Genomic DNA, 56,489 nt, shown 5'->3' with positions numbered 1-56,489 from the left:
TCTTCCAGAAGCGGGCCGCGACCGCCGACATCTACGACCGCTACGGCGACGTCGAAGGCACGCCGCTCGTCGAAGCGAAATGGGCCGGCGAACAGGCCACGCTGCAGTTCATCGCCGGCGAGAACCGCACGCTGCGCAACGACGTCGACAACCGCGACGTGCAGGGCGCGACGCAGCTCGTGCGCGGCGCGTACAACTGGTCGGGCGGCTCGGCCGCGCTGCTCGCCGGACGTCATGCGGGCCGCGGCGGCGCGGGCGCGACGCTGTCGTTCGACGTCGCACGCTCGAACACCGTTTATGCGAGCGCGTGGCTCGAGCGCGGCACGACACGGCCGCTGCCGGCCTTCATCGCGAACGGCACGCCGCTCGATTCGCCGGCCGCATACGACGCCGTCGATCGCCGCAACGACCGCCAGGTCATGTGGCGCAGCGCGGTCGGCATGCAGAGCGCACTGCCCGGCAACCTGTCGCTGATCGTCGAGTGGTCGCACGACGAGGCGCGTTACGACGCGAACCAGTGGCGCCGGATGGTCGGCGCGGTGCGCGCGAACAACGCGCTGCTGCCCGTCGCGCCCGGCCCCGCGCTGGCCGGCCTCGGCGGCACCGCCGATTTCGTGAGCGCGGACGGCAACCTGCGCGACTACCTGTTCGCGCGGCTCGGCAAGAAGATCGGCCGCGTCGAGTATTCGCTGCGCGGCGTGTATTCGCCGCAGGACAAGGGCCTGCTCGCAATCGCCCAGGTCGTCGCCGACGTGAACAAGCGCGTGAGCGTCGATGTCGCGCTCACCCGCGCGTTCTCCGACAGCAACTCCGAGTACCGGATGGTCGGTCTCGGCACCCGTATCGACGCCGCCGTGCGCGTGCGCTTCTGACAGGAACCCCGCCCCATGTCCACGCTTTCCGCCCCCGCTTCGTCCGCCGACCTGCCGCCGCCGCCGCTGCTGCGCGTGGCCGACCAGGCCGCGTATCCGGTGCTGCGGCACCTCGACACGATCGGCACCATCGGCACGCCGCCGCGCGCGGCCGCCCGGCTCGTCGAGGCGGCCGCCGTGCGGCTGCTCGACAGCGAGATGGTGATCGCGCTGCGCGCCGCCACGCCGGACGTGCTGCCCGATTCGTCCGCGTCGACGCCGCTGCGGCACGACGAGGCGCCGCTCACCGAAGCGCTGCTCGGCCAGATCGAACGCGAAGGGTTTCATCACCTGTTCAAGCCGTTCATGCGCGCGTTCATCCGCATCATGTTCGGGTTGTTCTTCTCCGACGACCAGAACCGTCGCGCATGCGACTGCATCGACAGCGGCCACAACTTCGCGTTCCTGATGAGCGACGGCGGCGGCCCGACCCTCGCCGCCTGGCGCACGGTCGTGCGCAGCGACGATAACGGCCTTGCGCTCACCGTCGACAAGGTGTGGGGCATCGAAGCGCATCGCGACTGCATGGCGGTCGTCGCCGCGCGGCTGCCGGGCGTGATGTTCCCGGCCGCGTACCTCGTGTGGCCCGACGAGTACCGCAAGCTCAAGCGCACGACCTGCGGCGCGCCGTTTCTGGCGGGCAACCTGCAACTCGCGAACGTCGGCGGCCAGGTGCGCGTGAGCGCCGAGGATCGCCTGCGGATCGGCGGCCCGACCGTGTTCAACAAGTACCTGACCGTCGTGCGCCCCTACTTCGTCCGCGCGCTGATGGCGCACGTCGAATGGCTCGCGCAAACCGGCCGCGTCGAACTCGACGCCGACGCGCGCGCCGTCCACCGCTTCATCGCGGACGCCGCGTGCAGCCAGACCGACGACGCGCACTACAGCTTCGGCAAGGTGCAGCGCGTGCTCGCGATCAAGCTGCTGTCGAACGAGTTCCTGACGGCGCTCGTGCGCGACGGCCGGGTCGCGACGTTCGACGACCAGCGCGACCTGCTGGCGTTTTCGAAGATGGAAGGCAGTTCGTACCGTTGTTATCACGAGCTTCGCAAGAGCCTGCGCTGCGAAGCCGGCAGTTGACCCACGCGACAGGCCGATCGATCCCGATCAACCCACTTCATTACCAGGAGCTCCTCTCATGACGACCCAGAACGTTCCGGCCGACGCGCTCGACATCCTGTCCCGCGAAGTCGCGAAGATCCTCAATGTCGAGACCGTCGACACCGATGCCGGCATCGGCGAACTCGGCATCGATTCGCTGAACATCGTCGAGCTGATCGTGTTCTGCGAACAGCTCTACGGTTCGATCGACCCGGAAGCGCTGAACATCACGCAGTACACGACGCTGCAGCAGCTCGACGCGCAACTGCGCAGCCAGCAGCACGCCGCCTGACACGACGATGCTCGCGCCCCTTGCGACCGTGGCGGCCGCCGCCGCCGAGCCGCTCCCGGTGGCCCCGGCGGCCCCGGCGACCGCACTGACCGTGCAGGCGCTCGCGTACCGGCGCGTCGCGCCGTCACGCGACGGCGCGGCCGTGCCGCTCGACGACACGGCCCGCGCGATCGGCTCGCTCGCGTGCGCCGAACGCGAGCGGCTGTGCGGCGCGGTCGGCGCGGACGACTACGTGGTCAGCTCGACGATCCTGTCGATGCTGCTGATGAACGATTCGCCGCAGCATCGCGTGTTCGCGCAGGCGCTCGCGGGCGCGAACGACTACACGCCCGACTGGATGACCTGTTCGTACGAATGCGCGGGCTGGGGCTACGTGTTGCGCCGCGCGCTCGCCACCGCGGCCGAAACCGGGCCGCGCACGCTGCTGCTGCAGATCGTCGACGTCGACGTGCACGGCTATACGTACTGGCACGGCAACCCCGCGTGGGGGCGTTCGGGCTTCGGCGTGTGCACGCTGCTCGTCGACGTCGGCCGCGAAGCGTCGCCGGCCGCACCGTCGGTGCTCGCGGACGCCGCGCCGCCGGCCAGCGCGGTCGTGCGGCTCGGCCGCGACATCCGCACCTTCTGCGCGGCCCGCCCCGGCGTGCACGCGGCGCTGCCGTTCTTTCCGGCGACGTCGCGCCGCGCGCTGCTCGCGTCGGTCGGCAAGACGCCGCTGCTGCCCGACGGCCACGGGCTGTTCGGCCATGCGTTCGGCAGCGATCCGTGGCTGTCGGTGCTGCTCGCGCATCGCGACGGCGACACGCCGCGCCGCGCGGCCGTCTGCTCGCTCGCGCTGAACGGCTATTACGCGGTCGCCGACGTCGCATTCGCGCCGGACGCGACGTTCTCTCTCGACAGCGAGGCATGACATGGTGCGGCCCGTTCACTTCACCTACCGGATCGAGCGCGATGCGCGGCAGCCGGTCGCAGTCGCCGCGAGTGCGTACCGGATGCCGCTCGACACGCCGGCCGACTACGCGCGCGCCGCGCTCGCGGAAGCGGCCGGCGAACCATACGACGCCGGCGACGCATCCGGCGGCGAGCGCCGCGTGCTGCTCGACCACGTCCAGTATTTCGCGTTCCTCGCGGAAGCGACCGCGCGAATCCGCGACGCGGTGCATCCGGACGCACGCGTGTTCATCGAAGTCTGCGCGCCGTACTTCGGCGCGCTGCCGGCCGAACTGCTCGCGCCGCACGTGCTGCTCGGCGTGCACCTGTACGACGAAGCGCTGCGCGACGCCGCGCGCGGCGCGCCCGTCGTGTGGATCGGCGACCGGATCCTGCGCGATGCCGAGTTCTCCGGCGACAACCGCGTGTGCTGCGCGATCTGGCCCGCGCGGCTCGCCGATGCGTTCGACGCGCAGCTGCGCGGCCCGTGGCCGTCGTATGCGATCCGCCTCGTGCCGCATCCGCCGTCACCGCGCGGCGCCGCCACGACGCTTACCGATTCCGCCCATCATTCCGGCGCCGCCGCGCGGCCGGGGAGACCCTAAATGACTGACACGCTCACCGTTATGCAGGACACGGCCGACATCCGCTGGTCGATGCCCGTCGACGCCCTGATGTCGAACGACTACGCGCTGCGCGAAGAGGCGCTGAACCGGCTCTACGAAAAGGCGAAGGCCGCGCAGTGGGACGTCGCGACCGACGTCGACTGGAGCCACGACCTCGACCCGGCGAATCCGCTCGGCATGCCCGACCCGACGCTGCTGATCTACGGCACCGAGCTGTGGAGCAAGCTGTCCGACGCCGACAAGCGCGAGGTGCGCCATCACGCGCAGGGCTGGCTGCTGTCGCAGATCCTGCACGGCGAGCAGGCCGCGTTGATCTGCGCATCGAAGCTCGCGTCGGCCGAGGATGGCCTGAGCGCGCGCCTGTGCGCCGCCGCGCAGATGATGGACGAAGCGCGCCACGTCGAGGCGTACGCGAAGCTCGTCAACGAGAAGCTCGACGTCAGCTACCCGATGAGCCGCTCGCTGAAGGGGCTGCTGCACGACACGATCACGAGCAGCGCGCTCGACATGACGAACCTCGGGATGCAGGTGCTCGTCGAGGGCATCGCGCTGTCGATCTTCCAGAGCGTCGTCGCGTACAGCACCGATCCGTTCATCAAGGATCTCTTCCTGCGGATCCAGCGCGACGAGGCGCGTCACTTCGCGGTCGGCCGGATCACGCTGTGCCGCGTGTATGCAGAGATGAGTTCGACCGAGCTGCGCGAGCGCGAGGAATTCGTCTGCGAAGGCGCGGCCGTGCTGTACGAGCACCTGTGTGCGGACGACATCTGGGAACCGATGGGCCTGTCGAAGCGCGAATGCAGCGCGATGGTGCGCGAGTCGCCGGTCTCCAGCTCGATCCGCCGCTCGATCTTCCGGCGCCTGGTGCCGACGATCCGCGAGATGGGCCTGCTCACGCCGACCGTGCAGGCGACCTTCGAAAAACTCGATGTTCTCGACTACGCGGCGATGCCGCTCAACTGAACCATGACGAACTCCTCCCAAGCGTCACGCGATTTCTGGATCGGTATCGACGCGGTGGCCTACGAACTGCCGGGCCTGCCCGTCGACATCGAGGCGTGGGCCGCCGAGCGCGACTACCCGGCGCAACGGGCCGCGGCGATCGCGCAGTCGGGCAGCCGCTACTTCCACATGGCGCTCGACACGAGCGAGACCGATCTCGCGATCGCGGCGGCGGGCCGCCTGCTCGACACCGCGCGCGTGCATCCGTCCGACATCGGCGCGATCGTCCACGTGCACACGCAGCAGTTCAGCGTGCCGCCCGCGCCGCGCAGCCTGCCGCACGAGCTCGCCGCGCAGCTCGGCATCGAGCCGCTGTGGCTCGGCTCGGTCGCGCAGCTGAACTGCGTGTCGGTCGCGGCCGGCATCGAGACCGTTCGCGCGCTGATGCGTCGTTATCCGCAACTCGACGCGGCGCTCGTCGTGTCGTCCGACCGCGTGTACGGCGAGGATTACCGGATGCGGCAGATGACGGGCGTGCAGTGCGACGGCGCGGCTGCGATGCTGATCGCGCGCAACAGCACGAAGAACCGGCTCGGCGGCATCGCGATCGAGACGCACGCGAAATGGCATCGCGGCTCGGACACCGTCGCCGCGAACGAGGCCGACCTGATCATGATGGAGTGGCCGTACACGCGCAAGGCGATCGACGCGGCGGTCGCGCTCGAATCGCACGCGCTCGACGCATACGAGCTCGTGCTGCCGCACAACGCCGACCTGCCGGGCTGGAACGCGCTGTGCCGCGCGATGCGCGTGCCGGCCGAGCGGCTGTATGCGGAGAACATCCATGCGCGCGGCCATGCGTGTTGCTCCGATTTCCCGATCAACCTGGCCGACGTCGGGCTCGACGCGGTCGCGCGCGGGCAGCGCGTGCTCGGCGTGATGCAGTCGAACTGCGGCGCGTATGCGGCCGCCACGCTTCATCCGGTGGGCCGCCATGACGCCTGAGCGCCCGCTTCCACCCACCGGCGACCACGCGTGGATCGCCGACCTGCGCACGCCGTGCTACGTGTACGAGCCGGAAGTCGCGATCGCGCGCTACCGGTCGCTGAAGGCGCGGCTCGGCACGCGGCTGATCGTGTCGCTGAAGGCGAACCCGAACCAGGACATGCTCGCGCGCTGTGCCCATGCGTACGAGGACGGCGTCGAACTCGCGAGCCGCGGCGAACTCGACGCGGTGATCGGCCGGATCAGGACGCCGCGCTACCTGAACAACCCGTCGATGGACGAGATGTTCATGCGCGCCGGGCTCGCGTCGCGCTGCCATTTCGTGCTCGACAACCCGGACGCGGTCGCGCGCTTCGTGCCGCTGGCGCGCGAAGCCGCGGCCGGCGGCAGCACGCCGGGCCCGGTACTGCTGCGCGTGAATGCCGGCGCGCTGGCCGGCGACGACGCGCGGGCGCTGTGGCACGACCACTTCGGAATGACGCCGAACGAGGCGCACGACGCGGTGCGCACGCTCGCCGCCGCCGGCCTGCCCGTTGCCGGGCTGCACGTGTTCTCCGGCCCGCATTCGTTCATCCGCCAGGACGCCACGCAGCCCGACACGCTCGTGCTGCCCGAGCGGCTCGCGGCGCTCGCCCGCGATCTCGCGCCGGCCAACGGCGCACCGCTCGGCTCGCTGAGCCTCGGCGGCGGTTTCGCCGACGACCACCCGGGCGATGCCGCGTTCGAGCGCTATGCGACCGCGCTCGCCCCGCTGGCCGGCCCGTACTCGCTCGCGCACGAATCCGGCCGCGCGATCTTCGCCGACGCGGGCGTGTTCGCGACGCGCGTCGTCGCGGTCAAGACATGGCAGGACCGCACGATCGCCGTCTGCGACGGCGGGCTGTCGCATGCGTTCCTGCTCGCGCAGACCGAATCGGTGATGCGCCGGCTGGCCGCGCCGTCGCTCGTACGCCGCACGCCGGCACCGCCCGCGCGCGGCGTGCCGACGATCTACGCCGGCAGCACGTGCAGCCGCGCGGACGTGATCGGCCGCGACGATACCGGCGCGCCGCCGCAGGTCGGCGACATCGCCGTATTCGCGCGCTGCGGCGCCTATCACCGGACGTACTCGATGGCGCATTTCCTGTCCCACGAAGCCGCGCACGTGTACGTGCGGCCCGCCTAGACCCACCAGAGAGAGGAGCCGATCATGAACGCCCTGATCAGCATCGCCGACCTGCTCGAACACGGCGCCGCGCGCTGGCCGCATCATCCCGCGTATGCCGACGGCGGCGGCACGATGACCTACGAACAGCTCGCGCGCGCGGTCCGCCGCGCGGCCGCCGCACTCGCGTCGCGCGGCGTGCGGCCCGGCGAGCGCGTCGCCATCTACGCGCCGAAACGCATCGAAACCGTGGTCGCGATGCTCGCGGCCAACGCACTCGGCGCGATCTTCGTGCCGGTCAATCCGCAATTGAAGGAAGCGCAGATCGAACACATCGTCGCCGACAGCGGCGCGGCGCTGTTCATGACCGGCGCGCAGCGATTGAAGCGCCTGCCGGCGCTCGCCGCGCTCGTCGGCACCCGCACGATGCTGATCGAGGAGCTGGCCGATGCGATCGCCGCGTCCGACGCCGGCGCTCCGGCACCGTTCGCCGCCGGCCGCCCGGTCGACGACGATCCCGCCGCGCTGCTCTACACGTCCGGCTCGACCGGCAAGCCCAAAGGCGTGGTCGTGTCGCACCGCAACCTGGTGTCGGGCGCGTTCAGCGTCGCCGCGTACCAGGGGCTGGCCGACGACGACGTCGTGCTCGGCGTGCTGCCGCTCAGCTTCGACGCGGGCCTGAGCCAGCTCACGACCGCGCTGGCGTCGGGCGCGTGTTACGCGCCGCTCGACTTCCTGCAGCCGGCCGACGTGCCGCGCCATTGCGACGCGTTCGGCGTGACGTCGATCACCGGCGTGCCGCCGCTGTGGATGCAGCTCGCGTCGGCCGGCTGGAGCGATACGGCGCGCACGCGAATCCGCCGCTTCGCGAACACCGGCGGCCATCTCGCGACGCCACTGCTGCACCGCCTGCAGGCGCTGTTCACGCACGCCGCGCCGTACCTGATGTACGGACTGACCGAAGCGTTCCGTTCGACGTACCTGCCGCCGGCCGACGCGGCGTTGCGCCCGACGTCGATCGGCAAGGCCGTGCCGAACGCCGAGATCCTCGTGCTGCGTGCGGACGGCAGCGAATGCGCGGCCGACGAGCCCGGCGAACTCGTGCATCGCGGCGCGTTCGTCACGCTCGGCTACTGGAACCGGCCCGAGCTGACCGCGCAGCGCTTTCGCCCGCTGCCGCGCCGGCACGGCGAGATCCCGCGCCCCGACGTCGCGGTGTGGTCCGGCGACATCGTGCGGCGCGACGCCGACGGCTACCTGTATTTCGTCGCGCGCGGCGACGACATGATCAAGACCTCCGGCTACCGCGTCAGCCCGACCGAGGTCGAGGACGTGCTGTTCGCGCTGCCGCACATCCGCGAGGCGGCGGTGTTCGGCGTGCCGCACGCGTCGCTCGGCGAGGCGATCGCCGCGTGTGTCGTGTCGACGCTCGACGCCGACGCGTGCCGCGCCGACATCGCACGCGCGTGCCGCGACGCGTTGCCGACCTACATGAGCCCGCTCGTCGTCGAGCCGCTGCCGGCGCTGCCGCGCAACCCGAACGGCAAGATCGACCGCCCCGCGCTGAAAAACCAGTATCGCGACGCGTTCGCGCACACGAACGAGGAGACCGCCGCATGACCCTGTCGATGCTCGATGAAACCTGCCTCGGCGCGCGCCGCGTCGCCGAGCCCGGCACGCTCGCCCTGTCCGGCGGCGTCGTGGTGCTGCCGCCCGCCGTCGTGTTCAGCGCGATCCAGGCACAGGAGCGCCATCCCGGCTACCGGCACCTGCTGCTGCCGCAGGCGCGCTTCGCGCGGCCGCGCGGGATGGGCGCGCTGACGCCCGAGGAAGGCACGCGCCTCGCGCCGGGCGGCCGGCCCGCGCTGCGGGTCGCGCCGCCCGGGCGCAGCCTCGCCGATCTCGCCGCCGACGCCGCGCTCGACCTGCGCGACCAGCTCGGCTCCGGGCAACTGGCCCGCACGACCCACGTGATCGTCGCGAGCTGCGCGCTCAACGAAGGCATCGGCGACTCGGTCGTCGGCCGCATGCAGTACGAACTCGGCCTGCAGCGCGTGACGCCGTTCGCGCTCGGCCAGAACGGCACGCTCGGCTGGTATTCGGCGCTGATGCTGCTCGACGGGCTGCTCGACGAAGGCGACCAGGCGCTCGTGATCCTCAGCGACAAGTGGCTCTACCCGTTCTTCCGCCAGTTCGGCGACCTGGTCGGCTACGGCGACGCGGCCGCCGCGCTGCTCGTGTCGCGTGCGGGCCCGGCGCCCGAGCCAGCCGACTGGGGTGGCGTGCGGTCCGTCGCGCTCGAGTTCGGGCCGTCGATCGCCGATCCGTGGGCCGACGCGCCGGGCGCGCTGCGCGACACGCTCGCGCCGCTCGCCGCGCGCGCGATCCGCCGCGCGCTCGACATGGCCGGGCTGCGCGCCGACCAGATCGACTGGTGCGTGCCTCCCGGCTTCGATCCCGGCTTCGCGGCGCGCGTGGCCGACGCCGCGTCGATCCCGGTCGGCGCACGGATTCAGCACGACGGATCGGGCCACCTGTCGTCGGCCGAATCGGCGGCCGCGCTGATCCGGCTCGCCGGTGCGCTCGACGAAGGCGAGCGCCGCACGGTGCTCGTGTGGGATGCGGCACTGCATGGCGCGGCGGCGGCGGCCGTCGTCGACCTCGCCGGCGGCCTCGATGCCGCGCTCGATATCGAAGGAGACGCATGATGAGCGCCTACAAGGTCAGCCTGCGCGAACTGCGCTTCTTTCTGTGGGAACTGTTCGAAGCCGACAAGCAGTTCCTGGCGGAACACGGCCTGTACGGCACCCACGATCGCGCGTCGATCGACGCGCTGCTCGAACGCGCGCGCGACTTTGCGCTCGACCTCGGCCGCAGCTACCAGCAGGCGGACGTCGAGGGCTGCACACTGCTCGACGACGGCCAGGTGCGCATTCCGTCGCATTTCCACGCGTTGTGGGCGCGGTTTCGCGACGAATGGTCGAACACGCTGTTCGGCACCGCGCACGGGCTGCCGCCGATCGTCACGCAGATGATCTACGAGATGTTCATGGGCGCGAACCCGTCGTTCATGACGTACGGCGGCTTCACGCGCCCCGCGGTCAAGCTGCTGCAGATGCACGGCACGCCGCACCAGAAGGCGATGATCGCGCCGCTCGAGGCGTACCGCTGGGATGCGTGCTTCTGCGCGACCGAGCCGCAGGCCGGCACCGACCTCACCGCGGTCGCGCTGCGCGCGACGCCGCTCGAACGCGACATCTACGAGATCGACGGCGAGAAGGTCTACATCTCGGCCGGCATGCACGAGCTGACCGAGAACACGCTGTATTTCGTGCTCGGCCGCATCGACACCGCGTCGCCCGATTCCTTCTCGCTGTCGTGCCTCGTCGTGCCGCGCTTCTGGCCGGACGAGGAAACCGGCGAGCTGCAGCCGAACCATGTCGACTGCATCGGCCTGCCGCGCAAGATGGGGCTCAAGGGCTGCGCGAACACGCACCTGGTGTTCGGCGCGAACGGCACGACCCGCGGCTGGCTGCTCGGCGGCCGGCGCAACGTCGGCCTGCTCCAGCTGATGCCGCTGATGAACCAGGCGCGGATGAGTACCGGGATGTTCGGCGTCGGCGTCGCGTCGAGCGCGTACCTGCACGCGGTCGAGTATGCGGGCCGCCGGCTGCAGGGCCGGCCGATCGAGCGCGCGTCGAACACGAATGCCGCGCGCGTCGCGATCGTCGAGCACGCGGACGTGCAGCGCATGCTGGTCGACATGAAGAGCCGCGTCGACGGCTGCCGCGGCCTGCTCGGCAAGCTCGCCGCGACCGCCACGCGCGCGGCGATGCTCGAAGCGACACCCGACGCCGATCCGGCCGAGATCGAGCGCCACCGCAAGCTGCAACTGCTGCTGACGCCGGTCTGCAAGGCGTTCATCTCCGACCAGGCGTGGCGGATCTGCGAAACCGCGATCCAGGTGCACGGCGGGCTCGGCTACACCGACGCGAGCCCCGTCGAGCAGAACGCGCGCGACGTGAAGATCCTGTCGATCTGGGAAGGCACGAACTACATCCAGGCGCAGGACCTCGTGCGCGACAAGCTCGGCTTCGGCCGCCATTCGCGGCTGATCCAGTACTACCGCGACGAACTCGACGTGTTCCTCGCGCGCCAGCATCACACGAGCACGCATGCGGAGCTGCGCCCGCTGTTCGACGCGCTGCGCACGGGTGCCGACCGGATCGCCGCCGCGCTCGACGACATCGCGCGCGACGTGCAGGACGGCCACACGCACCGCAGCAGCCAGTTCTACACGCGTTTTCTCGAGATGTTCGGCGTCGTCACGTCGGCGTGGGTGCTGCTCGAATCGGCGACGATCGCCGCGCGCCGGCTCGACGCGCCGGACACGGCCGACACGCCGGCCGAACTCGCGTTCTATCGCGGCAAGCTGAAAAGCGCGCGCTACTACTTCGCGAACGTGCTGCCCGTGGTCGACCAGCACGCGGCCGTGATCGCCGCGATGGCGCACGCGGCGATCAGCGTCAGCAGCGAAGAACTCGCGCAGGCGGAATGACATGGACACGACACTCGATTCCGGCACGAACGCTTCGGCCGCCTCGACCGGCGACGCGCCGCGCAACCTGCTCGGCCGCCCGGCAACGCGCCATCGCGGCACCGACATCGACGGCGCGACGCTCGAGCCCGAAGCGCTGCGCGTGCGCGATCTCGACCTGAACGCGCTGATCGGCGCGACGACGTTCGAAGGCGCGCTCGCGCACCTGTGGTTCGACGTCGCGCCGGACAACGCGGCTCATGGCAAGCACGAGGCGGCGATCCGCACGCGGCTCGCGGCGTTCGCCGAGGCGCTGGCGCCCGGCTCGGCCGCGCAGTCCGTCGCCGCGGATCTCGGCGCGGCGGGTGTCGCGCCGGTGTTCGCGGCCGCGTCCGGCCTGTTGCGCGGCTTCGACGACGTGACGGCACGCATGCCCGGCATCGCGCCGGACGACGCCGATCTCGACACGATGCTGCTGTGCGCGGCCGCCGCGCCGTTCCTGCTGCACGCGGCGATCGAAAGCCGTCCGTTTGCCGCCGGCACCGACGGCGGCGCTTCGCTCGATACCGCCGCGACGCAAGCGCAACGCATGCTCGTGCTGACCGGCGCGACGCGCCACGATGCGCAAGCGCAAGCCGCAATGGACATGCTGCTCGTCGCGTGGCACGCCGGCTTCGGCTACATCACGCCGACCGTGCTCGCGCCGCGCGTCGCGATCGGCACCGGCGTCACGCTCACGCAGGCAATCGCGTCCGGTTTCCTCGCGAGCGGCCCGTCGCACGTCGGCGCGGCACTCGAAGCGATGCACTGGCTCGCCGCGCTCGCACGCTCGGCGCCGGGCGGCATCGACGCACCGCCCGCCGCGCTCGACGCCGCCGGCCGCGCGGCGATCGATGCGGCGCTCGACGCGAAGCACACGCTGTACGGCTTCGGCCATCCGCTGTTCGTCACCGATCCGCGTCCGCCGCACATGCGCGGCCTGTTCGCCGCGCACGGCTTCGACGGCGCGTACGTGACGCTGTTCGACGCGTGCTGCGCCCAGGCCGACGCCCGCCGCGCGTTGCGGCCGAACATCGATTTCCTGACGGCCGCGACGCTGCTCGAACTCGGTGTCGCCGCGCCGTCGTGGGGCGTCGGTGTCGGGCTCGGCGCGCGCATCGCGGCGATGGCCGCGCATGCGGTCGAGCGCCGGCGCCGCCCGGCTTTCGGCGTCAACAGCGCGACTGCGCGACGGCTGCTGGCCGCCGTGCCGGTCGGCTGGCTGTGAACCTTCATCCATCGGCACCCTTCAGCAAAAGGAACGTCATGCTGCTCAAGAACCTGCGCCCGGCGAACGACTACGATCGCTTCGCCACCGAAACGCTCGAACCGTGGGACCTGCTGTTCATCAGCCGCATCCGCCAGCTCGCGCGCGGGATGACGCCCGGCGTGATCGCCGACATCGGCACGGCCACCGGCGTCGTGCCGGTGCGGCTCGCCACCGACCCGGCGATGCGCGGCTGGCGCTACGTCGGCATCGACCTCGATCCGGCGATGCTCGACGAAGGCCGCCCGCGCATCCGCGAACTCGATCTCGACGACACGATCGAGATGCGCGTCGGCGACGCGCTCGCGCTGCCGTTCGACGACGGCACGCTGACGATGGCCGTCGGCCGCGCGACGCTGCACCACCTGCCCGACAAGGCGCTCAGCCTCACCGAGATGTATCGCGTGCTGGAGCCGGGCGGCATCGCGCTCGTGCACGACATGCGCCGCGACGCGCCGCAGCACCTGCTCGACCGCTTCACCGAGATGCGCGCCGCCGCCGACTATCCGCCGACCCACGTCGAGGAAAAGATCACGCTCGACGAAGCGCACGCGCTCGTCGCCGAAGCCGGCCTCGCGGACGTCGCGTCGATCTACAGCCCGAGCGCCGGGCTCGGCGCGCTCGGCTTCGAGATCCTGCTGAAGAAACCGGCGCTGGCCTGAGCGATGACCGACCTCGCCTTTCTCGCCGCGCACGCCGCCGTGCGGCTCGGCGCCGACGACGTGCACTGCGCGGCGGTCGCACCCGGCGCGACGCTGCCGCTGTGCGTGACGCCGCGCAGCGCCGAGCTCGCGACCTCGCCCGAGATGTTCGTCGCGTGGTACCGCTCGCGGCTCGACACGATCGACACGCTGCTCGACGCGTGCGGCGCGCTGCTGTGGCGCGGCTTCGCGGTGCCCGACACCGCCGCGTTCGGCCGCCTCGGCGCGCTGTATCCGGCGCACGCGAACGGTTACACGGCGGGCGCCGCGCCGCGCAAGCAGATCGACGGCCAGGTGTACGAATCGACCCGCATGCCGCCGCCGTTCAAGATCGGGCTGCACCAGGAGATGGCCTACATGCCCACGTTCCCGCGCCTCGTCGCGTTCTATTGCCGGCGGCCGGCCGATGCGGGCGGCGAAACGCCGATCTGCGACATGCGGCGCGTGACGGCGCGCGTGCCGGCCGCGCTGCGCGAACGGTTCGCCGCGCGCGGCGTGATGTACCTGCGCAACTTCGCGGCACCCGGCGATCGCGCGGACGGCCTCGCCGCCAACCCGAACCTGCCGTTCGCCGAATACCACCGGCCGTGGCACGACGCGTTCGGCACGCGCGACCGCGACGAGGTCGAGCGGCTGTGCGCGGAACGCGGCGTCGGCTGCCGCTGGCTCGACGACGGCAGCGTGACCGTGTCGCACGTCGGCAGCGCGCTGCGCGCGCATCCGCGCACCGGCGAAACCGTCTGGTTCAACCAGGCGAGCGCGCAGCACCCGAATCCGCGCTCGATGGGCGAGCTCAGCTACCGCTACCTGCAGCGCATGTACGGCGCGCGCGCCGCGTTCCCGTACGAGATCCGCTACGGCGACGGCTCGCCGATGCCGTTCGACGATCTCGTCGCGATCTACGACGCGTTCGACGAAGAGGAACTCGCATTCCCGTGGCAGGCCGGCGACGTGCTCGTCGTCGACAACATGCTGGTCGCGCACGGCCGCAACCCGTACCGGGGCGCGCGCGACACGCAGGTCATGCTGTTCGACTGACAGGAAGCCGACGATGAGCGATTCGTTCCTCGCCTCCGTGCGCGCGCTGTTCGGCCCGCACACCGCGTTCGACCGGCCGCTGCGCACGGCCTCGCAGCCGCCGCCCGATGCGCACGCGCCGGGCTCGGCGCTCGGCGCGCGCGCGATCGACGTCGCGGCCGGCGATTTCCGTTTCTCCGCACGGCACGTGCGGTTCCGGCTCGGCGCGGTCACGGCGATCGTCGGGCCGAACGGTTCCGGCAAGACCACGCTGCTCGAAACGCTGCTCGGCTTCCGGCGCGGCGGCACCGACGTGCGCGTGCTCGACGTGCCGGCCGCGCGCTTCATGCGCGACACGCCGTCGCTGCGGCGGCTCGGCGCGCAGCTGCAGAAGGTCGAGTATCCCGACCATCTCCGCGTGTCGGAGATCGTCGCGCTGCACCGCGCGATGTACGTGCACGCGGACGCCGCGGTCACGGAGGCGCTCGGCATCGCCGAATTGCTCGACAAGCCGTGCCGCGCGCTGTCGAAGGGGCAGCGCCAGCGCGTGGATCTCTACGTGGCGCTCGCGCACCGCCCCGAACTGGCCGTGCTCGACGAACCGTTCACCGGCCTCGACCGTCGTTATGCGGGCGTCGTGATCGACCTGCTGCGCCACCGCGCGCGCGGCACGAGCGTCGCGATGATCTGCCACGCCGAGGAGGAGCTTGCCGTCGTCGACGATCTCGTCTGGGTGCGCGCCGGCGGCGTGCGCTACCAGGGCGACAAGGACGCGCTGCGCGCCGAGCTCGTCGGCGAAGCGCGCGCGGTCCTGCATTGCCGCGACGAAGCCGACGCGCGCGCGCTGCGCAAGCGGCTCGCGGCGCTGCCGGGCGTGACCGGCGTGCGCGTGTCGGCCGCGCACGTCGTCGAGGTGTTCGGCGATGCGACGCTGCATCCGAACGTGCACCGCATCGTCGGCGAACAGGGCATCCAGCATCTCGCGCTCGCGCCGAGCACGCCGGGCGACCTGCTGCGCCTCTGTACCGAGGGCCCCGTCCATGACTAAGGTGTTCCTGATTCTCGTGCGCAACGAGCTGCTCGGTTATCTGCGCAGCCGCTCGTCGCTGTTCTGGACGCTCGTGTTCCCGGTGTTCCTGCTGAGCGTGATGCTGTTCGCGTTCGGCGGATCGGGGTCGCTCGGCACCGCCGACATCGCGTTCGACGTGCCCGGCGGCGCGACGCCGTACAGCCGCGCATGCGAAGCGCAGATCGTCGCCAGCCTCACGCACAGCGACACGGTGAAGGCGACCTTCGGCGGGCGCGGCGCGGCGGCCGATCGCGTGACCGTCGTGCTCGGCGCCGACGAGCGCACGCCGGCGACGATCCGCTACGACTTCAACGGCTCGCTCGCGGTCAAGGCCGCGTCGCGCGTCGTCGAGATCGCGCTCGCCCGCTGCGCCGCGCAGCGGCTCGGGCTGCCGGCCGCGCAAGCGCGCTTCGAGAACGCGGCACCGGCGCGCCGTCCGTTCGACTATGGCGCGTTCTTCGCGACCGGCATTCTCGTGATGGCGTTCATGGCGATCGGCCTGAACTCGACGACCACCGCGATCGCGTCGCTGCGCGAACGCAATACCTTCAAGCTGTACGTGTGCTTCCCGGTCTCGCGCGGCGTGTTCCTCGCCGCGCTGATCGTCGCACGGATGGTGATGATGGCGCTGTCGGCGCTCGTGCTGCTGACGGTCGCACGCGTCGCGTTCGGCATCGCGCTGCCGATCGCGACGCCGGACGGGCTGCGCGCGTTGCCGATCGTGCTGCTCGGCGCGGCGATGGTGCTCAGCATCGGCGTGCTGCTCGCGAGCCGCACGCGGTCGCTCGCGGCCGCCGAACTCGCGTGCAACGTCACCTACTACCCGCTGCTGTTCTTCAGCGACCTGACGATCCCGATGCACGACGCACCGGCCTGGCTCAAGGCGGTACTCGCATTCCTGCCGACCAACCAGTTCGCCGTCGCGCTGCGCGGCGCGCTGGTCGACGGCGCCCCGTACGCGCAGCTCGCGCCGCAACTGCTCGGCATGACCGCGAGCACGGCGCTGTTCCTGTTCGCCGCCGCGCGGCTGTTCCGCTGGCACGACGCATGACGCATGACGCGTCGCCCATTGTTTCGACGAAGGAGAATCCCCCGATGAAATCGAGCAATCCCATCACCGACTACCTGCTGCACGCGAGCAACTTCCTGCCCGCGATCGTGTTCCTGTTCTACGGCCGGCTCGGGCCCGGACAGCCGGACGTGCGCTGGACGCACGCGTTCCTGATCGGCGGCGTGCTCGCGCTCGTGCACGGCGCATGGCTGATCCGCCGCGCGGACCGCAACAGCATCGCGATCGGCGTCGACCTGTTCCTCGTGATCGGCGCGGTGCTGGCGCTCGTGTCGCCGACAGGTAGCCGTTTGTGGGGAGAAGAACTCGGGCCGGCCGCGATGCTCGTCTGCGTGCTGGTCGTCGGCATCGTGCATACCGCGTGGTCGGACGGCGGGTTCGTCGACGGCACCTTCGTCGACCATGCGCGCGCCCGTTCGCTGTCGATCGTGCTGCTCGCCGTCACCGTCGTCGCGCTCGCGGTGTCGATCGCGATGCGCCACAGCCCGCTGTGGGGCGGCGTCGTGCCGCTGATCGCGCTGGTCGTCGTGCGCGGCCGCCTGCGCAAGCAGCTCGTGCGGGCCGGCTGACGATGAGCGCGCTGCCCGACCGCGCCGCGCAACGGCACGCGCTCGCCGCGACGCTCGGCGACGGCTGGCTCGACGGTGCGTCGGCCGAATCGTGCGAGCCGTACGCGACGGACGTGACGCTGCACAGCGGCGTCGCGCTCGGTGTCGCGCGGCCGGCGTCGACCGCCGACACGAGCGCGCTCGCGCGGGTCGCCGTCGCGCACCGCGTCGCGCTCGTCGCGCAGGGGGCGCGCACCGGGCTCGTCGGCGCCGCCTTGCCCGATCGCAGCGGCACGCAATGCGTGGTGTCGTTCGACCGGATGCGCGCCGTTCGCGCGTTCGACGCGGCGAATCGCAGCATCACGGTCGAGGCCGGCGCGCGGCTGTCCGACATCAACCGCGTGGCGGCCGACGCCGGCCTCTGCCTGCCGATCGACCTCGGCAGCGATCCGGCGGCCGGCGGCCTCGTCGGCGCCAACGCGGGCGGCAGCCGCCTGATCAAGTACGGCGACGTGCGCCGCAACGTACTCGGCGTCGAAGTCGTGCTCGCCGACGCGGCGGGCACCGTGATCGACGCGCTCGCGCCGCTGCGCAAGCGCAACGCGGGTTTCGACGTCACGCAATGCTTCATCGGCGCGAACGGCGCCCACGGGCTCGTGACGGCCGTGTCGTTCGCGCTCGCGCCGCTCGAACGGTCGTCGTGTGCCGCGTTCGTCGCGTTTGCGTCGTACGACGCGGCGTTCGCCGGCCTGCTCGCGTTCGAGCGTGCGTTCGGCGAGATGCTGTCGGCCTTCGAATTCATGTCGGCCGCGGCCGTCGGCTGCGTCGCCGCCGCGTTTCCGGCGCTGCGCATTCCGTTTGAAGCCGACGCCGCCGCATGCTACGCGCTCGTCGAGATCGCGACCGGCATGCCGGGGCTCGACGGGCTGCTCGAGGAACGCACGATCGCGACGCTCGACACGCTGGCAGGCGAACGCGTGGTACTCGACGCGGCCTGCGCGCCGGCCGAACGGTTCTGGCGGATCCGCGATGCACTGCCGGTCGCGGTTGCGCAGCACGGCATTCCGCTGTCGTTCGACGTGTCGTTTCCGCGCGGCGCGCTGGCCGCATTCGTCGCCGATGCCGAGCAATGGATCGCGGCGGCGCATCCGTCGCTGCGCTGTCACGCGTTCGGTCATTTCGGCGACGGCGGCTGCCATCTCGTCGTGTCGATCCCCCACGCCGACGCGGAGCGCTACGGGCCGCTGCAGCAGGTGGCGCTGCGCGGCGCGCTGTACGAGCGCGTCGTGCGGGCCGGCGGCTGCTTCAGCGCGGAGCATGGCGTCGGGCCGGTCAACGTCGCGTATTACCGCAAGCACGTGCCGGCCGCGCAACGGGAACTCGCCGCCGCCATCCAGCACGCCGTCGATCCGTTGGGGTTGATCGGGCGTGTGCGCTATTGATGCGCCGTTTCGCGGCGCCAGGGAGAAATCGCATGATGCTTCGACACCCGCCCGGCCCGGGTACGGCTTCCGAACCGGATACCGACCCGCCGCTCTCCGGCATTCCGGCCACGCTGCCCGACTCGGGGGCCGTGATCAACGTGAGAGGGGTGGCCTACGTGATCCCGCTGCCGCCCCGCGATCATGCGCGCCCGGCGCTGTGGCGCGAGCTGGCGGAGTGGCGCGACGAACGGTCGGACGATGGAAACGGCGAACCGGAGGCGCGGCAGGATTGAGCGGGCATGTGCGCTCCGGTGAATTGAAAGGGCACCGCGCAAACGAACGCGGCGCCGGACACCCTCGGTCGTCCGGCGCCGCGTCAGGCAACGCATACGGTCAGAACACCGCGTGTCCGCTGATCAGGCTGGGCAGCCAGGTCGAGAAGAACGGCATGTAAGTGACGATGTTGATCGCACTGAAGATCGCGAGGTAATACGGCCACGCCATCTTCGTCGTCTCCCCGATCGACACGTTGCCGATCGCGCAGCCGACGAACTGCACCGAGCCGATCGGCGGATGCACGAGGCCGAGCGAGCAGTTCAGCAGCAGCATGATCCCGAACTGCACCGGCCCGACACCGCACGCCATCGCGATCGGCAGGAACAGCGGTGTCGTGATCAGGATGTGCGCGGCCATGTCGACGAACGTGCCGAGGAACACCTGGATGATGTTGATGTACAGCAGCATCAGCCACGGCGCGGCGGTCGACTGCTTCAGCAGCCCCTCGATCGCATCCGGAATCTCCAGGTACGACATCTGGAAGCGCAGCATGTTGGACACCGCGATCAGCAGCAGCACGACCCCCGTCGTGCGCGCCGCATGCGACAGCGCGCGGCGCAGCTTCGCGGCCGTCAGCGTGCGGTACACGACCGCGGTCAACACGAGCGAGTACACGACGGCGATCGCGGCGGCTTCGGTCGCGGTCGCGATCCCCTTCGCGACGCACACGAGGATGATCGCGATCACCATCAGCCCGGGCACCGCGCCGACGAAGCTGCGCAGCACCGCATACCAGCCGGGAAACGCGGGCAGCGCGGACGAACCGTCTTCGCGGCGCGGGTAGCCGTGGCGCACCGCCTGCCAGTACGCGGCGGCGAGCACGAAGCCCATCACCCACAACACCGGCAGCAGCCCGGAAAACAGCAGGTCGCCGATCGACACGCCGCTCACCGGCTGGCCGTGCAGCATCCCGGTGATGCCCTGCGCGGCGAACGCGTAGATGATCATGTTGGTCGACGTCGGCATCAGCGCGCCGGCGAGTGACGCATGCGTCGTCACGTTGACCGCGTACGCGGCGCTGTAGCCTTCGCGCTTCATCAGCGGAATCACCACGCCGCCCATCGCCGACGTATCGGCGGTCGGCGAGCCCGACACGCCGCCGAACAGCGTGCAGGCGACGACGTTCGCCATCCCGAGGCCGCCGCGGAAGTGGCCGACGGTCGCCTGCGCGAAGCGCAGGATCCGGTCCGCGATGCCGCCGTGCAGCATCAGTTCGCCGGAGAAGATGAAGAACGGCACGGCGAGGAACGAGAACGCATTCATCCCCGAGATCATCGCCTGCATCGCGGTCGCGATCGGCAGGCCTTCGACCATATAGGTCAGCACGCAGGCGATGCCGAGCGCGAACGACACGGGCACGCCGAGCACGAGGAAAATCAGAAAACTGACGGACAGGATCGCGAGTTCCATGGCGTTATTGCCCCGGCGAAGAACGACGAAGCGCGAGCAGGTGCTCGAGCGAGAAGAGGGTGATGGCGATCGCCGCCGGCATCGCGATCAGGTAGCGCACGCCTTCGGGCAGCCCGATGATCGGAATGCGGTCGCCCATCGTCTCGGCGGCCATGCTGCCGCAGCCGGCCATGATCATGATCGCGAATGCGATCAGGCTCACGTGCTGGATCGCGATCACCACCGTGCGCGACCTGGGCGGCAGCCGGCGCACGAGCGAATCGAGGCCGATGTGTCCACCGTCGCGCACCTTCATCGCCGCGCCGAACATCGCGATCACGATCACGAGCAGCAGCGCGATCGGCTCCACGAAATCCGGCGCGTTCTCGAACACGTAGCGCATCACGACCGCGTAGAACACCAGCACCGTCAGCACCGCGAGGCACGCCGACGCGATCACCGCCAGCACGCGGAACAGCACGTCGTTCACGCAGCGCAGGAGCGGCGCGACATGCGGCCGCGCCGGCCCCGCGCCGTCCGGGGCGGCCGCCCCGCCGGCGGTCGCGGCACCGTTCAGGGACGTGCGACGCGTCACTTCGTGGCCTCGATCTCGTCGACGATCTGCTTCATCTGCGGCGTCTTCTCGTACTTCGTCCACAGCGGCTGCATCGCCTTCACGAACGCCGCGCGATCGATCTGCGCGGCCGCCAGAACCTTCGCGCCGCCCTTCGTCACCGCCTGCTGCGCGGACGCCTCGCGCGCGGTCCACAGCTTCTGGTAGTACGGCACCGAATCGGCCGCGGCCTTCCTGATCGCCGCCTGCTCCTGCGGCGACAGCGTGTCCCAGACCTTCTTCGAGAACACCAGCACTTCCGGCGTCATCGCGTGCTGCGTCTCCGAGTAGTCGGGCGCCACTTCGTAGTGCTTGGTTTCCTCGTACGACGGCATGTTGTTTTCGGCCGCGTCGACGAGGCCCGTCTTCAGCCCCGTGTACACCTCGGCGAACGGCATCGGCGTCGGCGTGCCGCCCATCGCCTTGATCTCGTCGACCATCAGGTCAGACGGTTGCACACGCACCTTCAGCCCCTTCATGTCGGCCGGCGAGCGCACCGGGCGCTTCGCGTAGATCGAGCGCGCGCCGCTCTCGTAGAACGTCAGCGCGATCATCCCCTTCGCGGTGAACGCGTCCAGGATTTTCTGGCCGGCCGGGCCGTACATCGCCTTGCGGAAATGATCGACGTCGCGGAACAGGAACGGGAACGACGGGATCAGCGATTCCGGCACGATCTCGTTGAACGACGCACCGTTCACGCGCGCCATGTCGATCGCGCCGATCCGCACCTGGTCGACCGTGTCCTTCTCCGAGCCGAGCGCGCTGTTGCCGAACACCTTGATCGAATCCTTGCCGCCCGTCTGCTTCGACAGTTCGTCGCCCATGAACTTCACGGCCATGTTGGTCGGGAAGTTGTCGCCATGCACGTCCGCCGAGCGGAACACGCGCGCCTGGGCGGACATCGCGAAGCCGGCCAGCAGCGCAACGGCCAGGGCGGTACGGGAGCGGGTGAATCGGTGCTTCATCGTCAGTCTCCTTGATGGTTGTACTCGTTGTCGCGCGGCGATCGGCCGGCATGCGCACGCTTCGACGCCGTGCTCGCCGACCTCAGAGTCATACGTCGTATGACGTGTTGACGCGAATGTACGTCGGTTAACCGTTTAACTCACTTGGTGCATACCCGTAGAACCGCAGCCACGATGGGTTTGCAGCGAATTTCGGGGAATCGTATTCTCTGTTTAGGCGACGCTATGCGAGACGTTTTCCGGAAGCGGGTTCGCATTTGCGCCGAGCGGCTGGTTGATTGCCTCGGCCGACAGTGGAAATCGGTCGTTCGCTTCGCTTCAGAATGTCATAGGATGACTGATCTCAACATGCGTACGTCGGCGCAATGTCATGCGCACGCGCCGCCGGCGGCGCGATTCAGGAAGGAAAGAACGAGGGGGAAAACGTGCAACGACAGGCGCGCTCGCCTGCCGTTGCCGTCATGTCTGCATGACCAGCGACGTCAGTTGCGCCGCGCGCGCCACGGCCGTCTTTGCGTAGATCGACTTGATCTGCGTGCGGATCGTGCCGATCGACACGCCGCGCAGCCCCGCGCATTCCTGCGGCGACAGCCCGTCGCAGCACAGCAGCACGGCGAGATCGGCCTCGGCCGACGACAGCCCGTAGAACACGCGCAGCCGCTGCGCGCGGGCCGACGGCGAACGCAGGTCGGCGGCCGTCATCAGCGTCGCGACGCCCGGCCGCTCGCGCATCAGGCGCGACTGCTCGGGCACCGGCATCAACGCCAGCGGCAACGGTTCGCCCGTCGCGCGCCGCAACAACAGCCCGCCGCGCGCGTACGCGTGCCGCCAATGCACATCGTCGACGCAGCCTTCCGGCGCGAAACGCCCGTTCACCACCCGCAACGCCGGCTCCGCCGCGATCAGCTGATCGGCCGCGCGATTCGTATAGCGCAATTCGCGCTGCGCGCCGAGCAGGAAGACCGGCACCGGAATCGCATCGAGCGCCGATTCGGCCGCGGCCACACGCGCCTCGAGCTCGCCGATCCGCGCCTGGATCTGCAGCGCGCGGCTGATGTGCATTCCCATGTTTTCGATCGCGCGGCGCTGATCGTCGGACAGCCCCTGCGATTCGAGGCCGCCCTGGACGCTGAGGAATGCGCCCGAACCCTCGCTGCGATGGATGTACAGGCCCGAGATGCTGCCGATCCCAAAAGGGTGAAGGAACTCCTGATAGAACTCGCTGTGCGCGCGCTGGTGCGCGGACAGGTGCTTGACGTCCTCGAACCAGCGGCCCGCCGGCCAGTTGCCGGCGACCGGCACGACCGGGTCGTACCGATAGAACTCGGTGTTGTACGTGTGATAACACGCGGCGACCCATGACGCGTCGTCACCCGCCGCCTTCTCGATCGCCGGCACCCGCGCCGCGTCGTCGAACGACAGCAGCGTGACCATGCGCACGCCGACCCACGATCGCAGCCCGTCCAGCACCGTTTCCCAGCGTTGATCGCCCAGTGCCGCGGCATAGACGTCATCGATCCATGCCGATGGAATCAACCCGTTCATTTGCATCTGGCTACCCCGCGCCGTGCGTTTTTGTCGAACGTCTTCTGCGCATCTTAGTCAATTGACGCCAACGTTTGAATCACTCGTTCGTATTTGGTCGAAATACGACGTTTGTTACCGTTTATCGTCAGACGTAATGGGCGTTTTCCGGCGTTTCGGCTCAATCGAATCCGGCGCACTCAGGGTGGCGCGCTTTTCTTCCGGACTGCGGTATGCCATGATGCGGCGCATGACGATTCGAATCACCACGCTCTCGCTGCACCATCACCACGGACGCCCCCTGTTGCGCCGTGGTTCGTTTCGCATCTAGCAATTGCATCGGGTGAATGCCCGATCAAGACGACAACCAAGGCGCCTGCGGCGCCTTTTTTGTTTTTTGCCGCCTTAAAAACCTGCTGCGCCGATCAATCGATACCGTACGGAGTGTTTTCAATGCAACAGCCCTGGAAAGAAATCGCCTTGTCGGATTTGCCGCTGCGCGAGGACCTCAGGTTGCAGCACGCGTACGGGGCGCCGCAGCTCGACGTGCCGGTCTGCCTGAACGTCAACGAGAATCCCTATCCGCCGTCGCCCGCGCTCGTCGAGCGCATCGCGACCGCGGTGGCCGACGCCGCGCGCGCGGCGAACCGCTATCCCGATCGCGACTTTGCCGGGCTGCGCTCGCATCTGGCGGCCTATCTGACGCACGACACCGGCGTGACGGTCGACGCAGCGGGCATCTGGGCCGCCAACGGCTCGAATGAGGTGATCCAGCAGATCCTGCAGGCATTCGGCGGCCCGGGGCGATCGGCGCTGGCCTTTACGCCCGCGTATCCCATGTATGACGAATACTGCCGCACGACTTTCACGCGCCTCCATACGTTGCCGCGCACCGGGGATTTCGCGCTGGACGTGGATCAGGCGCTCGACAGTATTCGCGCGCACCAGCCGGGCGTGGTGCTGCTGACGTCGCCGAACAACCCGACCGGAACCGCGCTGCCGGTCGACGATATTCGCGCCATCCTCGACGTCGCGCCGGGCGTGGTCGTCGTCGACGAAGCCTATGCGGAGTTCCGGCGTCGCGGCGTACCCAGCGCGGTGACGCTGCTACCGGATCATCCGCGGCTCATCGTGACCCGCACGTTGAGCAAGGCATTCAAGTTCGCGGGCGGCCGCGTCGGGTATTGCGCGTGCGCGCCCGCGATCGTGCAGGCGCTGAAGCTGGTTCGATTGCCCTACCACCTGTCCGCCTTCACCCAGGCGGCGGCCTGCGCGGCGCTGGTCGCGCGCGACGAGATGCTGTCGCAAGTCGAGACGATCAAGGCCGAGCGCGATTCGACCGTCGGCTGGCTGCGCGGTCTGGGCCTCACGGTGGCCGATTCCGATGCGAACTTCGTGATGTTCGGCGAGTTTGCCGACCGGCACCGGATCTGGAGCGGCCTGCTGCGCCACGGCGTCCTGATTCGCGAATCGGGCCCGCCGGCGTATCTGCGCGTGTCCATCGGCACCGCTGCGGAGATGGCCGCATTCCGTGCGGCCCTGCTTGACGTGATGGCGGCCGGATAAGCGACCGGCCATCCGGTCGACGACGCGACGAAACACGCGCCGGCGCCGCATCCGACGATGTACTTACTTCATCGCCGCGAAGCGCATTTCCATCTCGTCGATCTTCGCGAGCACCGCTTCGCTGAGCTTTCTGATGTGGCGCGGCACATCGGGCGCCGACAGCAGCTCCTCGATTCGCCCGCGCCAGTAGCTCGGATGCCGCACACGCACCGCGCCCGACATCGACACATCGTCAGCGTTCTGTTCGCTGTCCAGGAGAGCCACCATTCTCTGGATGTGAGAGAGCTCTCGTTCCACATAGTCTCGTGCCAGCATATTGATTGAAATTCCCCGAAATACGACAGCAGGCCTTCCGTCATCAACGCGCCATCGTGCTGCGATGAAAGCGACTCACCGCACACATCGAACGCCATCGTAAGCAGAAGCTGTGTCAGTAGACTGCGTGGGCATGTGTTGATTTCGACTCGGAATGGCGGGCCTGCCCGCTTGTTCTGATGCCATCCGTCCCCGATGCCCTGTGGTCAATCGTAGGCTTACTGTCGGCCAATGGCATCTCCCAAAGTGGGGATGCCGTCCGATATTGGCGGGGGAATTTCCGGAAATCGCGGGGCGTCGGGAGGCGTGCATGCGGCGGCCGGCCGGGGATGAATTCTCGATGGGCCGGCTACTTGAATGGCGTGCAGCCGGCGCACTGCCGCCGGGCAGGCAACGGGAGGATTTGCAGCGCGCATGAGCGTGGCCCGGGGTTCGTGTTCACGACGATTGCGGACGGGAACGTGTGACGTCCGTCGTACGCCGTGCGCGACGACAACGTTTGCGCCTGCTTGATGCGCCAGCGTGCGAGATTATTTAGACACGGGGCGCGCGACGGCGCAGCCCACTTGCCCGGCTCGCCGCACGCATTCACATCGCCGGTATTGAACGCCGCCTGACGCTTCGTCAAATCCTTTTGATCGAGCAACCTGTCGAAGTCCTTCGGCGGGTGTTTTTTTGGGTATTGCAAGCGCTTGTCGGTAGTGACTCGCGTGTCACGCGCGAATATCCGGATGTTTCGCGAAACGACCTACCCGCGAGATACAGCCCATCGGAATCAAATACCGGCATTGCCCTGCTTCAACCCGAAAATGAAATCCGCTTCCACCGATGCGCCTTTGGGCAATTGCAGCACGCCGACCGATGTCCGCGTATGAACACCTGCGTCGCCAAGCACCGCATACAACACATCGGATGCGCCGTCGGCAACTTCGCTTTGCATCGTGAAGCCGGGTGCACTTCGCACATACACGGTCATGCGCGGCACCGTCGCTATTACGTCAAGCGTGCCGCAGCGCTTTCTGATCAGCGAGAGCGCACGGAGTGCCGATACACCGGCAGCCCGGCGACCTTCATCGAGTGAAATGGATTCCCCCACTACGCCAACGAAATGCACCACTTCGCCGATCCGTGGAATCTGGCCGGCAATATAGGCCGTATTCCCGTCGACCAGAACGGGGGTGTACTTTCCGCCAATCCTGATTTCCTCGTCCGGATTGAATCCGAATTCGGCGGCAATCTGAATCAGCTTCTCGTCTCTGTTCATCAGTGAATTCCCCGATACTTCATAAAAATGTAAAGAGTAGTTAAATCCCGATTGCTTGTCTTGAAGAAGAAAACCCGTGCAATCGGTCAACTTGACGTGCCGGTTCCGTTAAAGATGCCCGGGTAATCCTCTACGTCTTCGTCAATACGACACACTTCTCAGGTGTTCGAAGCAGTCCTGCATCTCCATATTGACGAAAAAACACGTAGTCGATGAGAATTTCCTCAAAATTTTCCGTTGAAACCGCTATCATGTGAGTACTCAACCTGAAGAGCGATACATGGCAACGTACAAGGAACTGAAAGCCCAAATGGAAGCTTTGGCCGAGAAAGCCGAAGCTGCACGTGCCGCGGAATTCCAGGCGATCGTCGACGACATCCGCACCAAGGTTGCGGAATTCGGTATTACCGAAAAGGACATTTTCGGTAACCGTCGCGGCCGTCCGGCCAAGCAAGCGGCCGCCCCCGTGCAGGCAAAGTATCGCGACCCGAAGACCGGGGCAACCTGGTCGGGCCGCGGTCGCGCACCCGCATGGATCAAGGACGCGAAGAATCGCAATCGATTCCTGATCCAGGAATAAGATTCTCGACGCGTACCGGCGCGCGGTTTTGCGCGCCGTCCTGCTATTTGGGCATCGATACCGGCGGTATCCAACGACCGCGCCGGGTTGATGAGGCTTTGTCTCATTCGGCGCGCGGCGGCATGCTGCGCGCCGGATCGAATTCGGCCTCGCCCTCGCAATATTTCCTGATTCAACGTTCGTAATAGATCGCAAGCCAGACGGTTTGCGTTTCTTCGTGCGTCCACGCTACGCGATGGCGGCAATGCGGCTCGATCAGCACGTAGTCGCCGGGATGCATTTCATGGCGCGTCGGGCCTTCTTCGAATTCGAGCACCGCCGCCCCCGACAACAGCACGACCCATTCGGCGCGTGCGTCGTCATACCAAAAACCGTCCGGGCTCGTGTGGCCCATCGATACGATTCGCTCGACGTTCAGACGCTGGCCCGTGACAAGGAGGTCGATCTTTTCGTCCTCATCGCGCCGGCCATCGGCGGTGAACAGGTTGCCGGTTTGAAGTTGCATGGGTTGGCCTCGTCGGCGGTATTGGATGGGCGCCAGGGTTGACGGTGGCGGGAAATGTTCACTGTAGCCCAACGGATGCGATTGGAACCGGCTCGTTTCGCTGGAAGAAGACGATGGTGGTGCCTATTTCCCTGTTCGGCCGACAAGAGTCGATCATCGTCCTTTTCTCAATGGCCGCTGTTGGGAGACATCGCGTCGAGCAGACGGCGGGTTTGGTTCGCGATCGTGTTGGAATCCTTGGTCTTGCCGACCGCCGATGCGTTTTTACCGCTACACGAAAGCACGTTACGCCCTGGAAACGTAGCGCACTGGACATCCGAAGGTCGCTACGCTACAGAATCCGAATGCCCCGTTCGAGTTGCTTTCCCTGACCGTCAAAACGAAAGAAGAGCGAAGCAGACAGCGAAAATTGATACTGCTTCCGAGTCGGCTGCACGCTTCGCCGCATCTTTCGATGCCGGCAATACGCTCGGCCGGTTCATCGCTGGATCGCGTCCATCGGCCTGGCCGATACGTCGGCATCGAGGTTGACCATGCGCTTGAGACGGCGGAACAAACGGAGACCTGACCCAACGGCCGGCGAGCGATCGTTTGCCGGCCGCAAGCGGCCATTGGCTCATCCAAAGCAAACGGCCGCTTCCCGTCGGGATGCGGCCGTTCCTGGCGGCAACTGTCACGTTACGCAAATCGTTGGGTTTAGCCGGTCGTTCAAGTCATTGGGGCGATCACGCGAGTCAGGTTTTGATCGATGCGGCCATTGGCACGCTGATCGCCGACACTGAACTTGCCGTGCTGTTCATCGGATGCGGGAGATCCGTCGGATTGCAGACGTCTGCCCGGAAAGGCACACGAGAATCGCAGCCCGTCAGTGCTACGTATGGTCACGTACCGTAGGCAAAAAGCCACCGCGCGTTAATCCGTCGGCGGAATCCACGAGGCCGTCACCGCTTCGCTTGCGCGGAACGCGGGAAACTTCGCGCCGAGCTCCGCGATCGTGTGGATGTCGTTCTTCACGAGATCATCGCGCGTGATCAGCGTCGGCTTGACCACGATCCGCCGGCCCGGATCTTGCCCCGCGACGAGCAGCGCGGCGGCCCGCACCGACACCGCGCCGACGACCGCGGGATTCGTCGCGGCCGTCGCGACCCATGCGCTGCCGGGCGCGCGGATCGCCTCGATATCGGCGGTCGAAATGTCGGCGCTATAGATGCGCAACTTCGACGCCAGCTTCGCCTCGTCGGCCGCGAGCTTCGCACCGCGCGCGAATTCGTCGTAAGGCGCGAACACCACACGGATGTCGGGATGCGCGCGATAGGCGGCCGCGGCCTGGTTCGCGACCGATTGCGCGATCGGATTGTCGACGGTGCCCCAGCGCGCCTGCTCGCGCACCTTCGGATGCGCGCGCTTGAAGTCCCGCCACGCGGCGTCGCGCCGGTCGAGCGGCGCGAATCCGGCGACGTACACGTAGCCGGCCGAGAACGCATCGCCGTTGTCCTTCACCGCCTGGTCGAGCAGCAAGTTCGCGAGGTCGCGATCGCTCTGCTCGATCTGCGGCACCTTCGGGTTACCGAGGTCGACATCGAACGCGACGACCTTGATGCCCTTGTCCAGCGCGCGCTGCACGACGTCCTTCAGCGATTCGGGGAGCCCGTGGTTGACGATGATCGCCGACACGCCGACGCTGATCGCCTGCTGGATCTGCTCGCGCTGCTCGGTTGCGTCCTGGCGGCCCTCGTAGATGCGCAGGTCGATACCGAGCGCCTTCGCCTGCTTCTGCGCGCCGGCCTCGTATGCCTGGAAGAAGTCGCCGGTCGACAGGTAGTTGACGAGCGCGACCTTCACTCCGCCCTTGTCGAACGGCGCGGGTGCGCCTTTGAGCGGGCCGGCATGCGATGCGGGCACGGTCAACGCGGCAACGGACAGGAGCGCGAGCGCGCGGATCATCCGGACGGGGCGCAACGGACGGCGAAACGGGAATCGCATGCGGGTCTTCCTTGGCTGGTGGCGGTATCCGGAAAATCTATCAGTGCGGCGAACCGCTTCAAACCGAGCGATTCGGCAATCGATATTCCTTCGGATGGCAAATCGTTGAAGCCGACCGCGTCGCGCCTGGCACAAGCATTCGAGCACGCGCGTGATATGCGTAGCAGGAATCGATGGTTAGCGCGCGGGAGCGTTGTCATTAGAGTCGCAAAGTTCAGCTCCCTCTTTTTTCAGCGCCCATCGACGCCATGACCCGTCCCGCCCGAACCCGTCGCACCTTTGCCGCCGCCCTGCTGACGCTCGCCGCCGTCGCCGCGCTCTCCCCTGCCCGCGCGCAAAGCGATGCAGCGGCAAGTAACGCCGCCGTGCCGTCGCTGAAAGGCAAGCGCATCGGCATCACGGCGATCGGCACCGATCATTACTGGGACCTGAAGGCATACCAGGGGGCGATCGACGAAGTGAAGCGGCTCGGCGGAACGCCGATCGCACTCGACGCCGGCCGCAACGACAACCGCCAGATCGCGCAGATCCAGACGCTGATCGCGCAGAAGCCCGATGCGATCATCGAGCAGCTCGGCACGGCGAGCGTGCTCGAACCGTGGCTGCAAAAGATCCGGCAGGCCGGCATTCCGCTGTTCACGATCGACACGGCCTCGCCGTCGAGCCTCAACGTCACGACCTCGGACAACTTCTTCATCGGCGAGCAACTCGCGCTGAAGCTCGTCAACGACATCCACGGCGAAGGCAACATTCTCGTGTTCAACGGCTTCTACGGCGTGCCGGTGTGCGCGATCCGCTATGACCAGTTGAAGGCGGTGCTCAAGTACTACCCGAAGGTGAAGATCCTGCAGCCCGAGTTGCGCGACGTGATTCCGAACACCGTGCAGAGCGCGTATGCGCAGGTCAGCCAGTTGCTCGCGAAATACCCGAAGGGGCAGATCGCCGCGATCTGGGCCGCATGGGACGTGCCGCAAGTCGGCGCGACGCAGGCCGTCGACGCCGCGCGCCGCAGCGAGATCAGGACCTATGCGGTGGACGGCAGCCCCGATGTCGTCGCGCTCGTGAAAGACCCGAAATCGAGCGCGGCGGCCGTGGTCGCACAACAACCCGCGCTGATCGGCAAGACCGCGGTCGACAACGTCGCGCGCTACCTGGCCGGCGAGCGCACGCTGCCGCCCTATACGTACGTCCCGTCGCTGCTCGTCACGAAGGACAACGCCGGCTCGGCCCAGCAGACGCTCGGGCAGGCCGCCGCCCCGAAATGAGCACCGACACGCGCCCGCCAGCGCTGGCGCTGCGCGGGATCGTCAAACACTTCGACGGCGTGCCGGCGCTGCGCGGCGCGTCGCTCGACGTCGCGCGCGGCACCGTGCACGGGCTGATCGGGCAGAACGGCGCCGGCAAGTCGACGCTGATCCGGATTCTCGCCGGCATCGACACCGCAGATGCCGGTACGATCGCGATCGACGGTGCGACACAGGCGCTCGCACACCGCGCGCCGCCGGAGGGCATTGCGTTCATTCATCAGGAGCGTCTGCTGCCGGCGACTTTCACGGTCGCCGAGGCGCTGCAATTCGGCAACGAACCGGCCTATGGCGCGGGGCCGCTCGGGCTGCTGGCGGCACGCCGGATGCGACGCGATGCCAGCGACGCGCTGCACGCGCATTTCGGCCTCGACCTGCCGCCGAACCGCCTGATTGCCGAATTGAGCGTCGCCGAGCGGCAGATCGTGCAGATCACGCGCGCACTGATGCGCGACCCGCGCATCCTCGTGCTCGACGAACCGACCGCCGCGCTCGTCAGCAGCGAGGTCGACCGCCTGCTGCAGACACTCGACCGGCTGCGGCGCCGCGGGCTGACGATCCTCTACGTGTCGCACTACCTGAACGAGATCGCGGCGATCTGCGATCGCGTCACCGTGCTGCGCGACGGCACCGACGTCGCGCACGTCGACGCACGGACCACGCCGACCGAGGCGCTCGTCGCGGCGATGATCGGCACCGGCATCGCCGCACGATCGCAAGCGCCGGCGCGCGTGCCCGGCCCGTCCGCGCTGCGGGTCGCCGGCCTCGCGGCGCCCGGCCGGTTCGACGACGTGTCGTTCGAGGTCCGGCGCGGCGAGATCGTCGGTGTCACGGGGCTGCTCGGTTCCGGCGGAAAGCAGGTCGTGCGCAGCCTGTTCGGTCTCGAACGCGGCGTGCGCGGCACGGTGACGCTCGACGGCCGCGTGACGCGGCTGCGCAGCCCGCGCGACGCGGTGCGTCGCGGCATCGCGTTCGTGCCGGAGGACCGCCGCTCGCACGGCATCGCGCCGAGCCTGTCCGTGCGCGAGAACATCACGCTCGCGAGCCTTGCGCGCTTCATCCGATTCGGTCTGGTCGCGCGGCGCCGCGAGGACGACGCAGTGCAACGGCTGATCGCCGCGCTCGACGTGCGGGCGCCCGGCCCGGACGCGCCGGTGCGCCAGCTGTCCGGCGGCAACCAGCAGAAAGTCGCGCTCGCGAAATGGCTGAGCCGCGGCGCCGATCGCACGTCGCCGGTGTATCTGTTCGACGAGCCGACGGTGGGCGTCGATATCGGCGCCAAAGCGGAAATCTACCGGCTGCTCGATCGCCTCGCACGCGACGGCGCGGCGATCCTGCTGTTCTCGAGCGACCTGATCGAGCTGCTGGACGTCACCGATCGCGTGCTCGTGATGGCACGCGGCCGGATCGTGCGCGACGTCGCGACCCGCGACGCCACGCGCCACGATCTGCTCGCGTGGGCGACCGGCGCACGCGGCCACACGCCGCGGCAGGAGGTGGCCGCATGAACCGGATCCTCGATCGTGCGCCGCCCGGAGCGGCGTTCGCGCGGCTGCCGGGCACGTTCGGCGCGCAATTCTGGCTGCGCTGGGGCGCGGCACTGGCGTTCGCCGTCGTGTGTGCGGTGTTTGCCGCGAGTTCGCCGCTCTTTCTGACCGTCGCAAACCTCGCGAACGTGCTGCAGCAGTCGGCCGTGGTCGGTATCCTCGGGTTCGGGTTGACGGCCGTGCTGATCGGCGGCGGCCCCGATCCGATCCGCGGCGGTCTCGACCTGTCGGTCGCGGCGAACATGGGCCTCTGCGCAGCCGTGCAGGCCGTCGCGCTGCGCGACGGGGCGCCGGACGGCGCGGCGCTTGCGCTGATGCTGGCCACCGGCGCGGCGGTCGGTGCGCTCAATGCGTTCGCGGTGATCGCGCTGCGCATCGTCCCGCTGCTGGCCACGCTGACGACGATGAATCTCTGCGCCGGCTTCGAACTGGTGCTGACGCAGAACACGTCGGTCGCGGCGGCGAGCCCGGTGCTCGCCTTTCTGATCGACAGCGGCCCGTTCGACATACCGCATCTCGCGCCCGCGTTGCTGATCGTCGCGCTGCTGTTCGGCGTGCTGCTGCACCGAACCCGCTTCGGCCTGCGGCTCGCCGCGACCGGTGCGCATCGCGATGCCGCCCGCGCGGCCGGGCTGCGCGTGAACGCGTATGTCGCGGCCAGCTATGTGCTGAGCGGCGTCTCCGCCGCGCTGGCCGCGCTTGCGTCGAGTGCCTTGCTGAGCGGCAGCTCGCCCGGCGCCGGCGAAAACCTGCTGGCCGTCGTCGCGGTCGCGCTGCTCGGTGTCGTGTTCTCGCGGCGGCTCGTGCCGACGATACCGGGCACGCTGCTCGCCGCGCTGTTCGTCGGCATCGTGGGCAACGGCTTCCAGCTCGACAACGTGTCGAGCTACTGGGTCAACGGCGTCGAAGGCGCGCTGATCCTGTTCGTCGTCGCGACGACCGCGCTGATTCGGCGCCGCCATACGGAACACCATGCCCATGACTGAACGGATCGGCCGCCTGCAGCGGTTCTCGCTCGTGGCGGCACTGCTCGCGGTGATCGCCTTCTTCGCCGTGTTCGCACCTGGGTTCGCGCGGCCCGCCAATCTCGCCGACGTGCTGGTGAACAACTTCGCGCTGCTTGCGATCGCCGCGCTCGGGATGACGCTCGCGCTGTCGATCGGCGCGGTCGACCTGTCGCTGGGCACCGCGATCGACGTTGCGAGCCTCGTGTTCGTGCAGCTGGTCGCGCATCAGGTGGGCGTGCTGCCGGCCCTGCTCGGCGGCCTCGGTGCGGCGGTTCTGGTCGGCACGTTCAACGGCGCGCTGGTCGCCGGCCTCGGGATCGCACCGTTTCTCGCGACGCTCGGCACGCTGTTCATCGGCCAGACCGTCCAGCAGCTCGCCACCGGCGGCGGCCAGCCCGTCTACCTGCTGAACGTGGCGCTGCCGCCGCCGTTCGGCGCGCTCGCGCACGGTACGCTCGCGGGCGTGCCGGTGCCGCTGTGGTGCGTCGTCGTGCTCGCCGCGGCCGTGCATGTCGTGCTCGCGCATTCGGCGTTCGGGCGCTACAGCGCCGCGCTCGGCGCGCAGCCGGGCGTCGCGCGCCATTCGGGGCTGCCGGTCGCGGCGACCGTCGTGGCGACGTTCGTCGCGAGCGCGCTCGTCTACGGCGTGGTCGGCCTGCTGCTGTCGTCGACGGTCAAGGCCTATGTGCCGCAGGCCGGCAACGGCTTCCTGCTGAACGCGATCGGCGCGACCTTCATCGGCACGACGCTGTCGCCGACACGCCGTCCAGGCGTCGCCGGCACCCTGCTCGGCGTGCTGCTGATCAGCCTCGTCGCCAACGGGCTGCTGCTGATCGGCTGGAACTTCTACTGGCAGCAGGTCGCCACCGGCGCGCTGATCCTCGCGGTGCTCGCGCTGAGTTTCATGGGGCGGCGTGTACGCGCCGCGTGAGCCGCCGCACGCCGTGCCCCCGCCCCCTACGCCGCGTTCAGGCGCGGGCGTCCGCGCGCCGGCCGATGCCGAACGTGAACGCCAGCGCGAGCACCAGCAGCGCCCCTTTCACGAAATCCTGCAGGTAATACGGCGCATTCAGCATCGTCAGGCCGTTGAGCAGCACCCCGACGAACACGGCCCCGACCACGGTGCCGAACACGTTCGGCCGTTTCGCGCCCCACACCGCGTACCCGACCAGCGCGGCGGCCACCGCGTCGAGCAGCAGCGAGTGCCCGGCGCTGACGTCGCCGCGCCCGACGCGGGCAGAGATCAGCACGCCCCCCAATGCCGCAATTGCGCCCGATACGACATACGCCGCGACCCGGTAGCGCGCCGCGGGCGCACCGGCCAGCCGCGCGGCCGTCTCGTTGCCGCCGATCGCATAGATCACGCGGCCCCAGCGCGTCGCTTCCATCGCGATGCAAGCCAGCACCGTCACCGCTGCCAGTATCAGAACCGGCAACGGCACCACGTCGAACACGCGCAGGCGCCCGAGCGCGAGAAACGCGTCGGGAAAAATGCCGCTCGCTTCCGTGCCGTCGGGCAGCACCGAACCGGTCGCGAGCGAACGCCCGCCGGTCGGAATCAACTGCAGGCCCGCGAGCAGGAACAGCGTGCCGAGCGTCGCAAGCTGGTCCGGCACGCGCAAGCGCGTGATCAGCACACCGTTGAACAGGCCGGCTGCCACACCGAGCGCCACGCACGCCGCCACCGCCGCGAGCGCGCTGCCGTGCCAGACAACCAGCACGTAGCTGGCCGCCATCTGCGCGGATGCGGCGATGCTGCCCACCGACAAGTCGAAGCCGCCCGCCGCGAGCGTGATCGTCACACCGATCCCGAGCAGCGCGACGATCGACACCGCCTGCAGGATGCTGAACAGGTTGTCCACTTTCAGGAACGCGGGCTCGTTGACGGTAAAGACGACGACCAGCGCGGCGAGCACGAGCAGGATGCCGGTGCGTTCGAGGCCGGCGCGCAGGCGAGCCGACGCGGGCAGCGCCGGCCTGGCGGACGGCGCATCGGGTGCAACGGCAGGTGTGGCGGATTTTGGCATCGTCATGGATCAGTCCAACGGGTGGGAGGATGAATGATCGAGCGTCGCGCGATCGAACCGGACGACTCGATCGGCGACTTCGACCGCTTCCTCGAGATCGCTGACGAACACGAGCGTCGCGCGTTCGTGCGCATGGCGCCGCAACATGTCGACGATATCGGCGCGCGCACCGGCGTCGATGCCCTGGAACGGTTCGTCGAGCAGCAGCAGCCGCGCGGGTTCCGCGTGCCAGCGGGCGAGCACGACTTTCTGCTGGTTGCCACCGGACAGCCGCACGAGACGGTCGTCGGGGCCCGTGCAGCGAATCCCGAAGCGCGCGATCGCGGCGGCAGCGGCCGTGCGCTCGCGCGCGGCGCGCACCGCGCCGCCGCCGAACCAGCGCGACAGGAACGGGAAGCTGATCGTGCCCGCGATCGACGCAAACGGCACGCTGTCGGGAAACAGCGACGTGCGCCAGCGGTCCTCGCCGGCGAGGAACACGCCGGCGCGAATCGCGTCGGCAGGTGAACGCGGGCGCCACGGCCTGCCGTCGAGCGTCATCGCGCCCTGCGCCGCACGCACGGCGCCGAAGATCGTGTTTGCGAGGCGCGACTTGCCGCCGCCGACGGGCCCCGCGATCGCGACGATCTCGCCGCGCCGCACGTCGAGATCGAACGGCGCGCTGGCCTGCGTCAGGCGCAACCCGCGCACGCTCAGGCCGGTGTCGCCGGGCCGCGCGATCGGCGCCGGGCCCGGCGCACGCGCCTTCGGCAACGGCCGCCCGAGCATCGTTTCGACCGCCGCGTCGAAATCGACCGGTGCGGCGAGATCGGCAACGATCCGTCCGTCGCGCACGATCGCGACGCGATCGGCGATACGGCGCAGGTCGCCGAGCCGGTGCGACACCAGCAGGACCGCGACGCCTTCGTCACGCAATGCATCGAGCAGCTCGAACAGGCGCTCGGCCTCCGGCGCCGACAGGCTCGCGGTCGGTTCGTCGAGGATCAGCAGGCCCGGCTGCCCGGCAAGTGCTCGCGCGAGCGTCACACGCTGCTGGTCCGCCAGCGAAAGCGACGCGAGCGGCGCCGCCAGGTCGGCATCGAGCCCGACGCGTTCGGCGAGCGGCCGTGCGGCATCGCGCCGGGCGGCCGGCGGCACGCGCCACGGCGATGCCGGATCGCACAGCCGGTCGAGCAGCAGGTTGTCGGCGATCGACAGCGTCGGCACCACCGCGTCGGCAACCGACTGATGCACGGTCGCGATGCCGAGCTGCTTCGCCGCGTGCGGCGACGCGGGCCGGTAAGGCGTGCCGCGCAGCGTCAGCGTGCCGCCGTCGTGACGGATCACGCCGCTCAGGATCTTGACGAACGTCGATTTGCCCGCGCCGTTGGCCCCCATCAGCGCGACGACCTCGCCGGCGCCGATCGACAGGTCGAGCGATGCGAGCGCGGTCGTCGCGCCGAAGCGCTTCGACACGCCGATGGCCGTCAGGACGGGCGGCCGCGCGACGCGATGCCGTCGATCTACTCGGAGATTGGATGAAGTCGTCGTCAATGCCGTGTCGAAAAGATGTGCCTCTCGGCGGGCGGTGCCATGTGCGCAACGCCACCCGGTCACCGGAAACGTGCGGCGGGATGCTTTGTGCGGGGGCAATCCCGCTTGGGCGGAGACACCATGTCGCGGCTCATCGACTTCGGCCTCCACGTCGATCCGCGTCGAGCATGACTGTGCACCGGGCAGGCATCGACGCCGGTTCGGCCAATCTAGCGTGCCGCACGACGTACCCGCAAACAACGATTTCTGTCATCGATATGACGTGGGCGAGAATCCCGCCCCCCTCCCTGTCACGCCCCTTGCGCTGCCGGGGATGTGCGAACCGCTGCGTGACGCGCTCTGATATTTTTTCTTTACCAGACTTTGTTTACCCGAAAATATAGCCCCGCAGTTCGCGCAATTTGCAAAGAGTCTGGACATTTACGGATACGCGTATCGCCGGCCCGGCATCGATCTGAAGACGCCGCACCTCATCACGCTCGGGATAATCAGTGCCATGGGCGGCTGCGAGAATCAATTGCGTTTCCAACCTGGCGCTGCCTTGCATCTCGGCATATCGGCCGAGCAGGTCCGTGAGGTATTCATTCAGGTGCAAGTTTTTGCCGGGAATGCGCGGGCGTTCAATGCGGCAGCCATTTTCAAAGCCGTCGCCGACACGTTTCAGAATAACGAATAGCATGATGCCCTCGACCCGGTGGCAACTGATCGTGACGTATGTGTGCGCCGACGCAGCCGTGACGGTTATTTCACCGGATGCCGGCATCGTCGGCAACCTGTTCGGCTACCCGCTGCTCACCCCCGTCGGACCGGCGACTTGATCCTCGTGGACGTGCATCTCGACATCGACGCTGATCTTACGGTCGCACAAGGGCACGACATTGCGGTGGAAGCGCGTGCGCGCGTGATGAAGCATCACCGTGTCCTGAATGCCATGACGCACGTCGATCCACGGAGCCGCGAGAGCCTCCCCGGGGCCGCCTCCGGGATGCGCGTTCGGTAGCCGGGAGCGGCTGGACGATGCACCCGATCGAAAGATTGCGTGCGCCGCGTGTCAATCGGAACCGCGCGGATGATGGCCGCGTCTGAAAGTCAACCGGCGTTCATTGACGAGTGCCCGCCAATCGAGCTTCATCAGCGCGAACACGAGGCCGAGCAAGACCAGTTGCGTGACGACGAAGTAGCCGCCGAGATACGTGCCTTCGAGTTCTGATTCCACGTCCAGCCGGGTCGATGCAAAGCGGCCGAGATGCGCCCAGATCGCATAGGTCGTTGCGCGGCCGATGAAGAACGCCGCCGCGATGATTCTGAGTGGCAACCCGGAAAGCCCGTATGCAATGAAGAGGTAGTTCGACGGCAGCGGGCTCAACGCGTAGAAGAAAAACGCGCCGACGGTGACGGTCCGGTGCTGTCGCAGCCAGCGCGTGGCGACGTCGATATTCTCGCGGTCGGATTCCCGCATCCAGCGGGAGTGGACGAGCGCTCTCGCGAAGGTCGCCAGAATGACACGGCCGGTCGTCGCCGCGCCGGCCGCCACAACGGCAAAGATGAACGGATTGCCGTCGGGCAGGTTGAACCCGACCCATGACATCGCCATCCACGTGGGCGGGGCGAACGCCGGCATGAGATTCAGCAGAAGAATCAGCACGAAGAGTACAGCCAGCGTCAGCACGATATCGACTCCAGGCCATCCGGTGTCACGGCTCAATTTTGCTGAGGAAAGGGGCCGATGGCTTGACTCACGTCAAGCAACGCGGCGTGCCGGTCGTTCACGGGAGGCACGCCGTCCTGACCCATGTCAATGCTCGAAGCGCGGCGCTTCTTAGACTGATGCCACGCCGTCCGCAACCGAAACCGGATGCGGCGAACACCACCATGCACGGCGATCGGAGCAATGGCCATGTCCCGAGTCCCCTGGTCGATCGATCTCGTGTTGCTGATTCTGGCGGCCGCCACGCTCGCCGGCGGCGGCGTATGCGTGGCGTTCGGCCAGCCGTCGCTCGCACGATTCGCCTGGCTGCTGGGGACGCTGCCGGTCCTGCTCGCGTTGACGGCCTCGCTGGTCAAGACCGTGATGAAGCGGCAGGCCGGTATTGACGTGCTCGCGTGGCTCGCGATCGCGCTGGCGGTCGTGCTCGACGAGACGCTTGCGGCGGCGGTGATTGCGTTGATGCTGGCGAGCGGGCGGACGCTGGAGCGGTATGCGCAGGACCGCGCGCAACGCGAGATGAGCGCACTGCTCGGCCGCGCCCCCCGGCAGGCAACCCGTTTCGAGAACGGGGAATGGCGCTCGGTTGCGCCGGACACCCTTGTCCCCGGCGACAGGCTGCTGGTGCGGAGCGGCGAGTTCGTGCCCGTCGACGGCACATTGACCGGCGACGCGGAACTGGACGAGTCCATGCTGACGGGCGAATCGTCCACCCTGCGACGCCGTTCCGGGGAAAACGCATGCAGCGGCGTGGTCAACGCAGGCGCCCCGTTCGAAATGATTGCCCGCACGACGGCGAGCGACAGCACGTTTGCCGGCATCGTCCGTATGGTCGAGCGTGCGCAACGCGAGCGCAGCCCGTCCGTTCGTCTCGCGGATCGCTACGCCGCATTCTTCGTGCTCGCATCGCTGCTCGTCGCGGGAATCGCATGGCTGTTGACCGGCGACGTCACACGTGCGCTTGCCGTGCTCGTCGTGGCCTCGCCGTGTCCATTGATCCTCGCCGTGCCGGTCGCCATCGTATCCGGCATGTCGCGTTGTTCGAAACGCGGCATTCTGGTCAAAGGCGGGGGTGCGCTGGAGCGTCTTGCACAAGCGACAACTCTGTTCTTCGACAAGACCGGGACGCTGACGGGAGGACGTGCACGCATCGTTGCGATCGAGTGCGGCGCTGACGTCGCAGCGGACGATGTATTGCGGTTGGCCGCGTCATTGGCCCAAGCGTCGGGCCACGTCATCTCGGACGCGCTGACGGTCGCGGCGCACGAACGTTGCATCGACCTGTCGCTGCCGTCGGCCGTCATCGAAACGGCCGGCGAAGGCGTGACGGGCCGGGTCGACAACAGGACCGTTGCGATCGGCAAGTTCGAATACGTGTCAGCATTCGCGACGAATGCGCCGTGGAGCGGCGCATTCCTGGCACGCGTCGTCAGCGAGGGCGAGGCTGCCGTATTCGTCGGCGTGGATGGCGTCATGATCGGCGCGATTCAAATGGCTGACCAGGTGCGGCTGGAAACACCGCGGGCATTGCGGCTGCTCAAGCGCGAAGGCGTCGAGCGCCTCGTCATGCTCACCGGCGACCGGCGGGACATCGCCCAGGCCGTCGGCGAGTTGCTGGGTGTCACCGACGTGCGTGCCGAGCAGACGCCGACGGACAAGCTCGTCGCGATTCAGGCCGCGCGCAAGGAGGGCGTGACGATCATGGTCGGCGACGGCGTGAACGACGCGCCGGCGCTGGCGGCCGCCGACGTCGGTATCGCGATGGGTGCGCGGGGGGCGGCCGCGTCATCCGAAGCGGCCGACGTGGTATTGCTGGTCGATCGGCTGGATCGACTCGTGGATGCGATACGTATCGCGCGACGGTCGCGCCGAATCGCACTCGAGAGCGTGGTGGCCGGCATGTCGCTGTCGGTCGTCGCGATGACGATTGCGGCGGCCGGATTCCTGCAGCCGATTGCCGGCGCGGTGATTCAGGAAGTCATCGACGTCGCCGTCATCGTCAATGCGTTGCGCGTGTTGCTGGATCGCCCGAGGCTGACGAACGCCCGGCTCGACGATGTCGACGTCGAGCAACTCAGGCGCGAGCACACGGCATTGTCACCGTTGCTGGACCAGATCAGGGATCTCGCGGATCGTCTGCCGGGACTATCCGGGGCCGCCATCGCCAGCGAGCTGGTCCACATGATCGACTCGCTCGACGAACGGCTGCTGCCGCACGAACGCGCCGACGATCGGGACGTCTACGCGCGCCTTGCCCCGCTTCTCGGCGGGGAGGACCCGCTGGCTGCGATGAGCGGCGCGCACCGGGAGATCTTCAAGATGGTCCGATCGCTCAGACAAATGGTCGCGGACCTGCCGCGCGACGGCACGAACACCATGCAGGTGCAGGCGATACAGCGCTTGTTGTACGGGCTGGAAGCGATCGTGCGCCTGCATTGCGCTCAGGAGGAGGAACTGTTCCACGCCGTGGGTGCGGATGCGTGACGACGAAGCGCGTCACGCACGCGACGCATGGACGAGCAGGACCGGAGTTTTCGTGATGCGCGCCACGCGCCCGGCCACGGTGCCGACGAGCCAGCCCGTCACGCCTCGCCGCCCGTGAGTGCCCATGACGATCATGTCCGCATTCCATTCGAGCGCGTCGCGCACGATCAGATGGGAAACGTCCGCGCCGGTTCGATCTGCGTGAACAAGTTGCGACTGCGCATGTCTGGCCGTGCCTTCGATTATGGCCGTGGCACCCTGGAGCACATGATTTCCTTCGCCGATCAATGCTTCTTCCAGTGCCCCGCCAAGGACGAAGTCGCCCAGCATTGGGGGGCGATCAACCACGTATATCGCACGGAATTCGGTGTCGACCCGCGAGAATGTCAACCCTGTCCGCAATGCGTTGAGTGCGATCGCGCTTCCGTCAACGGCGAACAGCATCCGCCGTGGCAGATGCTCGGCAACCGACGCGAAACCTTCCGGAACGATGAGCAGCGGGCATCCGATGAGTTTGCCGAGCGGGCCGGAAACCGTCCCTTCGACCCATCCGAGCAAGCCATGATGCTGACGTGCGCCGACGATCAGGAGTTCGGCCTGCCAGGTTTGCGCGCTGTCGGCCAGTGCATTCACGACATCCCCGCCTCGTGTGGCGAGGTCGATGACTTCCGTGTCGATGACGAGATCGTCGCGATCCATTGCGGCTTTGGCGCGCGACACCGCATCAGATGCATCCCTGAGCAACTCGACGCGCGCGGATTCGAGGAACGCCATGGTTTTCGACCCGAGCGGGACGAGCGTTCTCGGATTTTCCGCAACGCTGATGATGTGCACCGCCGCATTCGATGGGAGGAACGCTTTGGCATACGCGAGTGCATGCACGGATGCGGTCGAACCGTCGACGGCGACCAGCACCCGCCGCAGAGCGGGGACGGCCTGGACGGGTGAAGTGGTGGTGCTCATGAATGTCCCCCAGTGGCAACCGACGATCTCGTACACGGCAATTTTTCGCGCGGTCAGCTTTTACCTGGTTGACCTTCGTCAAGCACGTTCGCCATAGCAGTGCCGACACGGTTCACGTTCGACTGAATTACGAGCACACGTTCTGAATGCGTTTGGTGACCTGCTATCGCACGAATTCGTCTGATGATGAATTCCGGGTTAAACGCCGATTGCAAGCGAATCGGTCACGTTCGCGCAAGAAGGGTTATAGAGACGTTCAACAATCTTTGGCCAGATGCTGGGGAGAGCAAGCGGCTGCCGCCGCAGGAAGGGACGTTCGATATCAGCAGCAAGATCGTCGACAATCCATGAACGCGTAGATGTTCACGGTTCGGCGGCAGGTTACCCTTGCGTGAGAGCGCAGGCAAAGACGGGCGGACCGAGCCGCCCGCATGAAACGCACTCGTTGTCGCGGTTACTCCTGACGTCCCGCCCAAACTACGGGCCGCCGATTGATCCACGGCCGTGCGCGTTCGAGCTGCCCTGCGAGTCGCAGCAATTTATCTTCTCGCGCGAATGCTCCCGCGAACTGCATCCCGATCGGCAGACCCGTTTCGGGATGACTTGCTAGCGGCACCGACATCGCGGGAACACCGGCGACATTGAACGGCGGGGTAAGAGGCGAATGCCGGAATACTCGCTGAGTCCATTCGAGGCCGTTCATCGATTCCGCGCCCTCGCCGTACTCTCCAATGCGCGGTGGCATTTGCGGCAGCGTCGGCGTTAGCAGCACATCGAAGTCTTCGAACCAATGCCCGACAGCCCGTGTCACAACGTTGCGCATCGCCAGAGCAGCGGCGAATGCGGACGCCTTTTCTTCCTTGCCATAGCGATAACAGGCCAATGTGGCGGGCTCCAGCGTCGTCTCATCGATCGGGCGTCCCGTTGCGGCAGCAAGGCCTTCGATCCAGCCGACCAGCGTCGCCGTCCAGATCGTCGCATTCATCTGCACAAACGCGTCCCACGAGACACCCAGTGACGGCCGTACTTCGAATACCGTGTGACCGAGTTCTTCCAGGAATCGTGCCGTCGATTCCACCGCTGCCGCGATTGCCGGGTCGGTTCGATCCGCGCTCCACGGATCGGTCATCATGCCGATCCTGAGGTTGCCAGGTTCGCGCTCGACCTGCGACAGGAAGCTGTACTCCGGCGCAGCGGTCAGGTAAGGCTCGCCGATCGCCTGCCCCTGGATCGCATCGAGTAGCGCGGCGCTGTCCCGCACGCTCCAGCTCACGCCAAGTTGCACACCAAATCCTGCGAAAACTTCGTCGAGGGCTGGCCCGTTCGAGCTGCGCCCGCGCGTCGGCTTGAGTCCGAACAAGCCGTTGTAGCTTGCCGGCACCCGTATCGAGCCGGCGGCATCGGTAGCATGCGCGAGTGGGACGACGCCGGCTGCGACGGCGGCGGCGGCGCCACCGCTCGAACCGCCGGCGCTCGAATCCGGCTGCCAGGGATTGCGCGTCGCACCCTGGAGCGTGGATTCCGTGGTCGTGCTGAACGCCATTTCGGGCGTAGTCGTGCGGCCAATCGTAACGAGTCCAGCGGCGCGGAACCGCGACATGAGCCACGAATCGGCCGGGGCGACAACGTCACCGGAGAGCCGGCTCCCGAGTTCCAGCCGCTTACCGCTCATGGCAACCGCAAGATCCTTGATCAGAAACGGGACGCCAGCAAGCGGACCAGTGCAGTGTTCCGGGTTGCCTCCGCTATCGCTGGCCGGCCAGTGCTCGATAACCGCATTGATCGCGGGATTGACGGCCTCGATCGCCGAACGGGCGAGTTCGGCAAGCTCGGCAGGCGTGACTTCGCGGTCCGACACGCGTTTTGCAAGCCCAATTGCATCGTGACTTGTGTATTCGCTGAGATTCATGTGCGCCTCCAGGTTGAAGGCGACAAGATATTGCAGGCGCGGGCTCGTGATTAGCCCGTTCTTACAGCAAAGATTGAGCCATCAGCGGCACAATCTCTATGCTAGGCTCAAGCCATCAACAAATGCTCAGTCCGGATATTGCCGTCGATGACCAGGGATCTCAACGACACGCTTGTATTTATTCGCGTCGTGCAATCAGGCAGCTTTACTGCGGCAGCGATCGCGTTGCAGATTCCCAAGACGACGGTCAGCCGGCGAGTGCGGGAACTCGAGGCGCACCTCGGTTCGCGCCTGTTGCACCGGACCACGCGCAAACTGCGTCTGACTGAGGCCGGTACGGCTTACTTCGAGCACTGCCGCACTATCTGCACACAGCTCGACGAGGCAGAGAATGCCGTGCAGCGTATTCGCGGCACGCCCGCAGGCTGGCTGCGCGTGACGCTTCCGTATTCGTTCGGCGTCACGTGGATCGCGCCATTGATCGCCGGATTCTCCTCTCGCTATCCCGATGTGCGGCTCGATATTCTGGCGACGCACGTGCCATTGGATCTTTTCGATGACGAAGTGGACGTCGCTCTGCGTCTTGGCGTCCTTCCCGATTCCAGTCTCGTGGCGCGGCGACTCGGGACTTTTTCGACGTCGGTCTATGCGAGTCCCGCCTATGTCGAACGGCACGGTGCGCCGGCCGTTCCCGATGAACTCCGGCTCCATCCTGCGCTCGCACTTCATCAGGCTCGTAGCGACAGCGGCTATACCTGGCCCCTGCGCAAGCCGGGACGGAAGGCGACTCACTATGCGCTGGAACCGGTGATCGTCGCCAGCGACCCCGCACTTATGCTTGACGCCGCGCGCGCCGGAAAAGGCTTGTTGCTGGCTATGGATGCCAGCATGGCTCCCGAAGTCGAGGCAGGGCGCTTACTGAGAGTGCTGCCCGAATGGATAGGTCCACCGCAGGATTTGAACGCACTGTTTCCGCGAGAGCTGGTTCCCTCGCCCAAGCTGCAAGCTTTTCTGAACTACCTCAAAACGCAATTGCGTTTCGGCGATATGACGTGACAGACATTGAAGGCGTTCAGGTTCGACGAATGGCTCCTGTGCGCCAGGAGCGGACCTCGGAAGTGTATTTCGTTGAGCGGCTGCTCCGGGTCGATAGCGCCCGCCGGATAAGCGCGCACTCAATCTCGCTTTGCTTGAAAGGAGATTGTCATGGAATCCGAGAATGTCGTCGTTCGTGACCGTGCGCCATGGAACAAGGGCAAGCTCACCGGGCAGAAGCCGCCGTTAAAACTCCGAGAAATCTGGGCGATTCGGACGCGACTTCAAATGGCGCCGAACCTTCGTGAGCTCGCGATGTTTAATCTCTCAATTGATAGCAAGCTCCGAGCGTGCGATCTTACGCGGTTGCTGGTTCAAGATGTCCGCCACGGAAGCCACGTGGCGTCCAGAGCGACAATCATGCAGCAGAAGACCCAGCGGCCGGTGCAATTCGAGATCACGGAACAGACCCGTAAGAGCCTCGAAGCTTGGATCGAAGCGCGAGGACTGAAGGCAGCGGATTTACCGGTGGGCGAAGAACCTTCGGGCGGTGCAGTTGCTGCTCGGACACACGAAGCTGGAAAGTACGGTGCGCTATCTCGGCATCGAGGTCGACGATGCCCTTGAGATGGAGGAGCAGACGGAGGTTTAATGGCATCACGGCCGGCAAGCGGTCGCTTGCCGGCCATGAAGAGACACTTCAACCCTCGCCTTGACAGTCCGGTTTGGTAGTGCTTCCTGACACTCCACCGTGACCGCTGTCTGCTGGGGCATGCTTAACAGTCCAATACTCACACTGCGTATAGCTTGCTTAACCAGCCAGGGCCTCTCTCAGGCCCGAGACAACGTGTCGATCGTCAGGCGCGGTCGCCTTGCGAAGGTATCGAGCGATCATTGACTCCTGCTCTCGGCCCGTAGCGTAAACATGCGTGTCAGCTACTTGGGTTGCCTCTTTATTGAACGTCATGACGACATTCCGCGACTTCTCGGCTGACAAATTCTGCACAGCGTGCACCTGGTTGGAGGCCACAAACGCGATGGTTGGTGACAGCGGGAGCATGAAAAGATATTGCTCGCTCATTTTCCCTTCCTGTAGCAGTGGGCGATCACCAATTACGAGATTAAGATTTGAATCGCTGACGTCGCACACCGCCCATGTGGCACCAAGGAAAACGCTATTAAGCGTTTGCGATTCGATAATCACTTGCAGAGCACGCAGCGACGCGTTATCAAGCAGCCAAGCCCCATCGGATTCCAGATATTGCTGGAGCGTCAACTGCCCAAGCTGCTCTTTAATGTCATCGGGCGGCTCAATCCCTTCTATGTCTCGGAGCAGAAGTTGCCGCCCCCTATCACGGAGGTATTGAACCATCGACGGCACGCGGATCATCTGCGCCACGAGGAAATTGCTCCAAGCCTTCTCCTCTTGAGTCGTCAATCGGTTAAGTTCGCCAGCGAGGAGCTTCTTGTGGACCAGTGAGCCAGGTGTGTCGACAATCTTTCCGAAGACATCGACCTCGATTTCAGGGTCCATCTCCCCCGATGCTTGCCGCTGTGAATACAGGTGCTCTTCGGCGCCGACGCCGCGAGGCCCACAGCGTCCGACGTGCAGTTCGCCGTCTCGTCGCCAGTTGAAGTAGGTTAGCTTGCGGTCCGCGCCGGCCCATTCTTCAAGCAGAAATCTTGGAACAAAGTGATGATTACGATGCGATTTACCCACGAAATAGTCCTCGGCCTTTTTTAAGGCGATGTGTCGCGCAATGCGTCGCGGCTCCGCGTCGCCCAGTTTCGAAGTATGACCGTATTTCGCCGAAAGGAGACTCACGTTAGCGATCTATGAGTGACCGGGATGGGTCGACCACGGTCAACCAGCTCCGACCAGCCGCCCACGACCAATCGCTCGACGCCACGTGCCAGTCTGTTGATAATCAGGACATGATCCGCCGACGCAAGGCGTCACTTCTAACCCAAACAATCGCGATCGACACGTCTTTTGCGCATTTCTTGCCGGAGTTACTTGTGTACATCGATGTACCCCGCGGTCTCGTGTTCTTCGACCAAACTGACGCTTTCCTTCCCGACCCGGCGTTAGTGCAATACGACCGTGATTCGAAAACGATTACATCGGTCGCCGGCGCGCAGACGGACGATACGGTATGTGATGTATCGCGCGACGGCCGTCGTCTTGCATTGGCATCGGCGTCGTGGATAGTCGCACGCAATACCAACCGCAGCCGCTTGACCGTAGTTGCCGATGGCGCCGTCCTGCATCAGACCGACAAGTTTCTGTCGTTCTGGACACGCCTGGATCCTTCCGGGCGCTATGCGCTGGTAAGCGCCTTCAAGAGCAATGACAAAGGCCGTCCGGTGGTGATCGATCTGGACACCGGCGAGCATGGCGATCCTGTCGCGCGTGATTTCGATGCACGTTTCGGCGACGTGGATCCGGTCGACGGACTCCTTTGGGCTCCAGACGAACGAACCAGGAACTCGGTGCTGACCGTGAATTGCCGCAGCGGCGAAATCAATAAGGTCAACCTCCCGGCGGGCGGCAAGATCAAGCGCCTGCGCTTTGCGCGCGATGGGTCGGTCATGTTCGTCGCGAGCGATACCAATCAATTGCTGTGCTGTGACCGGAATGGCTCGGTGGTATGGTCGCGCGATATTGGCGAATTTGGCGAGGTTCGCTCGGCCAACATCCTGTTCAACGAGAGTGGCAGCCATTTGTGCTTACCCTTGCCGGAAACGGCACGCTGCAATTGGGGCGAGGATCTGGTGATCGACGCACATACCGGTGCGGTCGAACATGCCATTCAACGTCATCGTGGGCCGCCCGCGCGACTGGCAGCAGATTGGTTCGGCGACCGGCTGCTGACGCATGGCGGTGAAATCGTCGATTTTTATACCGGCGAGGTGATGGACATGCTGTCATTCAAAAGCGGCAGCAGCGCGATCGCGGGAAACCTCGGCTGCTGACATATCGATACCCCACCGCCTCACTCGGTCAGCAACTCAACACCGCGACGCGACGAGATCCCGGCCAGCTGTTCAGCAGGCTGCGGCCGCGCGAACAGAAACCCCTGCACCTGGTGGCAGCCGATTTCCTGCAGGAACGCGAGCTGCTTCTCCGTCTCGACGCCCTCCATCACGACATCGAGCCCCAGCGCGCGCCCCATCGCAACGATCGCGCGCACGATTGCATCATCCGTGCTGCCCGAACCGCAGTCCGTCAGGAACGACCGATCGATCTTCAGCGTATCGACGGGCAGATCCTTCAGGTACACCAGCGACGAATAGCCCGTACCGAAATCGTCGATCGCCAGGCTGATCCCCCGTGTCGCCAGTTCGCGCAGCAGGATGCCGATTTCCTCGCGGGTGTTCATCGCCATGCTTTCGAGCAACTCGAGCTGCAGGCATTCGGCCGGCAACGCGGTTTCGCTGAGGATGGTCGTCAGGTCGCTGAGGAAATGGTCGGTAAAGCACTGCCGTGCCGACACGTTCACCGACACCCGCCCGAACTCGAAACCCTCGTCGAGCCAGCGGCGCGCCTGTCGGCAGGCTTCGCGCAGCACCCACCGGCCGATCGGGACGATCAGCGCCGACCGCTCAGCCAGCCCGATGAAGTCGCCCGGCGGCACCAGGCCCTTGCGTGGATGCAGCCAGCGCAGCAGCGCCTCCACGCCGACGATCCGGCCGCTGGCCAGATCGTATTGCGGCTGGTAGAACAGCCGGAATTCGTTCTGCTCGAGCGCGCGGTGCAGCTCGCCGAGCGTCTCCAGCTGCTCCATCGCCGACGATGTCATCTTGCTCTCGAAGAACTGGAACACGTTCCTGCCGCGGCTCTTCGCGCCATACATCGCCTGGTCCGCGAGCAGGATCAGGTGCTCCGCCTCGGTGCCGTCGTCCGGATAGATGCTGATGCCGATGCTCGGCGTCACGAAGATCTCGCGACCGCCGACATCGATCGCCCTCGCCACTTCGTCCAGCAGCTTGCGTGCAACGCGCCCGACGTCGCGAACATCGTCGAATTCCTCGAGCACGAGCGCGAATTCGTCACCGCCCATGCGCGCCACCGTGTCGTTCGCGCGCACCGACGTGACGATGCGCTCCGCGACCTGCTTCAGCACCTCGTCGCCGGCGTTGTGGCCGAGCGTGTCGTTGACCAGCTTGAAGCGGTCGAGATCGAGGTACATCACTGCGACCTTGCGACCGAGCCGCTTCGCGTGAGCGATCGCGTGCGCGAGCCGCTCCTCGAACAGCGCCCGGTTCGCGAGATCGGTGAGCACGTCGTGCGTGGCGAGATAGCCCAGCCGCTCCTCCGCCTGACGCCGCTGCGTGATGTCGGAGAAGATCGCCGCATAGTGCGAGATCTCGTCATCGTTGTCGCGAATGCTGGTGATCGTCAGGTATTCCAGAAACAGCTCGCCGGTCTTGCGGCGATTCCAGATTTCGCCTTGCCAGTGGCCGTCGGTCGTCAGCGAATGCCACAGCTGCTTGTAGAAATCCGGCGTCTGGCGCCCGGAACTCAGCAGGCCCGGGTTGCGCCCGATCACTTCGTCCGCGGTGTACCCGGTCAGGCGCGTGAAGGCCTGGTTGACGCGCTCGATCCTCGCGTGCCGATCGGTCACCATGATGCCTTCGAGCGCCGATTCGAACACCCGATCCGCCATGCGCAAGTTGAAGCGCGCGAGACCCAGCGCTTCGTCGCGCTCGCGCACGGCGCTGCGCAACTCGTTCGCGTATTCATGCTCGATGCTCTGCAGCACGTCCGCGAAACAAAGCAGCCCGGTCAGCCTGCCCGCCTCGTCCCGAATGCCGACGTGCCGCATATTGTGCTCGGTCATGAAGCGCTGTGCTGTATACAAACTCTGCTTCGCGCTCAGCATCTGCAGCGGCTTGCTCGCGTAGGCCCCGACCGCGCCCTGGGACGCGCCTTCCGCCAGGAGCCGGACGATGTCCCGCTCGGTCAGGATGCCGTGCTCGCCGTCGTCGTAGCCGACCAGGATCGCATCGAGTCGTTGCGTGCGCATCTGCGTGACAACGTCGTGCAGCGCGACCTGCTCGGACACCACGACGGGCGGATGGACGCGGATCGATTCGATCGGCTTCAGGTGCAGGAAGAACTCCGGCCCCTGGTTCACGACGACGTCGGTCTGCGTCAGCACGCCGATCGCGGCGTTATCGCGGACCACCACGAAGTGCCGGACGCCCGACTGCTTGAACTTCATCGCGGCCTCACCCAGCGGCGTGTTGGCCTCGAGCGTCAGCACCGGATGGCTCATTACCTCGCTGACCGGCCGATCGAGCCCGTGCGGATCGTCGCCGGCCGACAGTGCATCGCGCTCGGTCCAGATCCCGACGACCTGTTCATCCTCCATCACGACGATCGAGCTGCAACGCTCGATGAACATGCGTCGCGCGACCTCCCGCACCGGCGTGGCGGGCGTGCAGGACAGAATCTGACGCGCGACGAGGCGCGCAATCGGAACATCGTAGCTGCTCGGATACATTCTCTAACCAAGACGAAAAGCCCTCGTCGGCGCGCTTCGATCCGGCAACCTTCAGGCTCGCCCGCGGCGACAGGCGCGGTGCGATCTCGCTCGCCTCGAATGGTTGCGTACTCATCGAATTCGCAGACGGGGCATTGACCCATCGCGTGAGGCGTCGCGGCGGCGAGCGTGGCACATGAGCCGCGACGTCGCATTTGACGATCCCTTGTCCAGCGGGTTCAGACGCCGGAGCGCCGCCCACTCGGAGGCAGCCGCCCTGAGTTAACGACAGATTCTTGGAAGAGTTGAGTGCCGTGACGACATTCGTGCTGCGCGCCGGCAAGTCGAGCGGCTGCGGGACGGGTGAACCGTCAATGCGGCCGAGACACCCCCGGCTTCAGCAGGGCTTTTTGTTACACGCGGGTGACAAGGCGTCGCATGGACCGGCGGCGCTCATGGCGGGATGGAAGCCGTCCACGGCTGCCGTGAAGTCCGGGCGATTCGCGGACGAGACTCGAGATCGGGCGACCAGCTGCGCCCCGGCCGCTTGCGGCCGTCTGACACGAGCGCTCGAATGGTTGACGATCCGAGCGCTCATGGTCATGTGGAACCACCGGAATGCTGCCAGCCCGGCGTAGTGCGTCCACTACTCCGGGCTTCCGGGCCTGCAATTTGAAGATCAGAAGCTATGGTGCATGCCGATGTTGACTTGAACCTGGTTACCGCCCGATGAGGTGTTGCCAAAGTCGGCAGCCGAAGCCTGAGCGCCCTGGGCATGGACGTAGGCGCCCACGGCGTAAACCGACGTGCGCTTCGACAGCGCGTACATGGCACCGAGCGACGCCTGGTTGATCGAAGCCATCGTGCGGCCTTCGGCAGCCTGGCTGGGCGTGGCTGCGGAACCGTAGACATACGTGTACCCGGTGGCCAGCGACAACGCCGGGGTGACCTGGTACTGCAGGAGCGCACCCAGCACGTTGAAGTGGATCGACGGCTGGCCATTGTTGCCTTGGTACTGCGCGTTCGAGTACCGCAAGCCCGCCGTGTACGGACCGATCTGGTATTGAGTTGCGATCTGGGCGATGCCCGCGCTCTTGAACGCATTGCCACCGTTATAACCCGAGCTCGGATAGCCCAGCGCGGTACCGAAACCCGGTTGTGCCGTTGCGTTCTGCCACCCGTTCTCACCCTGGTTGGCCGCGCGGAAGTAACCGCCGGCGACGGTCAGGCCGCCTTGAGCGTAGTTCGCCGCCACCGACCACGATTGCCCCGAACCCATCGCACCGGCAACACCGCCGAACGAGTACGCGCCTTCAGCCTGGAAGCCGTTGATGACCGGCGAAATGTACTTCACGGCGCTGTTCTGGTTCGTCGTGTTGTCGTTGTTGTCGACGTCGCCGGGGGTCGAGAATGTCGACGCTGAAATGGCGTCGCCCGTCAGGCCCTGCACCATTTCCGTTACGGCATCGAGCTGGCGCCCCATGCGCAGCGTACCGTACCGATCGGAAGCAATGCCGACGTATGCCTGGCGGTTGAACAACGAACGCGTGGCACCAATCGGCCCCTGGCCGTTTATGCCGCCCGTACCGATATTGAAACCGTTTTCGATCTTGAATACCGCCTTGAGGCCGCCGCCGAGGTCTTCGTCCCCCTTGAGGCCCCACTTGTTCGAACCTACGGCGCCCCCGTCGAGGCCGAACCGCTTGTGGCCATTGATGTTCGAGGTGTAGCCGATACCCGAATCGAGCATGCCGTACAGGGTGACCGACGACTGCGCCATTGCTGCCGAAGATGCGGCGAATGCGGCAACAGCGATAACGCTGACGTTGATGTTTTTGTTTTTCATCTGTATTTCACTGTCAGGAGTGGTTTTGGGATTGTTTGAAACGGGTTGTGTCGTATTCGAATGCAGATGACGGCGCACGGCCTGCGCGTCGTCTTGGCCGCAACGGCCAGCGTCATATTCGCCAAATCGGCATAATCAAATCAATCATTTCGTCATCCTCAAAATTGCATGCGGAGAAGCATCGCGCATCTCGACCTGTCCGGCACTCTTTCGATCAGAACAATCGTGGCGTGCCCACCTGGATCAAAGCCGCTTCCTTGCTTCCGTTGTCGCTCCAGCCCTACGGCACCGTGGATCGAGAATGTGCCGAGTCGCCTGTTTGCTGCATCAATACCTTGCCTTCCAGCTCCGGCGAAACTTCACCGTCGATCACGCGAAGAAACTTGCCCCCTGCGCGGTGATTTCCGGGCGCGCCTTGGCCACGAGCGCGCACTAGAGGATTCATTCGAACTGACGTCCTCCCGCCGTATTCATGATCCGGCGAACCGATGTGCCGAATCCGCGAAGCCGGACAACTCGAGCGGATCACCGCGCTCAGCCGAACTTTCCCCGATGGCATTTCGGAGCAGTCCGGCGTCGTCACGTCCAGCGCCCATGCAATGCCTGCGAGCAAGGTCGGCGATGACGAAACCGGACCACGCTCCACCTGCTACAAAAGACCGTCTGGAAGTACCGGCCGCCATTACAGGCTGCTTGAGCGTCCGGTTCAACCGCTGGCGAAGTACGCGAACCTAATCGCCGAGCACCAACGTGGCCGGATCGCGCTTAGCGAGTGCGAAAGACCATATCAGGAACATAATTTTGCGTCAAAAATTGTTTGATATAAGTTAATCTGGTTTGATAACGTTGCGCCATGCCGGACTTACCCTTATAGGAACTGGCCCGAGGACACCGCGTCAGCAAGATCCGCGCCGTGACGCTGATCCACGATCAGACGAAAACCCGGTGTCGAACGGGAGCGCTTACGCGCTGACGACAGACGCTGCACGCCATTCTCTCGAAGTGCTCGCTGCCATCGAGGTTCCCGTCGCTTCCGCAGCTGCCCGGGCCTTGATGATTCCGTGACCGCGTGTGACTCCTTTCGAGAAATGCGCCTGGCTGCTTCCGCTACCTGAATGAATTCATGCCCCGTTCGACTCCGTGAACACGTACCGTCCGACATCGAGCGATTTTGCGAATTGCAGATGAGCTCGCAAGTGGCCCGTCATGTGTCGTGGCTCCCGCGATCAGCGGAGTAACTTGCACACCGAGGACGACGACGTCAACGCACTTGAGGAGATCGCAGCGGCACTTGCAGTTGCATCGACAACAGAGCAGGATGCCTTTGCCAGGATGGCAACGTCGCTTGGCTTCCCTGAGCTAGTGGAGCAACTCGGCCTGGATTCGCCGCGATGACCGCCTTGCAAGCCCGACATTTCATCCGAGCCAACGTCAAGGGCTGCGTGGTTCAGCGCGACGGGCGGCGTTTCCGGGTGGCCGGCGGCCGCTTTGGCGCATTCCCGCTGACCGCATCGGGCGGCAGCCGGCCAAAAAGAGGCAGTCGACCATTGTGTCAAGATTGATAACACTGCGAACCATTCCAACCAAGGCAAAACAATGATGACTTCCGGCGACGGCCTGACCAGTCCCGCGCGGCTCCTGCGACTCGCCTCATGGGTAATCGCGATCATCTTCGCCGTCTTTCTGAACATGCTCGGCAGTCTCGTGATCCGCGACATGGCGTTTGCCCCGACGGGCGGCCCGCCCGTCATCGAGCAATTCGCCGATGCGCCGACGAAAGCGCGGCTGGACGCGGCGCGGCGCAATCTTCAGGCGCAGCACAACGCGCTTGCCGACAAGGCCGACACCATGGAGGTCGCGCGCGGCCGCGCCGCAAAGGAATATGCGGCCGAGAAGGAAAGCTTCCGCAACTGGCTGGCAACGCGCTCGGTGACCGGCGACAGTGCAAGGGATCCCGACATTCTGGCGAGAACTCGCAAGCTGGATTCGCTCCAGGCCGTGGTGGTCAACTGGCAGCATCAGATCGATGCGATCAACGACCAGCAACGGGCGCTGGCATCGCAGCAGACCCAAGTAGACACGCAAATCGCCGAAGCGGACGCAGCAGCCGAACGGCGCTTCGACGAAGCGACACGGCACTACGAGCTGCAAGTGTTCGGGCTGCGGCTTGCGCTGACGCTGCCGATACTGCTGGTTGCGATCTGGTTGTTCATACGCTATCGCAAGGTACGCTACTGGCCTTTCGTGTACGGTTTTGGCCTGTTTGCACTGAGCGCGTTCTTCATCGAACTGGTCCCGTACTTGCCGAATTTCGGCGGTTATGTCCGGGTCCTGGTGGGCATTGCGCTCACGGTGTTCGCCGGCCTTTACATGATGAAGGCCTTTCAGCGCTATGCCGAACGCAAACGGCTCGAATTGCAGCAGGATCAGGGAGAACGCGCGCGCACGATCGGCTACGAAAAAGCCGTTCGTTCGCTCGAAAAAAAGCGCTGCCCGTCATGCGACAAACAATGGAACCTCGGCGGCGACGACTCCACGTTCTGCGTGCATTGCGGATTACGACTCTTCAATGTCTGCGAATGCGGCGGCCGGAATTTCTTCTTCTTCCCGCATTGCCATCAATGCGGTGCGGCTCAAGGAAATGAGGTGCCGGCGTCATCCGATTGACAGTCGGCGTGTTTTCAACACGCACCAGTGTCGATAGCCTTCAGCGGATCGGGTCGGGTCAGTCGCGGATTGTCGAACCAGGCAGCGACCGGGTTCGGCGGCGGATTCAAAAGGTCGTTCGGCACGAGCCGCTCGATCGTTCACAATCCTCGACCCGTCGCCCCCGCGCGTCGAATCCGCAACCATCCGCGAACGCCGCCGATGCCGTCACGCGTGCGTTTCAGCGACAGCTTCGCCCGGCTTCACTGCCATTCGCCGGGATGACAGACCACCCAACCCGGATGATAGCTATCCATGTCCGTGTGCCCCCAGCACCAGCCGTGCTGGCGAATGGTTTTCATCATCAGCTCGCGTTGTGCGCACGCACTGCCCGGAGCATATTGCCCGTCAGGCAAGAGTTTCGGCGCCGCGCCGTTCCTGCATTGGCCATCGACCGCTTCTTCCTGACGCATCAGCTCCTGGACAGCGGGTGGAACGGTGCGGGCCAGCGTGGCCTTGTATTCGATGCAGGCGGCCGCCTTGGGGTCGTTGGATTTGCCGGCACATCGGGACTGGAGCTTGTCGATGTTTCTCGACACTTCTGGCGGATACGTCTCGGCGTGCGCCGCGGCAATACATCCCGCCAGCAACAGGCAGGCGGCGGCAAGAGATCTGATCAAAATCATTTCGTGAAGGACACGATGCGTCGGGTAGCCCAGGAACCGGCGAATTATGGCACGTGCGCGTTTTCAACGACTCGCCGGGCAAGGGTGTCCGGACATCCACCGGCGCCGCAACGGGACACTCACGAACACGGCCGGCGCCCCGCGGATTGCTCCAGTCGCGCGAGGTAAGCATCGCCCCATTGCTTCATCGCGTCGAGCACCGGGGCGAGCGTTCTGCCGAATTCGGTCAACGTGTATTCGACGCGGGGCGGGACCTCGGCAAAAACCGTACGGGTCACGATGCCGTCCGATTCGAGCTCGCGAAGCTGCAACGTCAACGAGCGCTGGGTCACCGCTCCGATCAAGCCGCGCAACTCGCCGAACCTTTTGGTGCCGTCCAGCAGATAGTGCACGATCAGCGGCTTCCATTTCCCTCCCGCGACATCGACCGTCGCGGCGACCGAGCACGGATACGTGCTAACCGAAGATGTCATGCCGGCTCCCAATAGGATAATTTCTTTCCCTATATATCAAAGACGTGACGGGTTCAACCGGTGAATGCAACACCGATGCTGGCGTTTAGTTTATCTGCAGGCGTCATGTAACCCAATATCTTTCTCGGGCGTTGATTCAATTGCAAGGCGATCTTGTTCAAATCGCCTTGAGA

52 protein-coding genes and 4 pseudogenes (1 of these 56 running past the window's edge) are annotated in these 56,489 nt (G+C 66.5%); 36 read left to right on the top strand and 20 right to left on the bottom strand.

The annotated features are described in order from the left end of the window. The 19 genes in view from E9536_RS22995 to E9536_RS22905 are tightly spaced (at most 58 nt apart) and all read left to right on the top strand, a layout consistent with a single transcriptional unit that may run on beyond the window. Positions 1–872: the 3' portion of a hypothetical protein gene (locus E9536_RS22995; RefSeq protein WP_136470785.1), read on the top strand. Its footprint begins 448 nt before the window's first position; only the last 872 of its 1,320 coding nucleotides appear in the window; its start codon lies off the left edge, out of view; its stop codon occupies positions 870–872. Positions 873–887: 15 nt separating this feature from the next. After that, entirely contained in the window at positions 888–1,991 is a 1,104-nt protein-coding gene (locus E9536_RS22990; RefSeq protein WP_136470783.1) for a hypothetical protein, read from the top strand. Positions 1,992–2,049: 58 nt separating this feature from the next. After that, positions 2,050–2,304: an acyl carrier protein gene (locus E9536_RS22985; protein WP_006481176.1), complete on the top strand. Its 255-nt coding sequence runs from the start codon at positions 2,050–2,052 to the stop codon at positions 2,302–2,304. Between the two features lie 7 nt (positions 2,305–2,311). After that, on the top strand, positions 2,312–3,214 hold the full coding sequence (locus tag E9536_RS22980) for a hypothetical protein (RefSeq protein ID WP_060312929.1): 903 nt from the start codon (positions 2,312–2,314) through the stop codon (positions 3,212–3,214). Between the two features lies 1 nt (position 3,215). After that, on the top strand, positions 3,216–3,839 hold the full coding sequence (locus E9536_RS22975; RefSeq protein WP_136470781.1) for a hypothetical protein: 624 nt from the start codon (positions 3,216–3,218) through the stop codon (positions 3,837–3,839). Beyond that, a complete protein-coding gene (locus tag E9536_RS22970; RefSeq protein ID WP_021164011.1) occupies positions 3,840–4,823 on the top strand; it encodes a ferritin-like domain-containing protein in 984 nt (327 codons plus the stop codon). 3 nt (positions 4,824–4,826) lie between these two features. Next, positions 4,827–5,807, top strand: coding sequence for a 3-oxoacyl-ACP synthase (locus E9536_RS22965; protein ID WP_060357784.1), 981 nt, complete (start codon positions 4,827–4,829; stop codon positions 5,805–5,807). Beyond that, on the top strand, positions 5,797–6,972 hold the full coding sequence (locus tag E9536_RS22960; RefSeq protein ID WP_136470779.1) for a PLP-dependent decarboxylase: 1,176 nt from the start codon (positions 5,797–5,799) through the stop codon (positions 6,970–6,972). Before E9536_RS22965 ends, E9536_RS22960 begins: the two co-directional genes overlap by 11 nt. 24 nt (positions 6,973–6,996) lie before the next feature. After that, entirely contained in the window at positions 6,997–8,571 is a 1,575-nt protein-coding gene (locus E9536_RS22955) for an acyl-CoA ligase (AMP-forming), exosortase A system-associated (RefSeq protein WP_124545567.1), read from the top strand. Continuing rightward, entirely contained in the window at positions 8,568–9,659 is a 1,092-nt protein-coding gene (locus E9536_RS22950; protein WP_136470777.1) for a hypothetical protein, read from the top strand. Before E9536_RS22955 ends, E9536_RS22950 begins: the two co-directional genes overlap by 4 nt. Continuing rightward, complete coding sequence (locus E9536_RS22945) at positions 9,659–11,509, top strand: acyl-CoA dehydrogenase (protein ID WP_168799563.1); 1,851 nt, start codon at positions 9,659–9,661, stop codon at positions 11,507–11,509. The genes E9536_RS22950 and E9536_RS22945 overlap by 1 nt, the downstream gene beginning before the upstream one ends. A 1-nt stretch (position 11,510) precedes the next feature. Next, positions 11,511–12,755, top strand: a complete 1,245-nt coding sequence (locus E9536_RS22940; protein WP_136470773.1) for a citrate/2-methylcitrate synthase — start codon at positions 11,511–11,513, stop codon at positions 12,753–12,755. A gap of 38 nt (positions 12,756–12,793) precedes the next feature. Then, positions 12,794–13,456, top strand: a complete 663-nt coding sequence (locus E9536_RS22935; protein WP_021160286.1) for a class I SAM-dependent methyltransferase — start codon at positions 12,794–12,796, stop codon at positions 13,454–13,456. A 3-nt stretch (positions 13,457–13,459) separates the two neighbouring features. Next, entirely contained in the window at positions 13,460–14,533 is a 1,074-nt protein-coding gene (locus E9536_RS22930; protein ID WP_060085953.1) for a TauD/TfdA family dioxygenase, read from the top strand. Positions 14,534–14,546: 13 nt separating this feature from the next. Beyond that, entirely contained in the window at positions 14,547–15,560 is a 1,014-nt protein-coding gene (locus E9536_RS22925; protein ID WP_136470771.1) for an ABC transporter ATP-binding protein, read from the top strand. Next, entirely contained in the window at positions 15,553–16,632 is a 1,080-nt protein-coding gene (locus E9536_RS22920; RefSeq protein ID WP_027792024.1) for an ABC transporter permease, read from the top strand. Before E9536_RS22925 ends, E9536_RS22920 begins: the two co-directional genes overlap by 8 nt. Positions 16,633–16,676: 44 nt before the next feature. Then, positions 16,677–17,219 (top strand): hypothetical protein, encoded by a 543-nt coding sequence (locus tag E9536_RS22915; RefSeq protein WP_021160282.1) that lies wholly within the window; start codon positions 16,677–16,679, stop codon positions 17,217–17,219. Positions 17,220–17,221: 2 nt separating this feature from the next. Continuing rightward, positions 17,222–18,640 carry an FAD-binding oxidoreductase gene (locus E9536_RS22910; protein ID WP_136470769.1) on the top strand — a complete coding sequence of 473 codons (1,419 nt, stop codon included), beginning with the start codon at positions 17,222–17,224 and terminating at the stop codon, positions 18,638–18,640. 32 nt (positions 18,641–18,672) lie between these two features. Continuing rightward, positions 18,673–18,915 (top strand): hypothetical protein, encoded by a 243-nt coding sequence (locus tag E9536_RS22905; protein WP_136470767.1) that lies wholly within the window; start codon positions 18,673–18,675, stop codon positions 18,913–18,915. 100 nt (positions 18,916–19,015) lie between these two features. Here the strand turns inward: E9536_RS22905 and E9536_RS22900 are convergent, their stop codons facing one another. The 4 genes from E9536_RS22900 to E9536_RS22885 all read right to left on the bottom strand — a co-directional run bounded on the left by E9536_RS22900 (position 19,016) and on the right by E9536_RS22885 (position 23,470). Next, positions 19,016–20,368 (bottom strand): TRAP transporter large permease, encoded by a 1,353-nt coding sequence (locus tag E9536_RS22900; RefSeq protein WP_060170270.1) that lies wholly within the window; start codon positions 20,366–20,368, stop codon positions 19,016–19,018. 4 nt (positions 20,369–20,372) lie between these two features. Then, positions 20,373–20,942 carry a TRAP transporter small permease gene (locus E9536_RS22895; protein WP_060085951.1) on the bottom strand — a complete coding sequence of 190 codons (570 nt, stop codon included), beginning with the start codon at positions 20,940–20,942 and terminating at the stop codon, positions 20,373–20,375. Beyond that, a complete protein-coding gene (locus E9536_RS22890; protein WP_136470765.1) occupies positions 20,939–21,925 on the bottom strand; it encodes a TRAP transporter substrate-binding protein in 987 nt (328 codons plus the stop codon). The genes E9536_RS22895 and E9536_RS22890 overlap by 4 nt, the downstream gene beginning before the upstream one ends. Positions 21,926–22,384: 459 nt before the next feature. Next, entirely contained in the window at positions 22,385–23,470 is a 1,086-nt protein-coding gene (locus tag E9536_RS22885; protein WP_226128462.1) for a helix-turn-helix transcriptional regulator, read from the bottom strand. 111 nt (positions 23,471–23,581) lie between these two features. Between E9536_RS22885 and E9536_RS22880 the strand changes: the two genes are divergently transcribed. Then, a complete protein-coding gene (locus E9536_RS22880) occupies positions 23,582–25,015 on the top strand; it encodes a histidinol-phosphate transaminase (protein ID WP_247873496.1) in 1,434 nt (477 codons plus the stop codon). Between the two features lie 63 nt (positions 25,016–25,078). On the opposite strand, the gene E9536_RS22875 is transcribed toward E9536_RS22880, so the two are convergent. The 3 genes from E9536_RS22875 to E9536_RS22865 all read right to left on the bottom strand — a co-directional run bounded on the left by E9536_RS22875 (position 25,079) and on the right by E9536_RS22865 (position 26,594). Continuing rightward, positions 25,079–25,330, bottom strand: coding sequence for a hypothetical protein (locus tag E9536_RS22875; protein WP_027792032.1), 252 nt, complete (start codon positions 25,328–25,330; stop codon positions 25,079–25,081). Between the two features lie 349 nt (positions 25,331–25,679). Then, the gene (locus E9536_RS22870) at positions 25,680–26,018 is read right to left on the bottom strand and encodes a hypothetical protein (protein WP_136470763.1); all 339 of its coding nucleotides are present in this window, start codon (positions 26,016–26,018) and stop codon (positions 25,680–25,682) included. Between the two features lie 87 nt (positions 26,019–26,105). Next, positions 26,106–26,594, bottom strand: a complete 489-nt coding sequence (locus E9536_RS22865; RefSeq protein ID WP_060199082.1) for a RidA family protein — start codon at positions 26,592–26,594, stop codon at positions 26,106–26,108. A 280-nt stretch (positions 26,595–26,874) separates the two neighbouring features. Between E9536_RS22865 and E9536_RS22860 the strand changes: the two genes are divergently transcribed. Then, a complete protein-coding gene (locus tag E9536_RS22860) occupies positions 26,875–27,174 on the top strand; it encodes an H-NS histone family protein (RefSeq protein ID WP_021160271.1) in 300 nt (99 codons plus the stop codon). A gap of 172 nt (positions 27,175–27,346) precedes the next feature. On the opposite strand, the gene E9536_RS22855 is transcribed toward E9536_RS22860, so the two are convergent. Beyond that, positions 27,347–27,679 carry a cupin domain-containing protein gene (locus E9536_RS22855; RefSeq protein ID WP_059495802.1) on the bottom strand — a complete coding sequence of 111 codons (333 nt, stop codon included), beginning with the start codon at positions 27,677–27,679 and terminating at the stop codon, positions 27,347–27,349. Between the two features lie 415 nt (positions 27,680–28,094). On the opposite strand from E9536_RS22855, the pseudogene E9536_RS42160 reads away from it, so the two are divergent. Next, positions 28,095–28,197, top strand: a pseudogene (locus E9536_RS42160) (integrase); the annotation flags it as partial. Positions 28,198–28,591: 394 nt separating this feature from the next. Here E9536_RS42160 and E9536_RS22845 read toward each other — a convergent pair. Beyond that, positions 28,592–29,623, bottom strand: a complete 1,032-nt coding sequence (locus tag E9536_RS22845; RefSeq protein ID WP_247873503.1) for a substrate-binding domain-containing protein — start codon at positions 29,621–29,623, stop codon at positions 28,592–28,594. Positions 29,624–29,910: 287 nt separating this feature from the next. Between E9536_RS22845 and E9536_RS22840 the strand changes: the two genes are divergently transcribed. From E9536_RS22840 to E9536_RS22825, 4 genes are read left to right on the top strand one after another with little or no spacing between them, the layout of a single operon-like run. Continuing rightward, positions 29,911–30,927 (top strand): sugar ABC transporter substrate-binding protein, encoded by a 1,017-nt coding sequence (locus tag E9536_RS22840; protein WP_027792041.1) that lies wholly within the window; start codon positions 29,911–29,913, stop codon positions 30,925–30,927. Continuing rightward, a complete protein-coding gene (locus E9536_RS22835; protein WP_136470759.1) occupies positions 30,924–32,474 on the top strand; it encodes a sugar ABC transporter ATP-binding protein in 1,551 nt (516 codons plus the stop codon). The genes E9536_RS22840 and E9536_RS22835 overlap by 4 nt, the downstream gene beginning before the upstream one ends. Beyond that, entirely contained in the window at positions 32,471–33,499 is a 1,029-nt protein-coding gene (locus E9536_RS22830) for an ABC transporter permease (RefSeq protein ID WP_059697046.1), read from the top strand. The genes E9536_RS22835 and E9536_RS22830 overlap by 4 nt, the downstream gene beginning before the upstream one ends. After that, positions 33,492–34,451 carry an ABC transporter permease gene (locus tag E9536_RS22825; protein ID WP_136470757.1) on the top strand — a complete coding sequence of 320 codons (960 nt, stop codon included), beginning with the start codon at positions 33,492–33,494 and terminating at the stop codon, positions 34,449–34,451. Before E9536_RS22830 ends, E9536_RS22825 begins: the two co-directional genes overlap by 8 nt. 37 nt (positions 34,452–34,488) lie before the next feature. Here the strand turns inward: E9536_RS22825 and E9536_RS22820 are convergent, their stop codons facing one another. Next, positions 34,489–35,553 carry an ABC transporter permease gene (locus E9536_RS22820; protein WP_247873495.1) on the bottom strand — a complete coding sequence of 355 codons (1,065 nt, stop codon included), beginning with the start codon at positions 35,551–35,553 and terminating at the stop codon, positions 34,489–34,491. A 3-nt stretch (positions 35,554–35,556) separates the two neighbouring features. After that, positions 35,557–37,080 carry a sugar ABC transporter ATP-binding protein gene (locus E9536_RS22815; protein WP_060357796.1) on the bottom strand — a complete coding sequence of 508 codons (1,524 nt, stop codon included), beginning with the start codon at positions 37,078–37,080 and terminating at the stop codon, positions 35,557–35,559. A gap of 379 nt (positions 37,081–37,459) precedes the next feature. On the opposite strand from E9536_RS22815, the gene E9536_RS22810 reads away from it, so the two are divergent. From E9536_RS22810 to E9536_RS22805, 3 genes and pseudogenes are all read left to right on the top strand, one after another. Further along, positions 37,460–37,756: a carboxymuconolactone decarboxylase family protein gene (locus tag E9536_RS22810; RefSeq protein WP_348772169.1), complete on the top strand. Its 297-nt coding sequence runs from the start codon at positions 37,460–37,462 to the stop codon at positions 37,754–37,756. 1 nt (position 37,757) lies between these two features. After that, positions 37,758–37,898, top strand: coding sequence for a hypothetical protein (locus E9536_RS41530; protein WP_155647950.1), 141 nt, complete (start codon positions 37,758–37,760; stop codon positions 37,896–37,898). Beyond that, positions 37,880–38,080: pseudogene (locus E9536_RS22805) on the top strand (cation transporter dimerization domain-containing protein); the annotation flags it as partial. The gene E9536_RS41530 and the pseudogene E9536_RS22805, both read left to right, overlap by 19 nt. A 51-nt stretch (positions 38,081–38,131) precedes the next feature. Here E9536_RS22805 and E9536_RS22800 read toward each other — a convergent pair. Continuing rightward, positions 38,132–38,749: a hypothetical protein gene (locus tag E9536_RS22800; protein WP_060312978.1), complete on the bottom strand. Its 618-nt coding sequence runs from the start codon at positions 38,747–38,749 to the stop codon at positions 38,132–38,134. Between the two features lie 228 nt (positions 38,750–38,977). Here E9536_RS22800 and E9536_RS22790 point away from each other — a divergent pair, with 228 nt between their 5' ends. Then, complete coding sequence (locus tag E9536_RS22790) at positions 38,978–41,269, top strand: heavy metal translocating P-type ATPase (RefSeq protein ID WP_136470755.1); 2,292 nt, start codon at positions 38,978–38,980, stop codon at positions 41,267–41,269. A gap of 12 nt (positions 41,270–41,281) precedes the next feature. Here the strand turns inward: E9536_RS22790 and E9536_RS22785 are convergent, their stop codons facing one another. Continuing rightward, positions 41,282–42,232 (bottom strand): universal stress protein, encoded by a 951-nt coding sequence (locus E9536_RS22785; protein ID WP_136470753.1) that lies wholly within the window; start codon positions 42,230–42,232, stop codon positions 41,282–41,284. A gap of 183 nt (positions 42,233–42,415) precedes the next feature. Between E9536_RS22785 and E9536_RS41525 the strand changes: the two genes are divergently transcribed. After that, complete coding sequence (locus E9536_RS41525) at positions 42,416–42,583, top strand: hypothetical protein (protein ID WP_168799562.1); 168 nt, start codon at positions 42,416–42,418, stop codon at positions 42,581–42,583. A 103-nt stretch (positions 42,584–42,686) separates the two neighbouring features. Here E9536_RS41525 and E9536_RS22780 read toward each other — a convergent pair whose 3' ends face one another. Further along, a complete protein-coding gene (locus E9536_RS22780; RefSeq protein ID WP_119336693.1) occupies positions 42,687–44,141 on the bottom strand; it encodes an amidase in 1,455 nt (484 codons plus the stop codon). Positions 44,142–44,288: 147 nt separating this feature from the next. Here E9536_RS22780 and E9536_RS22775 point away from each other — a divergent pair, with 147 nt between their 5' ends. Further along, positions 44,289–45,197 (top strand): LysR family transcriptional regulator, encoded by a 909-nt coding sequence (locus tag E9536_RS22775; protein WP_059693519.1) that lies wholly within the window; start codon positions 44,289–44,291, stop codon positions 45,195–45,197. A 150-nt stretch (positions 45,198–45,347) separates the two neighbouring features. Then, a pseudogene (locus E9536_RS22770) lies at positions 45,348–45,828 on the top strand (integrase). A gap of 159 nt (positions 45,829–45,987) precedes the next feature. Here E9536_RS22770 and E9536_RS22765 read toward each other — a convergent pair. After that, the gene (locus E9536_RS22765) at positions 45,988–47,001 is read right to left on the bottom strand and encodes a DUF4238 domain-containing protein (RefSeq protein WP_168799561.1); all 1,014 of its coding nucleotides are present in this window, start codon (positions 46,999–47,001) and stop codon (positions 45,988–45,990) included. An 11-nt stretch (positions 47,002–47,012) separates the two neighbouring features. On the opposite strand from E9536_RS22765, the gene E9536_RS22760 reads away from it, so the two are divergent. Further along, a complete protein-coding gene (locus tag E9536_RS22760) occupies positions 47,013–48,152 on the top strand; it encodes a hypothetical protein (RefSeq protein ID WP_211097485.1) in 1,140 nt (379 codons plus the stop codon). A gap of 20 nt (positions 48,153–48,172) precedes the next feature. On the opposite strand, the gene E9536_RS22755 is transcribed toward E9536_RS22760, so the two are convergent. The 3 genes and pseudogenes from E9536_RS22755 to E9536_RS42155 all read right to left on the bottom strand — a co-directional run bounded on the left by E9536_RS22755 (position 48,173) and on the right by E9536_RS42155 (position 53,221). Then, the gene (locus tag E9536_RS22755) at positions 48,173–50,686 is read right to left on the bottom strand and encodes an EAL domain-containing protein (RefSeq protein ID WP_136470749.1); all 2,514 of its coding nucleotides are present in this window, start codon (positions 50,684–50,686) and stop codon (positions 48,173–48,175) included. A gap of 658 nt (positions 50,687–51,344) precedes the next feature. Beyond that, entirely contained in the window at positions 51,345–52,511 is a 1,167-nt protein-coding gene (locus E9536_RS22750; protein ID WP_059693529.1) for a porin, read from the bottom strand. 214 nt (positions 52,512–52,725) lie between these two features. After that, positions 52,726–53,221, bottom strand: a pseudogene (locus E9536_RS42155) (XRE family transcriptional regulator). 529 nt (positions 53,222–53,750) lie between these two features. Here E9536_RS42155 and E9536_RS41520 point away from each other — a divergent pair. Both E9536_RS41520 and E9536_RS22740 read left to right on the top strand, forming a co-directional pair. After that, a complete protein-coding gene (locus E9536_RS41520) occupies positions 53,751–53,906 on the top strand; it encodes a hypothetical protein (protein WP_155687470.1) in 156 nt (51 codons plus the stop codon). Between the two features lie 201 nt (positions 53,907–54,107). Beyond that, a complete protein-coding gene (locus tag E9536_RS22740; protein WP_136470747.1) occupies positions 54,108–55,178 on the top strand; it encodes a hypothetical protein in 1,071 nt (356 codons plus the stop codon). A 242-nt stretch (positions 55,179–55,420) separates the two neighbouring features. On the opposite strand, the gene E9536_RS22735 is transcribed toward E9536_RS22740, so the two are convergent. Together E9536_RS22735 and E9536_RS22730 are read right to left on the bottom strand one after the other, a co-directional pair. Further along, positions 55,421–55,843 (bottom strand): hypothetical protein, encoded by a 423-nt coding sequence (locus E9536_RS22735; protein WP_136470745.1) that lies wholly within the window; start codon positions 55,841–55,843, stop codon positions 55,421–55,423. Positions 55,844–55,962: 119 nt separating this feature from the next. Further along, complete coding sequence (locus tag E9536_RS22730) at positions 55,963–56,316, bottom strand: helix-turn-helix domain-containing protein (protein WP_136470997.1); 354 nt, start codon at positions 56,314–56,316, stop codon at positions 55,963–55,965. Positions 56,317–56,489: the final 173 nt, after the last annotated feature.

This window comes from Burkholderia sp. LS-044 (genome assembly GCF_004803625.1).
Lineage (GTDB): Bacteria > Pseudomonadota > Gammaproteobacteria > Burkholderiales > Burkholderiaceae > Burkholderia > Burkholderia cepacia.
This window is presented reverse-complemented; position numbering and strand designations above follow the sequence as displayed.

Excerpts from the sequence above, each read along its gene's own strand:
- E9536_RS22760 (WP_211097485.1), top strand. The coding sequence starts at position 47,013 with ATGAGTGACCGGGATGGGTCGACCACGGTCAACCAGCTCCGACCAGCC.
- E9536_RS41525 (WP_168799562.1), top strand. The coding sequence starts at position 42,416 with ATGATGAATTCCGGGTTAAACGCCGATTGCAAGCGAATCGGTCACGTT.
- E9536_RS22885 (WP_226128462.1), bottom strand. The coding sequence starts at position 23,470 with ATGAACGGGTTGATTCCATCGGCATGGATCGATGACGTCTATGCCGCG.
- E9536_RS22785 (WP_136470753.1), bottom strand. The coding sequence starts at position 42,232 with ATGAGCACCACCACTTCACCCGTCCAGGCCGTCCCCGCTCTGCGGCGG.
- E9536_RS22955 (WP_124545567.1), top strand. The coding sequence starts at position 6,997 with ATGAACGCCCTGATCAGCATCGCCGACCTGCTCGAACACGGCGCCGCG.
- E9536_RS22735 (WP_136470745.1), bottom strand. The coding sequence starts at position 55,843 with ATGATTTTGATCAGATCTCTTGCCGCCGCCTGCCTGTTGCTGGCGGGA.
- E9536_RS22820 (WP_247873495.1), bottom strand. The coding sequence starts at position 35,553 with ATGACGATGCCAAAATCCGCCACACCTGCCGTTGCACCCGATGCGCCG.
- E9536_RS22905 (WP_136470767.1), top strand. The coding sequence starts at position 18,673 with ATGATGCTTCGACACCCGCCCGGCCCGGGTACGGCTTCCGAACCGGAT.
- E9536_RS22930 (WP_060085953.1), top strand. The coding sequence starts at position 13,460 with ATGACCGACCTCGCCTTTCTCGCCGCGCACGCCGCCGTGCGGCTCGGC.
- E9536_RS22985 (WP_006481176.1), top strand. The coding sequence starts at position 2,050 with ATGACGACCCAGAACGTTCCGGCCGACGCGCTCGACATCCTGTCCCGC.
- E9536_RS22890 (WP_136470765.1), bottom strand. The coding sequence starts at position 21,925 with ATGAAGCACCGATTCACCCGCTCCCGTACCGCCCTGGCCGTTGCGCTG.
- E9536_RS22900 (WP_060170270.1), bottom strand. The coding sequence starts at position 20,368 with ATGGAACTCGCGATCCTGTCCGTCAGTTTTCTGATTTTCCTCGTGCTC.
- E9536_RS22845 (WP_247873503.1), bottom strand. The coding sequence starts at position 29,623 with ATGATCCGCGCGCTCGCGCTCCTGTCCGTTGCCGCGTTGACCGTGCCC.
- E9536_RS41530 (WP_155647950.1), top strand. The coding sequence starts at position 37,758 with ATGATGCCCTCGACCCGGTGGCAACTGATCGTGACGTATGTGTGCGCC.
- E9536_RS22855 (WP_059495802.1), bottom strand. The coding sequence starts at position 27,679 with ATGCAACTTCAAACCGGCAACCTGTTCACCGCCGATGGCCGGCGCGAT.
- E9536_RS22825 (WP_136470757.1), top strand. The coding sequence starts at position 33,492 with ATGACTGAACGGATCGGCCGCCTGCAGCGGTTCTCGCTCGTGGCGGCA.
- E9536_RS22940 (WP_136470773.1), top strand. The coding sequence starts at position 11,511 with ATGGACACGACACTCGATTCCGGCACGAACGCTTCGGCCGCCTCGACC.
- E9536_RS22915 (WP_021160282.1), top strand. The coding sequence starts at position 16,677 with ATGAAATCGAGCAATCCCATCACCGACTACCTGCTGCACGCGAGCAAC.
- E9536_RS22775 (WP_059693519.1), top strand. The coding sequence starts at position 44,289 with ATGACCAGGGATCTCAACGACACGCTTGTATTTATTCGCGTCGTGCAA.
- E9536_RS22730 (WP_136470997.1), bottom strand. The coding sequence starts at position 56,316 with ATGACATCTTCGGTTAGCACGTATCCGTGCTCGGTCGCCGCGACGGTC.
- E9536_RS22780 (WP_119336693.1), bottom strand. The coding sequence starts at position 44,141 with ATGAATCTCAGCGAATACACAAGTCACGATGCAATTGGGCTTGCAAAA.
- E9536_RS22920 (WP_027792024.1), top strand. The coding sequence starts at position 15,553 with ATGACTAAGGTGTTCCTGATTCTCGTGCGCAACGAGCTGCTCGGTTAT.
- E9536_RS22835 (WP_136470759.1), top strand. The coding sequence starts at position 30,924 with ATGAGCACCGACACGCGCCCGCCAGCGCTGGCGCTGCGCGGGATCGTC.
- E9536_RS22750 (WP_059693529.1), bottom strand. The coding sequence starts at position 52,511 with ATGAAAAACAAAAACATCAACGTCAGCGTTATCGCTGTTGCCGCATTC.
- E9536_RS22740 (WP_136470747.1), top strand. The coding sequence starts at position 54,108 with ATGATGACTTCCGGCGACGGCCTGACCAGTCCCGCGCGGCTCCTGCGA.
- E9536_RS22790 (WP_136470755.1), top strand. The coding sequence starts at position 38,978 with ATGTCCCGAGTCCCCTGGTCGATCGATCTCGTGTTGCTGATTCTGGCG.
- E9536_RS22980 (WP_060312929.1), top strand. The coding sequence starts at position 2,312 with ATGCTCGCGCCCCTTGCGACCGTGGCGGCCGCCGCCGCCGAGCCGCTC.
- E9536_RS22970 (WP_021164011.1), top strand. The coding sequence starts at position 3,840 with ATGACTGACACGCTCACCGTTATGCAGGACACGGCCGACATCCGCTGG.
- E9536_RS22945 (WP_168799563.1), top strand. The coding sequence starts at position 9,659 with ATGAGCGCCTACAAGGTCAGCCTGCGCGAACTGCGCTTCTTTCTGTGG.
- E9536_RS22990 (WP_136470783.1), top strand. The coding sequence starts at position 888 with ATGTCCACGCTTTCCGCCCCCGCTTCGTCCGCCGACCTGCCGCCGCCG.
- E9536_RS22960 (WP_136470779.1), top strand. The coding sequence starts at position 5,797 with ATGACGCCTGAGCGCCCGCTTCCACCCACCGGCGACCACGCGTGGATC.
- E9536_RS22935 (WP_021160286.1), top strand. The coding sequence starts at position 12,794 with ATGCTGCTCAAGAACCTGCGCCCGGCGAACGACTACGATCGCTTCGCC.
- E9536_RS22910 (WP_136470769.1), top strand. The coding sequence starts at position 17,222 with ATGAGCGCGCTGCCCGACCGCGCCGCGCAACGGCACGCGCTCGCCGCG.
- E9536_RS22925 (WP_136470771.1), top strand. The coding sequence starts at position 14,547 with ATGAGCGATTCGTTCCTCGCCTCCGTGCGCGCGCTGTTCGGCCCGCAC.
- E9536_RS22755 (WP_136470749.1), bottom strand. The coding sequence starts at position 50,686 with ATGTATCCGAGCAGCTACGATGTTCCGATTGCGCGCCTCGTCGCGCGT.
- E9536_RS22865 (WP_060199082.1), bottom strand. The coding sequence starts at position 26,594 with ATGAACAGAGACGAGAAGCTGATTCAGATTGCCGCCGAATTCGGATTC.
- E9536_RS22950 (WP_136470777.1), top strand. The coding sequence starts at position 8,568 with ATGACCCTGTCGATGCTCGATGAAACCTGCCTCGGCGCGCGCCGCGTC.
- E9536_RS22875 (WP_027792032.1), bottom strand. The coding sequence starts at position 25,330 with ATGCTGGCACGAGACTATGTGGAACGAGAGCTCTCTCACATCCAGAGA.
- E9536_RS22830 (WP_059697046.1), top strand. The coding sequence starts at position 32,471 with ATGAACCGGATCCTCGATCGTGCGCCGCCCGGAGCGGCGTTCGCGCGG.
- E9536_RS22965 (WP_060357784.1), top strand. The coding sequence starts at position 4,827 with ATGACGAACTCCTCCCAAGCGTCACGCGATTTCTGGATCGGTATCGAC.
- E9536_RS22975 (WP_136470781.1), top strand. The coding sequence starts at position 3,216 with ATGGTGCGGCCCGTTCACTTCACCTACCGGATCGAGCGCGATGCGCGG.
- E9536_RS22860 (WP_021160271.1), top strand. The coding sequence starts at position 26,875 with ATGGCAACGTACAAGGAACTGAAAGCCCAAATGGAAGCTTTGGCCGAG.
- E9536_RS22840 (WP_027792041.1), top strand. The coding sequence starts at position 29,911 with ATGACCCGTCCCGCCCGAACCCGTCGCACCTTTGCCGCCGCCCTGCTG.